The organism is Arthrobacter subterraneus, from assembly GCF_900099735.1.
In the GTDB taxonomy this organism is placed as follows: Bacteria; Actinomycetota; Actinomycetes; order Actinomycetales; family Micrococcaceae; genus Arthrobacter_D; species Arthrobacter_D subterraneus.
This window is the reverse complement of record NZ_FNDT01000007.1, coordinates 1-56,061: the sequence shown is the minus strand read 5'-3', so window position 1 is coordinate 56,061 and position 56,061 is coordinate 1. Positions and strand designations below refer to the sequence as shown.

The following is a 56,061-nucleotide window of genomic DNA, read 5'->3' as shown; positions in this document are numbered from 1 at the left end:
GGGATCCGGACCGACCCGCCTCCGTCGGTGCCCGGCGCGAACGGAACCAGCCCCGCCGCAACCGCAGACGCACTGCCGCCCGAGGATCCCCCCGGGCTCAGTGAGACGTTCAGTGGATTGCGCGACGGCGGGGCAATCAGGTTTTCGCTGTAGCAGCTCAAACCGAACTCCGGAACCTGAGTCTTTCCAAGACTGATTGCTCCGGCCCGTCTCAGAACGGCCACCAGGGGAGAGTCCGCAGCCGCCACGGTGTGCTGCAGTGCGGCGCTGCCGTGGGTGGTCACCACGCCGACGACGTCGGTCAGGTCCTTGTGCGCGAGCGGCAGGCCATGGAGCGCAGGCAGGTCAACTCCCTTCGCCTGCCTGCGGTCTGCGGCGTCCGCCTCCTCCAGTGCGGTATCCGCGGTCACCGTGAGAAAGGCGCCCAACGCCGGATTCCGGCTGTCGATCCGCTCCAGGTAATGCGCGGTCAATTCCCGGGCGCTCAACTCCCCGCGCCGTAGCAGGTCCCGCTGTTCGAGCGCGGTCAGCTCATGAAGGGCACCCATTGCTGCCTTTCTCGCCGGGTCGGGTCGGTCCCACTATAGGCTTGGATCCGGTCGGTGAATCGGACGAGGAAAGGACGGGGCCGGCAATGAGCGAGAGCGAGAGCGTGTCCGTCAACGCGATCAGTGAGGATACCGCTGTGCTGGACGTGCGCGAGGACTATGAGTGGGAGGCCGGGCATATCAAGGGCGCCCTGCATATTCCCGTGGACCAGATCCCGGCGCGGCTCGACGAGCTGGATCCGGATGAGGATCTCCACGTCATCTGCCGCACGGGCGGACGTTCCTTCCGGGTGGCGGAGTGGCTGGTGGGCAACGGGTATTCGGCTGTGAACGTCCGTGGCGGAATGGATGCCTGGATCGAGGCTGCAAAGCCGATGGTCTCCGAAACCGGCGACGAACCGCGCGTCCTGTGACCTCCTACGCCTACCTCGGCCCTGCCGGAACCTTCACGGAGGCTGCGCTGCTGCAGGTCCCGGCCGCCGAAGAAGCCGAACGGGTGCCCGCCACGACGGTCAACGCCGCCCTCGACATGGTGCGTACCGGGCGCGTGAAAGCCGCGATGGTCCCGATCGAGAACTCGGTGGAGGGCGGCGTGTCAGCCACGCTCGACGCGATCGCCAACGGGGCCCCGCTGCGGATCATCCGCGAGGTGCTGGTGCCCGTCTCCTTCGTCCTGGTGGCCCGGCCAGATGTGGAGCTGGCGGACATCCGCTTTGTAGCCACCCACGGCCATGCATGGGCACAGTGCCGCGGCTGGACTGAGCAGAACATTCCAGCGGCGGAATACGTTCCGGCGTCGTCAACTGCTGCCGCAGCCCATGACCTGCTCGACGAAGGCGCAAGCCATGATGCGGCCATCTGCTCGCCTCTTGTGGCCAACCGCCTGGGGCTGCGCGTTCTTGCGAAACACATCGGGGACGTGGCCGACGCCGTGACCCGGTTCATCCTCGTGAGCAAGCCGGATACCCTCCCCGCCCGGACTGGAGCGGACAAGACCACCCTGGTGATCCCTCTTCCCGAAGACCACCCCGGCGCCCTGATGGAAATCCTCGATCAGTTCGCCGCGCGCGGGGTCAACCTCAGCAGGATCGAATCCCGGCCCACTGGCCTGTTCCTCGGCGACTACTTCTTCAGCATCGACGCCGATGGACATGTAACCGATGCGCGCGTTGCGGATGCGCTTCAGGGCCTGCACCGGATCAGCCCGGGATTACGCTTCCTCGGCTCCTATGCGCGAGCGGACCGGCGCGAGTACGAGGTGGCCCGCCACACCTCTGACGAGGCATTCGCGGCGGCCCGGGAATGGGTCGATTCACTTCGGCATTCCCCCACACCCGACGCCGAAGACATAGGCTAGCCCTTTCCTACAGCTCCAACCCCAGGAGGCGGCGTGCCACGACTTCGGCGCAGTGACTGCAACAAGCCCGGGTACACGCGCAGCCGCCACGGCAAGGGGTTCAGCTACCGAAACCAGCAGGGTCAACCGCTGGAACGGGACGATCTCAAGCGCGTCAAGGAATTGGTGATTCCTCCGGCGTGGCAGGAGGTCTGGATAAGTCCATACCCCAACGGGCATATACAGGCGGTGGGCACCGACGACGCCGGCCGGCGCCAGTACATCTACCATGCCGCCTGGCGGGAGAAGAAGGACCGGGAGAAATTCGACCGCGCACTCGATTTCGGTGAACGCCTCCCGAGTGCCCGGCGGGTCATCACCCAGCACTTGCGCAGCAACGGCAGCGGGCGGGAACGTGCCTTCGCTGCCGCGCTGCGCATTGTCGACTCCGGCGCGCTGCGGATCGGTTCAGCCCAGTACGCCGCACAGAACGGCTCGTTCGGCGTCACCACGCTGCGGGTGGAGCATGTCACCCTCAGTGGTCCGGTCATCACCCTCGGTTTCCCGGGAAAGAGCGGCCAGCAGTGGGACACCACCATTGAGGACCCCGACCTGGCCGCTGCCCTGCGCCCGATGGTGCGCCGGGAGGATGGCGACACGATGCTGGCATACCGGGCGGCGGACGGGTCCTGGCATTCCGTCGAAGCCTCCCAGCTCAACGAGTTCCTTCGCCAGGTCACCGGTGGCGGGTTTACCGCCAAGGATTTCCGCACCTGGCAGGCAACCGTCGTCGCCGCCATGGAGCTCGCGCGCCTGGACCTGAAGGCCACCAGCCGCACTGCACGGCAGAAGGCAATTGCGGCGACCATGCGTTCAGTGGCCGAGCATCTGGGCAACACGCCGGCCATAGCCCGCAGCTCCTACGTGGACCCGCGCCTGGTGGACCGCTTCATGTCCGGGGAGGTCATCCCGGTGGCAAGTTACTCTGCCTCCGAGAAGGCTGTTCGCGAGCTGCTTAAAGCCTAGGAATCCTTTCCCCCGCGGCGGTCGCTAAGTAGGCTGATGGTGAGCGCCCGGCCAGTGGCGCGACCCCTTGATGAAAGGCAGGCACCATGAGCGAGCAGCCACACAACAGTGAGGTCAACCCGAACAAGGGTGACGGATCAACCTCAGACCCGAACTGGCACGGTGACGCCGGCGACCAGGCGAATGACCTGCGTTTCGCGGAGGAGCAGCAGCTGATCAACAGCCAGGCGCAGAATGACGAGTCGACCGCTGATCCGACGGGTGGAGTCACCGGAGGGTACACCGGCGCCCAGCGTGCGGATGGCGTGGGTGAATACACCGAGGGGGCCGGGCAGGTTGACGAAGGTGAGTACACCGACGTGGACGGCACCACCGATCTCGATTCAGCTGTCGAGGGAGAGTACACCGATGCCGACTCCGTTCCCTCGCTTCAGGAAGGTGGAGATGACACGGAGGGTACCCAGCGTCCCTAGCCTTCCACGGACGCGCTGAACATTCCTGCTGATGGCCCGGTTGCCCTTCCCGGTACCCGGGCCATCAGTGCGCCCGAGACCACGGTGACCGTGAGCGAGGTGACGTCGCCGGAGATGTCCCCGTCCAATTGGGTTCCCGTTGCTTCGGAAACGCGCACCTCCACGTGCCTGGCCCGGTGGTAGGTGATGACGGGGATCGGCCCGGGGTGGCGGAAGAGTATCTGCACCGCAACCCACAACCAGCCGAGAATGCTGCGCGGGCTGGCGATGACCACGTCGAGATACCCGTCATCGATTGCGGCGTCCGGAACTATCGTGATGCCGCCGGGCAACCTGGCGCAGTTGGCGAAGAGGACACTGTGCACCTTGCGCGTCTGCGCCGGGCCGCCGTCAATGCTGATCGACATTTTCTGCCGCTTCCCGGGCAGGCTCCGCATTCCCGCCTCGCTATAGGCGAGCCAGCCGAACTTCTTTTTGAGCGTGTCCTTGGTGGCAGCCACCACCACCGCATCGAGCCCGACGCCGCCCATCACCAGAAAGGTGTGGTCTCCGGACACGCCGGTCCGCTCGTTGCGCAGTTCAGCCCGGCCCATGTCGATCCGGCGGACGGCGCCGTGCAGGGCCTGGCGCACACTGCGCGGCACGTCATTGACCGCGATGCCGAGGTTGCGCGCCAACAGGTTGCCGGTGCCCAGGGGCAACAGCGCAAGGGCCGTATTGCTGTGGACCAGGGCAGCTGCCACCGCGCGGACGGTGCCGTCGCCGCCGGCGGCGATGACGACGTCGTACCCCTCCTCCACAGCGCGCCTTGCCTGTGCGGTACCGGGTTCGGCAACCGTGGTCTCCAGTACCATCGGCGGGTCCCAACCGGCATCGGAACAGGCCTGCTCCACCTGTTCGCGCGCAAGCGCCGCACTCAGCTTGACCGGATTCAGCACCAGCGCAACCCGCTGGTGCCCCGCCGCCGCAGGCGCCGCCGGACGGGGTTCCTCCCACCGGAGGGACCGTTCCCGGCGCAGCTTCCGTAGGCCCCACCAGCTGAACGCTGACGCGGCTGCGGCCACAACCGCAAGGGCGACGATGATCCACTCAAGGGGCATGATTTCCCCAGACTATCCCTCCGTGGGTGGGTGCGGGCGTGGAGATCAGATTCGGTACTCTTGGGGAGTGATCGACGTAAACGAGCTCCGCGGCAATCCTGAAAAGTTCCGTCTTTCCCAGCGTGCGCGCAAGGCAGATGAATCTCTGGTGGATGCGATCATCGCGGCCGATTCCCGGCGCCGGGAATCCGTGACCCGCGCCGAGGCACTGCGGGCGGAGCAGAACGCTTTCAGCAAGCGGGTTGCCAAGGCCCAGGGGGATGACCGGCAGGCGCTTCTTGCCGAGGTCAAGGAACTGGCGGCGTCGGTGAAGACCGCCGCAGCGGAGGCTGAAGGAGCAAAGTCCGAGGCTGATGCCCTGCTGCGCCGGCTGCCGAACGCCATCCTCGACGGCGTACCTGCGGGCGGTGAAGAGGACTTCGTTGTCGTCAAGACCGTGGGGGAGCCCCGGCAGTTCAACGATTTTGAACCGCGGGACCACCTCGAAATCGGTGAGCTGATCGGCGCCATCGACATGGAACGCGGCGCCAAGGTGTCCGGGTCGCGGTTCTACTTCCTCAAGGGCATGGGTGCACGGCTTGAGCTGGCGCTGCTGAACATGGCCATGGACCAGGCAGTCGCAGCAGGGTTCACACCGATGATCACGCCCACGCTCGTTCGGCCGGAGACCATGCAGGGCACCGGATTCGACATTGCCCACGACGCGGAGATCTACCGCCTCCCCGAAGATGATCTGTACCTGACCGGCACATCCGAGGTGGCGCTCGCCGGATACCACTCGGATGAAATCCTGGACCTCTCCGCCGGGCCCCTCCGGTATGCGGGATGGTCCTCCTGCTACCGGCGGGAGGCGGGCTCGCACGGCAAGGACACCCGCGGCATCATCCGCGTCCACCAGTTCAACAAGGTGGAGATGTTCACCTACACCACCGTGGAGGAGTCCTACGCGGAGCACGAGCGCATGCTGGCGTGGGAAGAGGAGATGCTGGCCAAGGTCGAGCTGCCCTACCGGGTCATCGACACGGCGGCGGGCGATCTCGGCATGTCGGCCGCACGCAAGTTCGACTGCGAGGCGTGGGTGCCCACCCAGAATGCGTACCGTGAACTGACGTCCACCTCGAACTGCACCGGTTTCCAGGCCCGCCGGCTCAACATCCGTGAGCGGGTGGATGGCGCAAAGGGCACCCGTGCGGTCGCAACCCTCAACGGGACGCTCGCCACCACGCGGTGGATTGTCGCGATCCTCGAACACCACCAGAACCCCGACGGGTCGGTCACCGTTCCCGCTGCGCTGCGGCCGTACCTGGGGGGTCTGGAGGTTCTTCCCGTCCTTCAGACATAGGGTGGCGGCCCCGCAGCCGTAACCTTCCGTTGGCCCAGCTGTGACCAAAAACCTACCCGCGGTTACCGGGTTTCTGGTTCACTTGAACGATGACAACTACATTTCCCGCTGGCATCGATGACCAGCAGCAGACAACACGAAAACTTGTTGCACTTGACGTTGACGGCACCCTGGTGGACCACGAGGGACAAATGTCGGAGGAGGTCCGCTCAGCGGCCAGCGCCGTCGTCGAGGGCGGCCATGAAGTAGTGATCGCGACCGGCAGGTCCCTTGGTGCAACCCTGCCCATCATCGAGAAAATCGGGCTCACCCGCGGACATGCCGTGTGCTCCAACGGGGGCGTCACCCTACGGATTGACGTGGATGAGCTTGAGGACGGCTACGAGATCATCAACCGGGTGGTATTCGACCCGCGGCCGGCACTGGTGGCGCTGAGAAAGAGCCTTCCCACAGCGAAGTTTGCCCTCGAGGACGATCAGGGGCGCTTCCTCTCCACCGAACGCTTCCAGGACGCGAGTTTCGGGGCGGAGGCGGAAAGCGTCGGTTTCGACCGCATGCTTGAGGCCCGTGCGGTGCGCGTGGTGGTCTTCAGCACCGACAGCACGGCAGAGGAGTTCGGCGAAGCTGTCGAGTCGATCGGCCTGCACGGGGTCACCTACTCGGTGGGCTGGACCGCGTGGCTGGACATCGCGGCGGCCGGCGTCACCAAGGCCAGCGCGCTGGAACTCGTGCGGCGCAGGTGCGGTATTGACCCCGCCCAGACCGTCGCTATCGGTGATGGCCGCAATGACATCGAGATGCTCACCTGGGCAGCGCGGGGAGTGGCCATGGGTCAGGCGCCCGATGAGGTCATGACGGCCGCCACGGAGGTCACGGCGTCGGTGTACGACGACGGCGCAGCCAAGATCCTCCGTTCCCTCACCCGGGCGGGGCAAGAAGAACGCTAGCCGCTTCTGGCAGCGGTTCCGCGCTGCATTCTATCCAGCGCCTGCCTACCCGCTGGTAACCCCGTCATTTGCAGCCGCCCGCCTCACGGCGGGCGGCTTTGCTGTGCCCTTCGAAAAGCCCCGGATTGAATCTGCTGGTCCGGCCGCTCTAGCCCTCGGCGAATAATTCCGGTAACTTAACGGAACCGAAACAAAATGTATACAAAATCGGTGCCCAAGCTCTGATTGTATGTAAAGCACTGTCGCTCACATCAAAGGAACACCATGCCCGTCCAGCACCCCCACCCTTCCCCGCGCCCTAAAGCGCGCCTGATCCGCCGCAGCGCGCTCGTCCCGGTCATGGCGCTCGGCCTTGCCGTCAGCGCTTGCCAGGCACCGCAGACCACTGCCGAAGCTCCGCAGGGAGACGACGTTGTCTCCGCGCCCATCGGCGACAAGACCATCGTCGAGGGCGGCGACCTCGTGATGGCGCTCTCCGCAGAGCCCGACCGGCTCGACCCGACCACGTCATCGTCGCTGTACACCCGTTATGTCATGCAGACCATGTGCCAGAAGCTCTACGATATCGATGCGAACGGCGAAATAATCCCGCAGCTCGCCACTGAGCTCCCCGAGGTCTCCGAAGACGGCCTGACGGTGCGTATCCCTGTCCGTGATGACGCACAGTTCGCCGACGGTACTCCGTTCAATGCCGAAGCTGTGGCCCAGACCATCGACCGCGGCGTCAACCTTGAGGGATCCTCGCGGAAGAGCGAGCTCGGTCCGATCGAGAAGGTCGTCGCTGTGGACGACACCACGGTGGAGGTGACGTACGCCGAGCCTTTTGCGCCGCTCACCGCCGCACTGGCTGACCGCGCGGGCATGATCCTTTCGCCCAAGGCACTCGAGGAAAAGGGCGAGGCCTTCGGCGACAGCCCTGTCTGCGTGGGCCCGTTCAAGTTCGTCGAGCGCGTCCCGCAGACCTCCATCAAGGTCGAGCGCGATCCCCTCTATTACGACGCCGAGAACGTGCACCTCGACACCATCACCTACCGCATCATCACCGATTCGAACATCCGCGCCGCAAACCTGCGCTCGGGGGATGTCCAGGTGGCGGACACCATCTCCACCCAGGACGTGGATGAGCTCATGAGCCAGGAGGGCGTCAACGTGCTGCAGGTCGGCTCGCTCGGCTACCAGGCGATGACCATCAACCTCGGCAACACCGACGGCGTCGGCACGCCGCCCGGCGTCATCGACACCCCAATCGCCACCGACCCGAATATCCGTATGGCGCTGTCCATGTCGATCGACCGCGAAGCGCTGGTGCAGTCCGTGTTCGGCGGCTATAACGAGACGGCGTGCTCCCCGATCTCCCCGGCAAGCCCGTTCACCAGCGAGGCCAGCGAGGCCTGCCCCGAGTATGATCCCGAGGCGGCCAAGTCGATGCTGGAGGATGCCGGCGTGGAAATGCCCTACAAGATCACCATGCAGGTGACAAACAACCCGGACACCATCCGCTTCGCCCAGGCCCTGCAGGCCGCGGTAGCAGACGGCGGTTTCGAGATCGAGATCCTTCCCGTTGAATACTCGACCCTGCTCGATGTCCAGAGCCGCGGTGACTTCGAGGCCCTCCAGCTCGGCTGGTCCGGCCGGATCGACCCGCATGGCAACATGTTCAACTTCCTCTCGACCGGTGGTGGCAACAACTACTCGGGCTACAGCAATCCCGAGGTGGATGAGCTGATGACCGAGTCGGCGCAGTCGAATGACATCGCCGAACGAGCCGACCTCTACGGCCAGGCGGTTGCCCAGATCCAGGAAGATAACCCGATCATCTACCTGTACCGCCAGCGCAACATCACGGCCCACACCACCGACGTTGCCGGTGTCGAAACCTTCGCCGACGGCGTGGTTCACCTCAGCAACGCGGCATTCGTCGAAGCGGAATAAGCGCACCCATCATGCTCAACTACCTCGCCACACGTCTGTGGCAGTCAATCGTCACGCTCATCCTCGCCTCGATGGTGGTGTTCTTCGGAGTGCGTCAGCTCCCGGGTGACCCAGCGCTTGCGATGGCGGGGGAAGAAGCAACTCCCGAGCGGCTCGCGGCAATCCGCGAGCAGCTCGGGCTCAACGAATCGATCATCACCCAGTACGTGAAGTTCGTCGGCAACATGGTCCGCGGCGACTTCGGCCAGTCCACCCGGACCGGCGCCCAGGTCACAGACCTCGTCGCCGCCACCCTCCCCGTCACCCTCTGGCTGTCGGCGTACGCAATCGTGGTCGCCGTCATCGTGGGCGTACTGCTCGGAGTCATTGCCGAACGGTTCCGGGGGCGCTGGCCGGAGTGGATGGCCAACGCCCTTGCGCTGATCGGGTTGTCCGTGCCGAACTTCTGGCTCGGGATCCTCGCCATTCTGTACCTGGCAGTGGCCTTCGGCCTGTTCCCGGCGTCGGGCTACGTTCCGATCTCACGGGATCCGTTCCAGGGTATCTACCACCTGACCCTGCCGGCGATCATCCTCGGCACCTCCCTGGCGGCCGTGATCATGCGGCAGACGCGGGCGTCGATGATCGAGACCATGAAGACGGACTTCGTCAGGACGGCCCGGGCAAAGGGCCTGAGCCGGCCGCGTGTTCTCTTCCGCTACGGACTGAGAAACTCCTTGATCGTGGTGGTTACGATCATCGGCCTGCAGCTCGGCGGCCTCATCTCGGGGGCGGTCGTCACGGAGCGGATCTTCGCGCTTCCCGGCTTCGGGAAGCTCACGCTTGACGCTGTCTTCACCCGTGACTATCCCGTCATCCAGGCCGTGGTGCTGCTCATCACCGTCGGTTACATCCTGATCAACCTTGCCGTGGACATCCTGTACTCGGTCATTAATCCGCGGATCCGCGTGGGAGGAAAAAGCTGATGACCGTCGTAGAAATCCGCAATCCCGGACTCGGCTCAGCACGGGGCCGCATCTGGCGTTCACTGCTGCGAAGCCCGCTCGGGCTGACCGGCGGCGTGATGCTCGCGATTGTCATGGTCCTCGGGCTCATCGCGCCACTGATCGCACCCTACGGACCCGCAGAGGTGCACTTCGACGCACCGTTCCAGGCTCCCGGAACAATCGGTTATATTCTCGGCACCGATGATCTGGGCCGGGACATTTTTTCCCGCATGCTCTTCGGCATCCAGGTGTCCCTGCAGGTGGGGTTCCTGTCGGTGCTGCTCGCCGTGGCGGTGGGAACTCCGCTGGGACTCCTTGCCGGTTACTGGCGCGGACTGGACGGCATCATCTCCCGGCTCACCGACGTGACGCTCGCGTTTCCGTTCCTCATTATCGCCGTCGGCCTCTCCGCAATCAGCGGACCAAGTCTCACCAACGCGGCAATCGCACTGGGAATCGCCCAGATTCCTACGATGATCCGGGTGGTTCGCGGTGAGACGCTGCGTATCAGGGAGACGGACTTTGTGCTGGGTGCGAAGACCATGGACGCCTCAGGTGTCCGCATTATCTTCTCCCACATCCTCCCGAACGCGGTGTCCGCGATCATCGTGCAGGCAACCGTCATCATGCCTGTTGCGGTGATCGGCGAGGCGCTGCTCTCCTTCCTCGGCCTCGGCATCCAGCCGCCCACGCCGAGCCTCGGAATCATGCTCTCGGACGCCCAGCAGTACATCTCGCGGGCCCCGACAGCAGCGATCTTCCCGGGCCTCGCCATCGTGCTCATCTGCCTGGGGTTCAACCTGTTCGGAGATGCACTGCGCGATGCCCTCGATCCCACCAATGCCAGCAGAAAGTAATCCAGTGAGCCTTCCAACCGCCGATGCACCGGCCCTGTTGTCAGTGCGCGGGCTTGAAGTGACGTTCGGGGAAAACCCGGAACCGGTGCTGCACAGCGTAAGTTTCGACATCCGCCCGGGGGAGCGCGTTGCCATTGTGGGGCAGTCCGGCTCGGGGAAATCCACCATTATCGGTTCGATCCTCCGCCTGCTGCCCGGCGACGGGCACATCACCGGCGGATCGATCCTCCTCGACGGCGAGGACCTCAGCAGGGCATCCGAGCAGCGCATGCGCAGCATACGGGGTCGGCGGATCGCGCTGGTGCCGCAGGATCCGGCCTCCAACCTGAATCCATCCATGCGCGTCGGCGCGCAGATCGCTGATGCCCTGGCGGCAAGCGGGAGCCGTAGCAAGGCGGAGATCGATCGGCGCGTGCTTGAGCTGATGACCGAGGCCGGCATTCCGGAAGCGGAACGTCGGGCCAAACAGTACCCCCACGAATTTTCCGGAGGCATGCGCCAGCGGGTGCTCATTGCCATTGCACTTTCTCGCGAGCCGGAACTCCTGATCGCCGACGAGCCCACGTCAGCCCTCGACGTGACCGTCCAGCGGCAGATCCTCAACCACCTGCAGACCCTCGTGGATGCGCACGGCACCTCCCTGCTGTTCATCACCCACGATCTCGGCGTCGCAGCAGACCGCACCGACCGGATCATCGTCATGTCCGAGGGCCGGATCGTGGAGGTGGGAACGCCCGCCGAGATCCTGCTCAGCCCACAGGAGGAGTACACCAAGCGGCTGGTGGCAGCGGCACCCACGGCGGTTGCGGCGGTGCGTGTTGCCTCGGCCAGTTCCGCAGTGAAGCCAGGGCCGATCCTTGAGGTGTCGCACCTCGTGAAGGAATTCAAGATCCGCGGCCAGCGCGGCAGCATCCTCAAAGCAGTGGACGACGTCTCCTTCTCCGTGGAGCGTGGGACAACCACGGCGATCGTGGGTGAGTCCGGCTCAGGGAAGACAACGGTCGCGAGGATCATCCTCGGCCTGGAATCGGCCACGTCGGGTACCGCCCTGGTGGATGGGGAGGGCATCACCTCGAGCCGGGGACGGCAGCGGCGGGCCCTCCGGCGCAGGGTGCAGCCGGTCTTTCAGGACCCGTACGGATCACTCGACCCGACCTACAGCATCGAGAAGCTGATCGATGAGCCGCTGCGCATCTTCAAGGTGGGCGACCGGCGGAGCCGGCAGGAACGCGTTGCCGAGCTCCTCGACCAGGTTGCCCTCCCGCGCACCGTCGCCCAGCGCCGCCCGAATGAGCTTTCGGGCGGCCAACGTCAGCGGGTAGCAATCGCGCGGGCACTGGCACTCCACCCGGAGCTCCTGATCTGCGACGAAGCGGTGTCGGCCCTTGATGTGCTGGTGCAGGAGCAGATCCTCACCCTGCTGGCCGACCTGCAGACAGAGCTTGGGCTCAGCTACCTGTTCATTACCCACGACCTCGCGGTGGTGCGCCAGATCGCCCACAATGTGGTGGTCATGAAGCGGGGCAGGGTGATGGAGCAGGGGGCAACCAATACAGTGTTCGAGTCGCCGTCGTCCGATTACACCCGGGAGCTGCTCAGCGCTATCCCGGGCGCCTCGCTCGTGGGGTGAACCCCGCAGGCGCTAGTAGGCCAGTGCGGCCGGCGGCAGCGCCGCCGGTCCGTACACCAGGCCGAGGAGGCGTGCGGCTGCGGGCCGCGTGGCCCACTCCTCCACCCAGTGCGAGCGGATGACGGCCTTGCTGACCGCCTGGGTGGTGATGCCCAGTTCCTGGGCGATCAGTTTCTGCTGACCCCGGGCGCCCGGGGTCATGAGATCGAGTACGTTCCACTCCGCCTCGGTCCGGGTGTAGACGATCTGCCCCAGGAGTCGCAGGACGGCCTCGGCTTCGGCGGCAATCTCCGTGTCCGGTCCCTCGACGGCCAGCGGGATCCGCTCGCCCGTCTTCTGTGCGCGGTTCACTGCCCTGCGTGAGTACACCAGCCCGTACCCCTCGGCGTCGGTGATCCGTTCGGGGATGGGCGGAAGTACCTCGCCGACGCCGATTCCCACGTGCCAGCGCCGGAACCGGATCGCCTTCAACGCCACATCAACGGCCAGCGCGGCGCTGTCCACGACGCCCTGCAGTTCATCCCCGACGGACCGCTGGAACGGCAGAACAGTGTCGACAAACCGGAATTCACGCAGCAGTTCGGGCACCAGGTCGCCCACCTCGCGTGAGTCGCGCTGGTTGATGGTCACCACGAACAGCATGACCTCAGTATGACTGAGGGAGGAGCGGAATCAACCGATTTACGTTGATTCGGCGGGGGCGTCCACCACGGACTGCAGGGCAGCGCGCAGCGAAGACGCAGAAACGCCGGTGACGGTGAACGTCACAGCGCCGCTCGCCTTCTCCGCGGTGAGAGTCTTCACCGAGTCCGGCGCCGAATAGACGGTGAGGTTGGTGAAGGTCTCGGGACCGCCGGACGCCCCGGTGTAGACGGTGACGGCCCGGCTCTGCGCCAGGAGCGGCGCTCCGGCCTCCTCAAACGTTGCCTGCTCCAGCACCACGGGACTACTGTCAGCGGCGGCGCAGTTCTCCGGGTCACCGAGGACGGCAAGGCGCTCAGCCAGCCGGGAGGCCGGGTAGACCACAAAGGCGTGGATGCCGCCGTCGTTCACTTCCTCCTCGAGCACCGATTCGTCGTGGAGGTAGGCAAACAGCCAGTGCCGCCCCGCCTGCGAGGTCCGCTGCCCGGTAACAATGCGACTCGCTGTGCGGCGCAGGGTCATGATGCCGGTGACGCGCTCATTCGCGTTGAGCCGGGTGGGCTCGTTGTACCCCTCCTCCACAACGGGGAACGCGATGCCCTTGGACATGAGGCTGCGCAGGGCCACCGTTGCGGCCAGATACTTCTGCTCCTCATGCTTCTCAAGGAAGGGCAGCGCCACGAACTGCTCGCGCTCAATTCCGTCGAGCGCCACAATTTCCTCGTCGGTCAGTGTGGGCAGGCCCTGGCTCTCCTCAGGAGTGAGGGCAAGAACCTTGCGCGCGCTCTCAAGGTCACGGGTGGTCCACTCGATCGGCTGTGCGGTCACGAGAACAATCCTCCAATTGATCCGATCGGATCCTCAACAAAATCTCCGACGCCCTCAGTCACACTATCGGCCAGATCGGTGGCGCCCTCCCAGGCATCTCCCGCAAAGTCGGTGGTGGCATCCCACGTGTTCGACGACCACTGCGTGATGTTGTCCCAGTTGTCGTAGACGTAGTTTCCGAGTGCCCAGGCGCCCGCTGCGAGACCGGCACCCACGACGACGGCGGCCCCCACCGGTCCCAGCGCGCCGGCCGCGAGAAGCAGCGTACCGCCCGAGGTGAAGGCGCCCACCCCGCCGGCCAGTCGGTCGCCGACGCCGCGCCACCCCTCGTGTTCAGGATTGAACACATCGTGGATACCCCCGGCAATGCCGAGCGGAGCGAGCAGCGGCCCGGCGAAGCGGGACCACTTGGTGAGCTTTGAGCTCTCGTCCAGGAACTCGGTGGCCAGCGAGATGTTCCGCATGTCGGTGAGGTCGAGGATCCTCGCGTTGGCGAGGAACTGCTCGGCATTGCGCAGGAACTTGAACGGCTTCCACGCGTCGGCACCGAAGCCGATCACCTCGCCCAAAGCCTCGAAAATGGAGAAGTCCTCATCCGGGGTGTGCCCCGCAGGCCGGCCGGGAAGACCCGGCCCGGAGGGAGAACCGCCGATGGCGCCGGAGCCGGCGTCACTCGTTGCCTCCTGCTGCCGCGCTTGCTCCAGCAGTTCCCGTGACCCCCGGTCCAGCGTGTTGGCGGCAAGCAGAATCGCCATCTGGTGGCTGTCCCAGGAAGCACGCAGCGCATCCGCGTCCGGACCCAGCCACCCTGTATTGCTGATGACACCCACGCTCAGGGTGGAGCGTATGCCGCGAAGCGTCTCGGCCGAGGAGGAGAAACGCTCGGCAAGGCTTTCCAGCTGTTCGACGTTGGCGCCGAGAGTTTCCGACATGGGGGCCCTTTGCTGAGACTGGTGCTACAGCACCCGAACCTACCGGGACTGCATCCTGCTGTGCCATGGGCAGGGCTCCCCATGAACCGGAGGTGCCGGTTGCTACCGGGAGCGCACATCCGCTACGACATAGTGGCGGGCACGGGAGACGTTGGGTGCGAATCCCGGCGATCCGCTGAACAGGCTTCCCAGCATGACAATCAGGGTCACGGGCCAGAACAGGGCGAGGAGCAGCGTGCGCCAGGCACTCTGGAAGGGCCCCATCGGCTTGCCGTCCAGGAAGCGCAGGTTGCGGACCCCCGCCGCTTTTGCGCCGAGGGTCCGTGAGAATCCGGTGACGAAGCCGTAGCCCAGGGCACTGAGCGCATACGCACCGGGCAGCACGATGCCGGCGCCGGACTCGCTGGATACGCCCGCGGTGTCCAGCGCGATGGCCAGGACAAAGAACAGCACCACGAACAGCGCCAGGATCACTACGACGTCGAGTGCATACTTGCCCATCCGCTGCCCGCCCGTGGCTTCGACATAGGGCGTACCGTCAGCGAGCCGGCCCCCGCGCCGGGCGGGCATGGGCTTCTGTCCGGTCGATGAGTTCACGGGAGAGCGGCTATCGGCCCTGCGGTTCCACGTCTGCGTTTTCGGCGTCGGCGTCAACGGCGCGGCCCTGCGGCTCATCCTCTTCACTGGGTTCGCCGAGTGCCTCAAACCGCTTCAGCGACGCCTGGACTTCGGCTTCCGCAGCCTCTCGGCCCTCCCAGTCAGCGGCTTCCACCCACTTGCCGGGCTCCAGGTCCTTGTACTTGCGGAAGAAGTGCTCGATTTCATCTAGCAGGAACTTGGAGACATCCCCGAGGTCCTGGATGTGGTCAAAGCGCGGGTCAGCCGGGACGCAGAGCACCTTCGCATCGCCGCCGCCGTCATCAACCATGTTGAAGACACCGATGGGGCGTGATTCGACCAGGACGCCGGGGATCAGGTCGAAGTCCTGCAGCATCACCAGCGCATCCAGGGGATCGCCGTCCTCGCCGAGGGTGTTCTCGAAGTAGCCGTAGTGCGTGGGGTACTGCATGGAGGTGAACAGCACGCGGTCCAGGCGGAGGCGGTGCGTTTCGTGGTCGATTTCATACTTGACCCGTGATCCCTTGGGGATCTCGATGGTGACGTCGAGCGTTATGGCCATGTGGGACTCCTGCAGTCAGCTGGTAGCAAGCGGATGGAACCTTCGGTGGGCTGCGGCGCGAGAGATCAGTTGAGGAACTCGCCATGCCGGGCCCCGATCTACTCTTAAAGATATAGGCCGCCGCCGACATCATCGATTCGTGACCTCAGGCGGTCACCGATCCAGTTTCCGCCGAGGGGGCCCATGAAGCGCAGCGCCAGGGTGTTCACCGCCTTCCTGCTTGCCCTGGCACTCGGCGTGCTGGCGGTCCCCTTCGGCCTCCACTACGGGCCGCAGGTTGCCGGGCTCATTGCGCCTCCTGTCGACGCGGAACCGGAAATACCGGCCATTCAGCAGGCTCCCGACGGCATCGCGGCGCCTGCCCTTGTCAGCGGGCTTGATGCGCGGGCGCCGGTCCCGGTGCCGGAGGTTCTTGCTCCGCTGCTGACTGCAGCGCTGGAGGTGCCGGGCGGTACGCCGGTTGCCGGCGTCGTTCTGGATGCCCTGAGCGGTGAGGTGCTCTTTGACCAGTCAGGCAGCGAACCGCAGCTCCCGGCGTCGAACATCAAGATCCTCACCGCCACGGCCGCGATGGCAAAGCTTGATCCAGAATCGCGGCTGACCACGTCCGTCCTCGCGGGGGGCGCAGGTGCGGAGGGTGTGCTGGTGCTTCGCGGGGGAGGGGATGTGCTGCTGGGATCCGGCCGGTCCGATCCCGACAGCGTGGTGGGCCACGCGGGGCTGACCTCGCTCGCTGAACAGGCCGCTGCAGAGCTCGACGGCGGCGCTGCCTACCGCCTCGTCCTCGACGATTCGCTCTTTGTCGGTGATGTCCTGAACCCCAGCTGGCAGCCGGGTGACGTGGACGCGGGGGAGATCGCGCCGATCTACCCCCTTGCAATCAATTCCTCCTGGGTCGATGAGTCCGGGCAGTCCGGGGCCAGGGCTCCCGACGCCGCCCTGGCTGCCGCGGCCTCGTTCCGGGAGGCACTGATCGCAGCCGGCGTCCAGGTCCAGGAGGGCATCGAGCGGATGCCCGCCGGGAAAGACGCCGTGGAGCTGGCGGCCGTGCAGTCGGCCACCATTGAGGAGCAGGTCGAACATATGCTCCTCACCTCGGACAACTACCTGGCCGAGGTGCTCGCACGGCTGGCTGCTGAGGCGAGCGGCAAACCGGCGTCTTTCGGCGGCGGACTCGAAACCATCGCCGAGGTCATCACGGGCCTTGGCGTGCCGGTGGACGGACTGGTGCTGGGCGATGCCGCAGGACTGTCGCCGCGCAACCGCGTCTCCCCACGCCAGCTCGCCGACGTGGTGCGCACCCTGCTCCGCTCCGACAACCGGGCCCTGCGACACGTGCTTCACGGACTTCCGGTGGCCGGCCTTTCCGGGACGCTGGGGGACCGCTATGACGACGACGCCGCGCCCACCTTCGCCGGCGCCGGCGTGGTCCGCGCGAAGACGGGAACCCTCAACGCGGTAACGGCCCTGACCGGCCACGTGGTGTCGGCGGACGGCCGCCTGCTGGTGTTCTCCTTCATTGCCGGCGGTCTGGACGGGACCACAGAGCCGGCGCGTGAGGCGGTCGACGCGGCAGCGGCCGTCCTCGCAACCTGCGGCTGCCGCTGACCCCGGCACACTACAGGCCCCCGCGCGCATCCGGGCGGCCTCCCAGACTAGTGTGATCGAATGGCCACCATGGACAGCAATACCCCACTGCAACTCGTCAACTGGGAGCTGGCTGCGGCCAGCGCGGCGAAACTGACCCCTCCAGGGCCGAAGCTGAGCGCCCGTGAGGTGCAGGCCGTCGTCGAGAACCTCCGCGAACTCGCCGACCTCTCCGTGGAACACGTCCACCGGATCACGGGCCTCGAGGCAGCACGGGACCTGCGGGACTCCGAGCTCATCATCGTTGACCGCGCCTCCTGGGCCAAAGCGAACACGCAAAGCTTCAAGACGCTGATGGCGCCCGCAATCGGGCACCTCGTAGAGACCCGGGCGGAGCAGCTGAAAGCGGCGAACGCCGCCCTCGGCGGAGCGGTGACGGGAGCGCAGATGGGTGCCATCCTCGCGTTCCTCGCGAGCAAGGTCCTGGGCCAGTACGATCCGTTTGTCGCCTCCTCCCGCGGTCCCGGCGGACGCCTGATGCTGGTTGCGCCCAACATCGTGTCCGTGGAACGTGAGCTGAACGTGGAGCCCGCCGATTTCCGGTTGTGGGTCTGCCTGCACGAGCAGACGCACCGGGTGCAGTTCGCCGCGGCGCCGTGGCTCAGGGACCACATGATGGAGCACATTTCAGAGCTCACCGTCGGGTTGGCGGACAAGGCCGAGGGCATTGCCGAGCGGCTCACCAACGCGCTGAAGTCGCTGCCCTCGAAGGGCGGGCACACCGGCAGGGAGAACGACGACGACGGCGTGCCCCCCAGTGACGGCGGGATTTTGTCCCTGCTGCAGGAGCCGGAGGACAAGGCGCGGCTGTCCCACCTCACCGCCGTGATGAGCCTGCTCGAGGGGCACGCGAACGTGGTGATGGACGCCGTTGACTCCAGCATCGTCCCCACCGTGAAGACCATTCGCCGGCGCTTCAATGCGCGCGGCAAGACGCGCGGGCCGGTGGAGAAATTCATCCGCCGGCTCCTGGGCCTTGACGCCAAGATGCGCCAGTACAGCGACGGCGCCCGCTTTGTCCGCGCCGTGGTGGACGCCGTGGGCATGGAGGGCTTCAACAGGGTCTGGGAGCGCGCCGAAAACCTGCCCACCGAGAAGGAAATCCACGCACCCCGGGAATGGATCACCCGGATGGGGCTGTGAGCCGCCGGCCACGCCTCAGCCCGACGGTCGGTACCGCCAGGAACCTGATCCGCGCCGCCCTGGACGAGGCGCAGGTTCCTGAAGGATCACTCCTCCTGGTTGCCTGCAGCGGAGGCACGGACTCCCTGGCCCTCGCAGCAACGGCTGCGTACTTCGCGCGGAGCGGCCGCTACCGGGTGGGCGCCGTCGTCGTCGACCATGGACTGCAGCCCGACAGCGCGGCGGTAGCGGAAAACGCCCGGCAGCAGCTGGCGAAGCTGGACCTCGATCCGGTGGACGTGCGCCGGGTGGAGGTTGCGACGGCAGGAACGGGACCGGAGGCCGCGGCGCGGACCGCCCGCTACGGGGCGCTGGATGCCGCCGTGGAACAGCACGCCGCCGCCGCCGTCCTGCTCGGCCACACGCTGGACGACCAGGCGGAACAGGTTCTGCTCGGGCTGTCACGGGGTTCCGGAACCCGGTCACTGAGCGGCATGCCGGCCCGCAGGGGGGCCTACCTGCGCCCGTTCCTTGCACTGCGGCGCACCGAGACGGAAGAGATCTGCCGGTTCAGCGGCCTCGACCCCTGGCACGATCCCACCAACGCCGATCCCGCGCTGACCCGCTCCCGCGTCCGCACCCAGGTGCTGCCGTACCTGGAAGACGCTCTGGGCCCCGGCATTGCCGAGTCCCTCTACCGCACGTCCAGGATCCTCGCCCAGGATGCCGCCTACCTCGAAGAGCTTGCCGCGGCGGAATACTCCCGGCTCCGGGCGCCCGCACCCGCCACGGGGGAGGGAGGGCACGACGCCGGTGCCCTCCTTCTGTCCGAGGACGGCCTGCGTGCCCTGCCGCCTGCGCTCCGGCAGCGGGTCCTGGCGCTCGCCGTCGTCGAGCTGGGCGGAGTGCAGCCCGGTTTTGAGCGCCTGCTGGCGGCCGAAAATCTCCTGAGGCGAGCCGGCTCGGCGGGTCCGGTGCAGCTCGGCGGCAACGTGAGCGCCTACCGGCAGGTCCGGGGCGCCCGCGTTCCCCAGGGGGACCCAAGCTATGGCAGTCTTGTCCTTAGAAAAAATCTCTAAATCCGGGAGCAATTGGTGGATTCACACGACGTCCAGGCCGACCTCAAGCACGTTCTCTACACCAGGGAAGAGATCCAGCAGCGGGTGCAGGAACTGGCCGCGGAAATCGACCGCGATTACGCCGGCCGTGACGTATTGATTGTCGGTGTGCTCAAGGGCGCCGTGATGGTCATGGCAGACCTGGCGCGTGCCATGCACTCCCACGTCACCATGGACTGGATGGCCGTGTCGTCCTACGGTTCGGGCACGCAGTCTTCGGGCGTGGTCCGGATCCTCAAGGACCTGGAAACGGACCTGATGGGCAAGCACGTGCTGATCGTCGAGGACATCATCGACTCCGGCCTCACCCTGTCCTGGCTGAAGGCCAACCTGATGTCCCGCGGGCCCGCATCGGTGGAAATCTGCACCCTCCTGCGCAAGCCCGACGCCGCCAAAGTCAACATCGACGTCAAGTACGTCGGCTACGACATCCCCAACGAATTCGTGGTGGGCTACGGACTGGACTTCGCGGAGAAGTACCGCAACCTCGACTTCATCGGCACCCTCGCACCGCACGTCTACGAGTAGATCCCGCTGGCCGAGGGCCCTGAGCCTCTACGCCCAGAGGGAACTTTCCGCCGCCCATGTGCGTGGATTCTGCAGGGAATGTAAAGCTGGTATCACCGTTGGCGCCGCACTGGGCGATGCGCCCTCGGATCAGGGCTATTTGGCAGTTAAGCAGGAGGGACAGGGCGGTCAGCCCTGAGTTGAATGAAATTCAAGAACATTTTCAAAGGACCGATCTTCTGGATTGTGCTGGCCGTTGCCGCGCTTCTGGTCATCCTGCCTTCAGTGTTCAACACCAGCGGTGCCCGTGTGGACACCAACGTCGGGCTGGAGCTCCTCGCCGACAACCAGGTGGAGCAGGCAAAGATCTACGACGGCGAACAGCGCGTGGACCTCACGCTCCGCGAGGACTATGAAGACCTCGGCCGCAGCGTCTCCTTCTTCTTCAGCGCCGCCCGTGCCGAGGGTGTCGTCGAAGCGATCAACACCTCGGACGTCGAGGGCTTCACTGACCAGCCGGTGGAGAACAACTGGTTCACCAGCATCCTCGGCCTGATCCTTCCCATCCTGATCCTCGGTGCAATCTTCTGGTTCCTGCTCAGCCGGATGCAGGGCGGCGGCTCCAAGGTCATGCAGTTCGGCAAGTCCAAGGCCAAACTCATCAGCAAGGACATGCCGCAGGTAACGTTCTCCGACGTCGCGGGCGCAGATGAGGCCGTCGAGGAACTCCACGAGATCAAGGAATTCCTGCAGGAGCCGGCCAAGTTCCAGGCCCTCGGCGCCAAGATTCCCAAGGGCGTACTCCTGTACGGCCCTCCCGGAACCGGTAAAACCCTCCTGGCCCGTGCGGTCGCCGGCGAGGCCGGTGTTCCGTTCTACTCGATTTCCGGTTCCGACTTCGTTGAGATGTTCGTCGGCGTCGGTGCATCCCGCGTCCGCGACCTGTTCGAGCAGGCCAAGTCAAACGCCCCGGCAATCATCTTTGTTGACGAGATCGACGCCGTCGGCCGCCACCGCGGCGCCGGCGTGGGCGGCGGCAACGATGAACGCGAACAGACCCTGAACCAGCTCCTCGTCGAGATGGACGGCTTCGACGCGAACACCAATGTCATCCTGATTGCCGCCACCAACCGGCCCGATGTCCTGGACCCGGCGCTGCTGCGCCCCGGCCGCTTCGACCGCCAGATCGGTGTCGAGGCACCGGATATGAGCGGACGCCACCGGATCCTCCAGGTCCATTCACAGGGCAAGCCGATGGCGCCCGGCGTTGACCTGCAGTCCGTCGCCAAGAAGACTCCCGGTTTCACGGGTGCGGACCTCGCAAACGTCCTGAACGAGGCCGCGCTCCTGACCGCCCGTTCCAATGCGCAGCTCATCGATGATCGCGCCCTTGACGAGGCCATCGACCGGGTCATTGCCGGTCCACAGAAGCGCAGCCGGGTCATGAAGGAACTGGAGCGGAAAATCACGGCGTACCACGAGGGCGGTCACGCGCTCGTTGCCGCAGCCCTGCGCAACACCGACCCGGTCACCAAGGTCACCATCCTTCCGCGCGGACGGGCGCTGGGCTACACCATGGTGCTGCCGGCTGATGACAAGTACTCGATCACGCGCAATGAGCTGCTCGACCAGCTCGCGTACGCCATGGGCGGCCGCGTGGCGGAGGAAATCGTCTTCCACGATCCCTCAACCGGCGCCTCGAATGACATCGAGAAGGCCACGGCGACCGCCCGCAAGATGGTCACCCAATACGGCATGAGCGAGCGCATCGGCGCCGTGAAGCTGGGGCAGGGCGGCGGCGAGCCGTTCCTCGGCCGCGACATGGGACATGAGCGGAACTACTCGGACCACATTGCCTACATCGTTGACGAGGAAGTGCGCCGACTGGTCGACAACGCCCATGACGAGGCCTACGCGATCCTCACCGAGAACCGTGACGTGCTGGACCGGCTTGCCCTTGAATTGCTCGAGCGGGAAACCCTTAACCAGGCCGAAATCGCCGAGGTCTTCTCCGACATCCGCAAACGCGACGCCCGCAGCATCTGGCTCTCGAAGGACAGCAGGCCGGTACACTCCCTGCCCCCGGTGGTCACTGACAAGGAACGGAAGGAAGCCGAGGAAGCAGGCGAGCCCAACCCGGAGGACGTTTCTCCCCAGGACCAGATCGCGGACGCCAACCTTCCCGACGACTTCGATGTCAGCGGTGGCTCCCTGCCGGAGCCGGAAACCGAGCCGGACAACAAGGGCGGCACCACCGGCACGCCGAGGGATACCGGCCCCTCCGGTCCCGGCAGGCGTCGTAACGACTAGCGGGACGGCTCACCGGGCCGGGATAGGATGCTTGGCGTGACCGATTTTGACGACCAGATGGTCGATGCCGCCCTGGCGGCGAGTGGTTCCACGGTGGATCAGCCGAGAATCGAGCGGGCAGTCCGTGAGATCCTCGCTGCCATCGGCGAGGATCCCGAGCGGGACGGTCTGCTGGACACCCCGAAGCGGGTGGCCCGGGCCTATGCGGAATTCTTCGCGGGACTGCACCAGAACCCGAAGGACGTCCTCTCCACCACCTTCGAGCTGGATCATGAGGAACTTGTCCTCGTGAAGGACATCCCGTTCTACTCAACCTGCGAGCACCACCTCGTGCCCTTCCATGGCACAGCGCACATCGGCTACATTCCCTCGGCAGAAGGAAAGGTCACCGGCCTGAGCAAGCTGGCACGCCTGGTGGAAATCTACGCGCGGAGGCCACAGGTGCAGGAACGCCTCACCACCCAGATTGTCGATGCGTTGATGCACCACCTGCAGCCCAAGGGCGCAATCGTGGTGATTGAGTGTGAGCACATGTGCATGTCAATGCGCGGCATCCGTAAACCAGGAGCCAAAACGGTCACCTCGGCAGTGCGTGGACAGGTGCGCGACGCCGCCACGCGAGCCGAGGCCATGAGCCTGATACTCGGAAGATAGGACACAGCAGATTTATGGATTCACTCGCGGCAGCCCCAGGAACCGGACCGGCAACCTCACCCCTCCCCGTCCTGCGGCCCACCCGGGTCCGCAAGTCCTTCAAGGACCTGCCGACCGACCGGACGCTGGTGATGGGAATCCTCAACGTCACCCCGGACTCCTTCAGCGATGGAGGCAGGTTCTCCTCCACCGATGAGGCCATCGCCGAAGGACTCCGCATGCACTATGCGGGAGCCGACATTTTGGACGTCGGCGGGGAATCCACCCGGCCGAACGCGGACAGCATCACGGTAGCGGAAGAGCAGAAGCGCATCGTTCCGGTGGTGGCCGCACTGGTCAAAGCAGGTGCGCTGGTCAGCGTCGACACCATGCACGCCGACACGGCTGCGAAGGCCATCGATGAAGGTGCGGCGATCGTCAATGACGTGTCCGGCCTCGACTTCGATCCCGCCATGCCTGCACTCATAGCGGAGCGCGGCGTCCACTACGTCCTCATGCACCAGCGCGGCAACCCGCAGACCATGGACTCACTGGCGAGTTATGACGACGTCGTCGAGGACGTGATCACCGAGATCACCGCCATCCGGGACAAGTTCTACGCAGCCGGTGTCTCACCGGACCAGATCATCGTCGACCCGGGAATCGGCTTCGCGAAGAAGGACGATCACAACTGGGCCCTGCTTCGCTCGCTGGAGCGCTTCCAGACTCTCGGGCACCGTATCCTGATCGGAGCCTCCCGCAAGCGTTTCCTCGGAACCCTGCTCACGACGGCCGGCAAGGCTGCAGCCCCCGGCGAACGCGGAAACGCGAGCGTGGCCGTGTCTGCCCTCGCTGCCGCCCAGGGGGCTTGGTGCGTCCGCGTGCACGACGTCGCGTCCAATCTCGATGCGGTCAAAGTCGCCGCAGCCTGGACCAGGTAGGCAGGCCATGACCGCCAGTCTCGTCCCGGGGCAGGACCGGATCGCGCTGACGGGAATCACCGCCGTCGGGCATCACGGGGTTTTCGACCACGAGCGGCGCGACGGACAGCCCTTCATTGTCGATGTGGTGCTCCATCTGGACCTGCGGCAGGCGGGTCAGAGCGATGACCTGACCCGCACTGCGCACTACGGTGAGCTCGCGGAACAGGTCACCGGACTCATCGCCGGTGAGCCGCTGAACCTGATAGAGGCCCTCGCCGAGCGGATCGCCGGACACATCCTGGCGTCCTTCGCGGTCGATGCCGTTGAAGTGACCGTCCACAAACCGAAGGCTCCCATCGAGGTTCCGTTCGGCGATGTGTCCGTGTCCATCTACCGGGAGCGGACATGAGCGGGACCGTCCGCGCCATCCTCGCCCTCGGCAGCAACCTCGGTGAGAGCCGCGACACCCTCTCGCTCGCCGTCGCGGACCTCGTCGACACCCCCCACGTCCGCCTGCGAGAAGTCTCTCCGATCGTGCAGACCAAGGCCGTCGGAGGCCCGGAGCAGCCGGACTACCTCAACATGGTCATCGAGGTCGAAACCGATCTCGGCCCGTATGAACTCCTCGAACACTGCCAGGCCGTGGAGAACGCGCATCACCGGGTCCGCACCGTCCGCTGGGGCCCCCGCACGCTCGACGTCGACATCATCACCTACGGGGACCTCGTGTCCGACGACGACAAGCTGACCCTGCCGCACCCGCGGGCAGCGGAACGCGCCTTCGTGCTGCAGCCGTGGGCCTGGATGGACGGCTCGGCCACACTCTCCGGGCGCCCGGTTACAGAGCTCGCCCGGCAGGCAGAGGACCTTCCCGGACTCATACCGTTCGAGGGGGCCTGAGGGAGCCGTGGGCTCGATCAGAATTCCCTGGCTTGTTCTTATCGGGCTGGTATTCGGCACACTGGGCTGGCTGATCAACTGGTGGGCCACCCGCAACGGTTACCCCACGCCGTCGCTACCGCTCAGTTCTCTCCTGACTATCGCCGCCGTCGTCGCAGTGACCCTGATTTTCGGGTTCCGGGTGAAGCGGTGGCGCGCCGGAAACCGGAAGCGCGCGCTGGATCCCATCCTCGCGGCACGGACAGTGGTGTTTGCGCAGGCGACCGCCTACGCCGGTGCACTGACCACGGGGTGGCACATCGGCATCCTGGCCGACCAGCTGAGCCTGGTCGGTGTGCGCAGCAACCTCGGACCGCTGTGGGGTTCGCTGGCGCTGATGGTGGCTGGCATAGTCATGATTGGAACCGGACTGATTGTGGAAAGCTTCTGCAGGCTTCCGCCGGATGACGAGGCGGGGTCCGGCACGGCGAGGGAGAGCGGTGAAGGGGAGTATGCGTAGGGAGCCGATAGACCCGGCCGGCATTGAGTGGACCCGCGTCTCCCCGAAGTACCTCAGGGTGCGCCTGGCCGGATGGGCGATCGGCAGCGCCATCTTCCTGCTCATCTTCTCGGTCCCGCTCATCCTGCTGCTGACAGGAGTTCTTCCCCGGATACCCCTGCTGCCGGCAGTCCTGCTTCCCGCCGTCGCTATTATCATCGCCGCCTGGCGCGGACTCCTGCTGCCCCGCCAGGTACGCGCCATCGGTTACGCCGAACGCAACGAGGATCTGCTCGTGCGCCAGGGAATCTTCTTCCAGCGCACCATGGTGGTGCCCTATGGGCGCATGCAGTACGTGGACGTAGCTGTAGGGCCGATCGAACGGGCGCTTGGCCTGTGCACGGTCAAGCTCCATACCGCCTCGCCAGGCACCAACGCGGAGATCCCGGGGCTTCCCTCCAGTGAGGGAGCGCGCCTGCGCGAGCAGCTGTCGGCTCGCGGTGAAGCGAAACTGGCAGGGCTGTGACCGGATCCGAACCTCTTCCGCCGCCGCCGCCCGAGGCACCGACGGACCAATGGAAACGCGTCCACATCATCTCCCCGCTGGTTCGTGGCTGGATTGCGCTTGCAGCACTGATTTTCTTCGGCGGCCGCGACTGGTTCGAGGGGTTCCTGATCGGCGACTCCCGCGGGTTCCGCGGCGACGGCCCGGGCAACCTGACCCTGGCAATAGCCGTGGTGCTCGGCGTTGTCCTCCTCATCGCCGCCGGATTCTTCCTGTCCTGGTACTACACCCGCTACCAGGTCACCGAGGAACACGTCCGCGTGAACTCGGGGGTGATTTTTCGCCAGCACCGGCAGGCGCGCCTGGACCGCGTCCAGGCCATTGACGTGGTGCAGCCCTTCCTGGCGCGGGTCTTCGGCCTCGCCGAACTCAAGTTCGATGTGGCCGACGCCGGTGAGTCGGCGGTGCGCCTCGCCTTCCTGAAACTTGATGAGGCCCAGAGGCTGCGCGCAACAATCCTGGCGCGCGCGGCGGGTGTGGCCGTGGACCCGGAGCACCCGCAGGACATCCCCGAAGCGCCCGAGCGGGAGGTGCTGTCCCTCACCCCCGCCCGCGTCCTGGGAGCGGCGGCGCTGTCCGGCAACACCGTGGCCGTGCTGCTCGGTCTGGTGGGCGTGGTCCTCTTCGCCGTTGTGCTGGACACCGGCGCCCTGCTCGCGGGTTTTGTCCCCATCCTGATCGGGGTGATCGGCGGTTACTGGAACGTTCTCAATACCGGCTTCAACTTCCGCGCGGCCATTTCACCGGACGGCATCCGGATCCGGTACGGACTGCTGGACACCCGGACCCAGACCGTGCCACCGGGCCGCGTGCAGGCGGTCGGCGTGGTCCAGTCCCCGCTGTGGCGGCTGAAGGGCTGGTACAAGGTCACAGTGAACGTGGCCGGTTACGGTGCCTCAGCCAGCGGTGAGGCCCAGGCGCGGGCCACCCTCCTTCCCGTCGGCACCCTGGACGAGGTCCTGCGGGTCATTGCGCTGGTCCTTCCCGATCCGGGAACGGACACGCCGGTCGACGTGTTCTCCGCCGGACTCGCCGGCAAGGGCCCCGACGCCGGATTCAGAACCACCCCGCGGCGTGCACGGCTGATCGCACCGCTGGCCTGGCGGCGAAACGGTGTCGCCGTCACGCGCACCGCACTGCTGGCGCGGTCCGGCGCGTGGTGGCGGCAGCTCGCCGTCGTACCCCACGAACGCACGCAGTCGCTGGCGCTGCACCAGGGGCCGCTGGCCCGCAGATTCGGGGTAGCGGACCTCGTTTTCCACACCACACCGGGTCCCGTGTCCCCCCGCGTCCGCCAGGTCGCCGAGGAGGACGCCTGGCGGCTGTTCTCTGAACAGGCCGAGCGGGCGGCGGAAGCCCGCCGCCGCAGCGGCCCCGAACAGTGGATGCGCCCGGTGACGGTCGAAGGACCGGCCGGTGATCCGGGCACCGCATCCGAGGCCCCCGTCATGCTCCCGCCGCCGTCCTACCAGGAAGGATCAGCCCATGAACGCTTCTGAGCATCCGGTCAGTCCGCACCCGGGCGGTGTGCGGCGGAAACCAGCCAAGCCGGGAAGGCTCGGCGTCGGCGTGATCGGCGCCGGCCGCGTGGGGGCCGTTCTGGGAGCCGCGCTGCGCGCTGCGGAACACGCCGTCGTCGGAGTTTCGGCCGTGTCTGAGGCGAGCCGTGAGCGCGCCGAAAACCTGCTCCCCGGCGTACCGGTCCTTGAGATTCCCGAGATCATTGAACGGGCTGAACTGGTCCTGCTGGCGGTGCCCGACGACGCCCTGCCGGACCTGGTGTCCGGCCTCGCCGCTGTAGGAGCCTGGCAGCCGGGGCAGCTCGTGGCCCACACGTCGGGGCGGTTCGGCACCGGTGTACTGGAACCCGCGCGGAAGCTCGGCGCAATTCCGCTGGCGCTGCACCCGGCAATGACCTTCACCGGAATGAGCCTGGACCTCACCCGGCTCCCGGACTGCACCTTCGGAGTCACCGCACCCTCGGCAGTCCTTCCGGTGGCCCAGGCCCTGGTGGTGGAGATGGGCGCCGAGCCGGTGGTCATCGCGGAGGAGGACCGGATCCTCTACCACGCGGCGCTGGCGCACGCGTCGAACCACCTGGTCACCATCGCGGCGCAGTCCACCCAGCTGCTCGGCGCCATCGGCGTGGAGCAGCCCGACCGGCTGCTGGGACCGCTGATGCGCGCATCACTCGAGAACGCGCTGGCCGCCGGCGAAGGCGCACTCACAGGTCCTGTTGCACGCGGTGACGCCGGAACGGTGGCGGCGCACGCTGCCGCGCTCGCCGACGCCCCGGGAGACATCCGGGCTGCCTACGCCCGGCTCGCTGCGGTGACTGCCCGCCGTGCCCTGGAGCGCGGCGTCCTCACAGCGGACCAGGCCACGGCAATCACCGACGCCCTCGCCGCATCGGGAGAGGAAGGCAACGCATGAGCCCGCGGGTCCTGACCACCGCTGCCGAATTGCGGGCCGCCACCATCGAGCTGCTGGGCAGCTCCCGGCGGCACCCCTCCAGCCTGGGGCTCGTCCCCACCATGGGTGCGCTGCATGAGGGCCACGCGGCGCTTGCCCGCGCGGCACGGGAAGAGAACGACGTCGTTGTTGCCACCATCTTTGTCAACCCGCTCCAGTTCGGCGATCCCGCCGACCTCGACCGCTACCCGCGGACCCTCGAGGCGGATGTCCAACTGCTTGGCGGGTGCGGAGTTGACCTGGTGTTCGCGCCCCCGCAGGAAGAGGTGTACGCAGGCGGCGCCCCCCTCGTGCGGCTTTCCGCGGGACGCCTCGGTGAAAAGTTCGAGGGTGAGTTCCGGCCGGGCCACTTCGACGGCATGCTCACCGTCGTCGCCAAGCTGCTGCACCTCGCCTGGCCGGCCGCGGACGCCTCATACCGGGCCTACTTCGGCCAGAAGGACGCACAGCAGCTTGCACTGATCCGCAGGATGGTGAGCGACCTCAACTTCACGGCCGAGATCCGGGCCGTTCCCACTGTCAGGTCCGCAGAGGGCCTCGCCCTGTCGAGCAGGAACCGGTTCCTGAGCGAGGAGGAGGCGAGAGCTGCCCTGGTCCTGTCACGCGCATTGCGGCTCCTGGCGGGGCGTGCCTCACGGTGTGAACCGCTGGACCTGGATTCCGCCGTCGCGCTGGTTGAATGCGAACCACTCGTGGAGCTCGAGTACTTCGAAGTTGTGGACCCGGACACCCTGGAACCACTCGCCTTCAACTGCAGCCTGACGCCGTTCTCGGGGGAGGGGCTGGCGCTGATCGCTGCACGGGTAGGCAGTGTGCGGCTGATCGACAACCAGCCGCTGAAAGCGGACCCGGCCGGGGCGCGGGGCTGAACCGGTAACCTTGGATATCGTGACCACTGAGCCGATCCTCACCACCGAAGAATTCAACGAGCAGATGCGCATCCGCATGGAAAAGCGTTCACGCATGCTGGAGCGCGGTGACGAGCCGTATCCGGTCAAGCCGGAGCGCACGTCGTCGCTGGCTGAGATCCGCAAGCGCTTCAGCCAGCTCGAGGCCGGAGAGTCCACGGGCGAGGACGTCAGCGTGGTTGGCCGCGTCGTCTTCCTCCGGAATACCGGAAAGCTTTGCTTCGCCACCCTGCAGGAAGGCGACGGCACCCGTCTGCAGGCAATGCTGAGCCTCGCAGCGGTCGGCGAGGAGCCGCTGGCTGACTGGAAGGCCGTCGTCGACCTCGGCGACCATGTGCAGGTGGCCGGGGAGGTCATCAGTTCGCGGCGCGGTGAACTTTCCGTCATGGCGTCAGGCTGGAAAATGGCGTCGAAGGCGCTGCGTCCGCTCCCCACGCTGCACGCCGGTGTAAACGAGGAGACCCGCGTGCGGCAGCGCTATGTGGATCTCCTGGTGCGTGAGGAAGCGCGGCAGATGGTCCGCACCCGGGCCATGATTACGCGCAGTATCCGAGAAACACTGCACGCGCGGGACTACATCGAGGTCGAGACTCCCATCCTGCAGCTGGTGCACGGCGGCGCGGCCGCGAGGCCGTTCGAGACCCACGTGAATGCGTTCGACCAGAAAATGACCCTGCGCATTGCCCTTGAGCTCTATCTCAAGCGGGCAGTTGTGGGCGGAATCGACCGGGTTTACGAAATTGGACGTATTTTCCGCAATGAGGGAGTCGATTCGACCCACAGCCCGGAATTCACCATGCTCGAGTGTTACGAGGCATATGCCGACCAGTTCGTGATGGCTGATCGAATGAAGGAGATCGTCCTCAATTGCGCTGACCTGCTGGGATCGCGCCAGATTGAAACTGAAGCCGGAACCATTAATCTTGACGGTGATTGGCGCTGGCTGGGTGTTTATCCGGGACTCTCCGAGGCGGTCGGCCGCGAAATCACCCCAGAAACCAGCAGGGAATCGTTGCTCGCTGTGGCGGCGGAGCGGGAAGTTTCCGTGGACCCGGCATGGGATGAGGAAAAGCTTGTCCTTGAGTTGTTCAGTGAAATTGTCGAACCGACACTGGTGCAGCCGACATTCGTCTACGACTATCCCCCCTCGGCGCAACCACTGGCCCGTCCCCACCGGAACAAGCCGAGGCTGATCGAAGCCTGGGACCTCATCATCGGTGGAATGGAACGGGGGACCGCCTTTTCCGAGCTCATCGACCCGGTGATCCAGCGGGAGCGGCTCACGGAACAGTCAAGGCGCGCCGCCGCAGGTGACGAGGAAGCCATGCAGCTAGACGAGGACTTCCTCCGCGCCCTCGAATATGGAGCCCCGCCGATGGGCGGTATCGGATTGGGCATTGACCGCCTCGTCATGCTTTTTACTGCCGCGGGTATCCGGGAAACCATCCTATTCCCGCTGCTGAAGCCGGAGCTTGGTTAATTCATGGAGTATTTGACCGTTCTGTTGCCGTCCATCGCGATGGGGGTCATCTTCTACTTCGTCATGAAGGCGATCTTCAATGCCGATAGAGCGGAGCGCGAAGCCGAATCAGCGCAGCGAAACGCCAGGGAGAATGCATTTAAACCCGAGTCCTCCCCGGGTGATGAGTCAGAGAAGCAGTGAATCCTTCAGGGAAAATTCCGCGCTTTGACGTAGGGGTTTATTGCGGACGATAATTACTCCTGAATAGCGGGCCCGGGCCGATTGAGGAGAATTATCATGGCGCAGAAAGTCAAAATCATTCTTATTGATGACCTCGACGGCGGCGAGGCGGATGAAACCGTCCGGTTCGGTCTCGACGGGACGCAGTATGAAATTGACCTTTCCTCAGCGCACGCCGACGAGCTGCGGAGCGCCCTGGCCCAGTATGTTGCCGCGGGGAGGCGCGAAAGCCAGCCGAAGCAGCGTCCCAGCGCACCCGCCGCCCGTAATCAGGAGGCGGCGCAAATCCGCGAATGGGCGAAGGCAAACGGCTACAACGTCTCTTCCCGGGGCCGTGTGAATTCGGAAATTATTGAGGCGTACCGGGCCGCTCAGCGGTAAGCGGCCTCCCGCCCGGGAACGTACAGACTTTTTCGGCATCTCGCCTGTGGCGAACACGCTCCCCAAGCCATGCGCAGGCACGTAGCATCGAATTACGCGTTAGCTAGGAGTGTGCCTCATGTTTGAGAGATTTACGGATCGTGCCCGTCGAGTTGTAGTGCTGGCCCAGGAAGAGGCCCGCATGCTCAACCACAATTACATCGGCACCGAGCACATTCTGCTTGGGCTAATCCATGAAGGTGAGGGTGTCGCCGCAAAGGCGCTCGAATCCCTGAGTATTTCCCTGGGCGCTGTGCGCGAGCAGGTGCAGGAGATCATCGGGCAGGGCCAGCAGGCTCCCTCCGGTCACATTCCCTTCACTCCCCGTGCCAAGAAGGTGCTTGAGCTCTCCCTGCGTGAGGCGCTCCAGCTCGGCCACAACTACATCGGCACCGAGCACATCCTGCTCGGTCTCATCCGTGAGGGTGAGGGTGTTGCAGCGCAGGTCCTGGTCAAGCTTGGCGCTGACCTCAACCGCGTCCGCCAGCAGGTCATCCAGCTGCTCTCCGGCTACCAGGGCAAGGAGCCCGTGGCGTCCGGCGGCCAGCAGCAGGAGGGCACACCCGCCGGTTCGGTGGTTCTCGACCAGTTCGGGCGCAATCTCACCCAGGCAGCCCGTGAGGGCAAGCTTGACCCCGTGATCGGGCGCGAGCTTGAGATGGAGCGCGTCATGCAGGTGCTCTCCCGCCGCACCAAGAACAACCCGGTACTCATCGGCGAGCCCGGCGTCGGCAAGACCGCCGTCGTCGAGGGGCTTGCACAGGCCATCGTGCGCGGTGACGTCCCGGAGACCATCCGCGACAAGCAGCTGTACACCCTTGACCTCGGGTCGCTGGTGGCAGGTTCGCGCTACCGCGGTGACTTCGAGGAACGCCTGAAGAAAGTCCTGAAGGAAATCCGGACCCGCGGTGACATCATCCTGTTCATCGATGAGATCCACACCCTCGTGGGTGCGGGTGCGGCTGAAGGTGCCATTGACGCCGCATCCATCCTGAAGCCCATGCTCGCGCGTGGAGAGCTGCAGACCATCGGTGCAACCACGCTGGATGAGTACCGCAAGCACATTGAGAAGGATGCCGCCCTTGAGCGCCGGTTCCAGCCCATCCAGGTGCAGGAACCGTCGGTTGCGCATGCCATCGAGATCCTGAAGGGCCTGCGCGACCGCTACGAGGCGCACCACCGGGTGTCCATCACGGATGCCGCTCTGGCTTCAGCTGCCAACCTGGCCGAGCGTTACATCTCGGACCGGTTCCTGCCGGACAAGGCAATCGACCTCATCGATGAAGCCGGCGCGCGCCTGCGCATTCGCCGGATGACAGCTCCGCCGGAGCTCAAGGAAATCGATGAGCGCATCGCCTCCGTGAAGCGGGAAAAGGAATCCGCCATCGACGCACAGGACTTCGAGGGTGCGGCCCGCCTGCGCGACCGTGAACAGAAGCTCCACGATGAACGCGTGGACAAGGAGCGCCGCTGGAAGTCCGGCGGTCTCGATGACATCGCCGAGGTTGACGAGGAGCTGATCGCCGAGGTGCTGGCGAACTCCACCGGCATCCCCGTCTTCAAGCTCACCGAGGAGGAGTCCTCGCGCCTGCTGAAGATGGAAGATGAGCTGCACAAGCGGGTCATTGGGCAGGATGATGCCATCAAGGCCATCTCCCAGGCCATCCGCCGTACGCGCGCCGGCCTCAAGGATCCAAAGCGTCCGGGCGGATCGTTCATCTTCGCCGGCCCCACCGGCGTCGGCAAGACGGAGCTCGCCAAGGCGCTTGCCGAGTTCCTCTTCGGTGATGAGGATGCGCTGATCACGCTGGACATGTCGGAGTACTCGGAGAAGCACACCGTCTCCCGGCTCTTCGGTGCTCCTCCCGGCTACGTCGGTTATGAGGAGGGCGGCCAGCTCACCGAGAAGGTCCGCCGTCGGCCGTTCTCAGTGGTTCTGTTCGACGAGGTGGAGAAGGCCCACGCCGATCTCTTCAACTCGCTCCTGCAGATCCTGGAAGACGGGCGTCTGACGGACAGCCAGGGCCGCGTGGTGGACTTCAAGAACACCGTCATCATCATGACCACCAACCTCGGTACCCGGGACATCTCCAAGGGCGTCATGACCGGCTTCCAGTCCGGGACTGACACCAACACGAGCTACACCCGCATCAAGGCGAAGGTCACGGAAGAGCTCAAGCAGCACTTCCGTCCGGAGTTCCTGAACCGCGTTGACGACACCGTGGTGTTCCCGCAGCTGACGCAGGAAGAGATTGTCCAGATCGTCGATCTGTTCCTTGACCGTCTGGGCAAGCGCATGGCAGACAAGGGGATGAGCATCGAGCTCACCCCCGCGGCCAAGGTGCTGCTGGCCACCCGCGGTTATGACCCCGCGATGGGTGCTCGGCCGCTGCGCCGCACCATCCAGCGCGAGATCGAGGACCAGCTGTCCGAGAAGATCCTGTTCGGAGACCTCAAGTCCGGCGAGACCGTATCGGTGGACGTTGAGGGCGAGGGTGATGAAGCCCAGTTCACCTTCGTTGGGCACGGTGCTCCGAAGGCGATCGAGGACACGCCCCCGGCCATCGAGGCAACGGTTCCCGAATAAGGTTTCCGCACCTACAAGACAGGATGCCCGTATCGGATCGCCGGTGCGGGCATCGTGTCGTTTGAGCGCCTGTTCCGGTGTGTCCCCGCAGGGTGGACGGGCTGGCACGCGGCGCGGCTCCGGAGTCCCTAGACTTGATCGGATGAACCAGTCCTTTCGAATCCGCCGCGCAACCACCGCCGACGTGCCGGTGATCAAGCAGCTGGTTGCGCCGCTTGCGGATCAGCGCATTCTCATCGCCAAGGAAACGGTCGCCTATTACGAGGGCCTCCAGGAGTTCAAGATCGCCGAAGACAACGACGGCGGTGTCCTCGGCTGCGGAGCCCTCCACGTCATGTGGGAGGACCTCGCCGAGATCCGTACGCTGGCCACCGCTGCGGAAGCACGAGGCAGGGGAGTGGGCAGCGCCGTCGTGAACGCGCTGCTTGAGGAAGCACGTGTGGTAGGCGTGCGGCGGGTGTTCTGCCTGACCTTCGAGGAGGCGTTTTTCCGGCGTCACGGGTTCCGGGTGATGGAGGACCAGTCGGCGGTGGATCCCGTGGTGTATTCGGAGCTCCTGCGTTCCCATGACGAGGGCGTAGCCGAGTTCCTTGACCTTGCGCGGGTCAAACCGAACACCCTCGGCAACACCAGGATGATCCGGGACCTCTGAACGAATCTAGCCAGGCAGGCCCCGCCCCGATAAGCTAAGGATGCTTGGTATTTCGATGCCGGGTGAGTCCTCCCGACCGGGGGACGGAACGTCGACGAAAGGCGGAACGCCATGGGTGCAGACGAGAAAGCTCAGAACAAGGCCGAGAAGCTGGGCGGCAAGGTCCAGGAAGGCCTGGGCAAGGCCACCGGCGACAGGGAGATGGAAGCCGAGGGTCAGAAAGACCAGAGCAAAGCCAATCTCAAAGATGCCGGTGAGAACATCAAGGACGCGTTCAAGAAGTAGCCGGCACAACGCCCAGTGGCCAGGGCCACCAAGTGTGGGAAGAACCTCTCGGGGTTCTTCCCACACCTGTTTCCGGCGCTCTTCTGAAAGGTCTGGGCAACGGTGGGCGCCGCGGGTACTGTTCAAGTACCCCTGCAGCCCGCCGGGTAAGGCTTGTCCCTGTACCGGGACACACAGCGGACCGATCAATGGCGAACCGGTTATCTACCGGTCGATCACCGTCTAGGAGACTCGCATGAAGAAGCTGATCAACGACCCCCAGTCAGTAGTGACTGAATCCGTCGAGGGATTCGGAGCGGCACACGCGGACCTCGTGGAGGTGCATCCCGATCCGCTGTTCATCACCCGCAAGGACGCCCCGGTCCAGGGCAAGGTGGGTCTGGTGTCGGGGGGCGGCAGCGGCCATGAACCTCTGCACGCCGGCTTTGTGGGCCGGGGGATGCTTGATGCTGCCGTGCCCGGGGCGGTGTTCACCTCCCCCACTCCGGATCAGATCATTCCCGCCACGCTGGCGGTCGACGGCGGCGCCGGAGTGCTCCACATCGTCAAGAACTACACGGGGGACGTGCTCAACTTCGAGACCGCGGCGGAGATGGCGCAGGCGGAAGGCGTCGAGGTGCGGTCTGTCCTGATCAATGACGACGTCGCGGTGGAGGATTCTCTGTACACGGCCGGCCGGCGCGGCGTCGGCGGAACGGTGCTCGTCGAGCGGATCGCCGGTGCCGCCGCCGAGCGCGGGGACTCGCTGGATGCGGTGGCGGCTATCGCCCAGCGCGTCAATGACAACGTCCGCTCCATGGGTGTCGCGCTGTCCGCCTGCACGGTTCCGCACGCAGGTGTTCCCAGTTTTGAGCTGACCGAGCAGGAGATCGAGATCGGCATCGGCATCCACGGCGAACCGGGCAGGCATCGCATCGCGATGGAGAACGCCGACGGAATCACCGACAGGCTCCTTGAGCCGATCCTCGGAGACCTCAAGGCGTCCAACGGTGACCGGGTGCTCCTGTTCGTCAACGGAATGGGCGGCACTCCGGCCAGTGAGCTGTACATCGTGTACCGGCGTGCCCGTCAGGTCCTCGCTGAGCAGGGTGTGTCCGTGGAGCGTTCCCTCGTCGGCAACTACATCACGGCGCTGGAGATGCAGGGAGCCTCGATTTCGGTGCTGAAGCTTGACGATGAAATGGTGGAACTTTGGGACACGCCGGTGTGGACGCCGGCCCTGCGATGGGGAGTGTAAATGGTGTTGACTGCACAGTGGGCTGAAGCCTGGATCCGGGAATGTTCGCGGGTCCTCACCGAGAACCGCACCGCCCTGATGGAGTTGGACCGGGCAATCGGCGACGCCGACCACGGCGAGAACATGCAGCGCGGGTTTGCGGCGGTGGTGGGGAAGCTCGACGGCGGTTCCCAGGAGAATCCGGCGGCAGTATTCAAACTGACGGCCATGACCCTGATGTCCACCGTCGGGGGCGCTGCCGGTCCGTTGTACGGCACCGCGTTCCTTCGTGGAGCCACAGCGCTCGGTGACGCAGCCGAGCTGGATCCAGCCGCCGTCGTTGCTTTCCTGACCGCAGCACGCGATGGTGTGGTGGCCCGCGGCAAGGCGGAGCCGGGAGACAAGACCATGGTCGACGCCTGGACTCCCGCCGTCGAGGCGGCCGAAACCGCACAATCCGCCGGCGCAACCAGCCCCGAGGTGCTCAACGCTGCAGCAAACGCCGCGCAGGCAGGTGCCACGGCAACGGAGCCGCTCATCGCCCGGAAGGGCCGGGCCAGCTACCTTGGCGAGCGCAGCGCCGGTCACCGCGATCCGGGCGCGCAGTCCTCGGCACTGATCCTGCAGGCGGCGGCTGACACCGCGGGGCAGCAGCTGTGACCGTTGGCCTGGTGATCGTCTCCCACAGCAGCAAGATCGCCGAGGGAGTGGTGGAGCTTGCCGCGCAGATGGCCCCGAACGTCCGGATCGCCGCTGCCGGTGGAACCAATGATTCCCCCTCCCGCATCGGAACGAGCCTTGAAAAGGTCCAGTCAGGCCTCGAGGAAGCCGAGGAGGGCGACGGCGTAGTAGTCCTCACCGACCTCGGCTCGGCGGTGATGACCGCCGAGATGACGCTCGAATTCCTCTCCCCCGACACCCGCTCACGGATCCGGTTGCCGCAGGCCGCGCTGGTCGAGGGAGCAGTCGCCGCCGCTGTGCAGGCTGAGTCGGGCGGCACGGTGGACGAGGTCGCTGCTGCCGCTGAACGGGCCATCGTCTCCATCGACCCGGAATCTCTTGAGCCGTTCGTCTCGCACGGGGCCGCGGTTCCCGGGCCGGTGGAACCGGTAGAGGAGCGGGCTGGAACTCCCGTGACGGGCGCATGGACCCTGCCGAACAAGATGGGCCTGCACGCACGCCCCGCCGCGGTCATCGCCAGGGCCCTGACCGACCTGGACGCAGAGGTCAGCATCAACGGCGTCGACGGTAAATCCGTGATGCTACTGATGTCGCTGGCCCTCGGGGAGGGGCAGGAACTGCGGGCGGAAGCAACCGGCCCTCAGGCGCGGGAGGCCATCGAATACATCGGCGGTGAAGTGAAGGCAGGGTTCGGCGAGCTGTAGCGCACCCCGCCCACACCCTCGGCGATCCCATCCCGTCCCACCCCACCCCAGCGGAAATTTTGCGCACCTATGGTGACTTCCGCCGCCTCGAAGCCGCCATATGCGCGCAAAAGATTCAGGATCGGATGGCCAGGCGTCCGTCGTCGAGGGTTACAGACAGCTGTAGGGCCTCGCCCGGGCAGTTCCGCCCATTGGGGTAGACCAGCTGCGGTGTGCCAGTGCTGCGGTAATGCTGATCGCCCGAGATCAGTGTCACGCCAACCTCGCCGGCGGTCAGCTCATCAACGCGAACAAAGCCCACCAGCGTGCCGTCCGGGCGCATGCTCGCTGAGCAGCTTCCTTCGGGTTCGGTGGAGTCACATCCCAGGTCCACCGCTTCAGTCCCCGGGAAAAGGTCGACCGGATAGGTGCGGCATTCAGCGGCGCACACCTCAAGCACAGGATCTTCCATTGCGGCGGTCATGGTCTCGGAAATGGTGATCGACACGCCGGGTTCGGCACCGATTTCCGTGCAGGCCAGCGGCTCTGCTGCGCCGCCTGCGCACGCTGTACACAGCACGACGGCGGTGGAAACCGGAGCTGCCCGGAAGCGTCCCATGAAAGCAGGATAGACGCCTTCCGGCCGGCCGCCGGGAACGGTTCGATACCGATTGGATTTCCCAGAACTTTCGGGCAGTTCGCGTTGCTTCTGGCGGGGCGAGGCCGCCGAAGGTGCGCAACACTTCCGGAGAAATCAGGCGGGCAGCTGGACGCCGTTCGGCGTCTCCTCGGCCAGGCCGTCAGTGAGGAGGCCCGCCAGTGCGCGCTCCAGTTGCTCCGGTGGAGCATTCAGTGCGTGGAGTTTCTCGAGCGCCGCGGGCGCCCCGAAGGCAAGGTCGACCGGGCGGTCGTGGATCAACGGCCGCGGCACGGGGGCATCAGCGTGCCGCAGGACATGCATGATCGCGCCGCGGACCTGGCGGTCGGTGCCCGCCCAGGACTGACCTCTGGGCACGTACGTGGGAGCGGGCCTCCCCGCCGCCACCCACGCGCACAGGTCGAGCACCGGGCACTGCTCACAGGCGGGTGTCCGGGCAGTGCACACCAACGCGCCCAGCTCCATGACCGCGGCGTTCCATCGCACGGAAGAACCGGCGTCGTCGGGCAGCAGCGTGGCTGCCCGATTCATTTCTGCCGCCGTGAGGGATGGTGCCGGCAGCGCCGCTCCGTCCACCAGGCGAGCGTGTACCCGCCGGATATTCGTGTCGACCACCGTCTCGCGGCGGCCGAAGGCAAAGGCAGCGACAGCTGCCGCGGTGTAGGTGCCGACGCCGGGCAGGGCGAGAAGCTCATCATGCGAACCTGGTACCTGCCCCCCATGACGGACGACGACGGCGGTCGCCGCCGCGTGCAGGCGCACCGCCCGCCGCGGGTAGCCCAGGCGGCCCCAATGCCGCAGAGCCTCACCGGCGGGCTCCGCGGCCAGGTCTGCCGGTGTCGGCCAGCGGGACATCCAGTCCTCCCACACCGGCAGGACGCGGCTCACCGGGGTCTGCTGAAGCATGAACTCGCTCACCAGGACACCCCAGGGCGTCCGCGAGGGGAGCCGCCACGGAAGGTCGCGGGCGGCGTCGTCGAACCAGTCGCTCAGGCGGGCGTGCAGCACGGCGGTGTTCAGGGTGAGCTCCAGATGGTCGAATCAGCAGAATCCACCCTATCGAAGCCTCCGCGAAGTGCGGTCCCCGCGGCGTGGTGCGGCCGCCTGCCGCGCCGCTGTCTCTTAGCCTTGAACCATGAGCTCGGCAGGAGGTACAGGCAGCAGCCGGGTGGTTAATCCCCGGCGGAAACCGAGCCCAAGGGTGTATAAACGGCGGCGCCAGGTGGCAGCAGTGCTTGCGCTCCTGCTGATCGGCGGCCTCGTGTGGGCCGGGATCGCTATTGCGGGCATGTTCCGTGGCGATCCCGCACAACCCCCGGCAGCCGCCGGTTCACCCAGCGTTTCTCCCCACCCGGCCGCATCCTCCGCTCCGGGTGAAACTGCCTCGCCGGAGCCGACACCGAGCCCCACGCCGAAGCCGACGTCCACCGAGCCGGTGTGCAACCCGGCATCGATCAAGGTCACGGGCAGCACGGATGCTGAGACCTACGCCGCTGACCAGTTACCGGTCCTCTCCCTGACGGTGCGCAATACGGGCGAGATTCCCTGTCCCGTGAACGTCGGGACATCCCAGATGGAGTTCCTGATTACCAGTGGTGAGGACCGGATCTTCTCCTCCAGGGATTGCCAGGAGGGCGCTGAAGACCTCGAGGTGATCATTGAACCGGGCGGATCCGAAACGGCGCGCTTTCAGTGGCAGCGGAACCGAAGCGCGCCCGAGTGCGCTCCTGTTGACGTTGTGCCCGGTCCCGGCGGCTACGTTTTCAAGACCCGTCTCGGAGAGCGCATCAGCGACGAGGTTCCCTTCACGCTCCAGTAATCGCCCCCGGCAAGCGCGGGCGTGGGGAAGTTGCGGGCCCGGACCTACATGAAGCGGTCGAGGAGGCTGGTCTCCGCAATGCGTGAGAGGCCCTCGCGGACGGTCCGCGCCCGCTGCTCACCGATACCGTCCACCGCCATGAGATCGTCGATGTTGGCCGCCATGAGGTTCTGCAGTCCGTCGAAGTGGTCCACCAGCCGGTTGGCCACGGTGGGCGGCACCGCCTTGATCCCCGAGAGCAGCCGGAAACCCTTGGGCTGGACCACGGCGTCGAGCGAATCCGAGGACGGGTTGAACCCGAGCACGCTGGCGATGGTTCCGAGGTCAATCAGGTCAGTGGAGCTGAACCCCTGGAGCCGGGCCAGCTGCTCCTCGACCGGGGTGGTGCTTCCGCCCAGGCCCGAGTAGTCGCGGAGGACCATTTCACTGCCTGGGCCCAGACCGGTGGTGAGTTCCTCCACCTGCAGGGAGAGGAGGCGCCCGTCGATGCCGAGCTCAAGGACGTACTGCGAGATTTCCTCGGAGATGCGCCGGACCATCTCCTGGCGCTGCAGCGTTACTGCGACGTCGCGGACCGTCACCATGGCTTCGATTTCCAGGGCCGAGAGCGAACCGGTGACCTGGTCAAGCCTGGCGCGGTAGCGCTCCAGGGTGGCGAGTGCCTGGTTGGCGCGCGCCAGCACGGGCTCCGAACCCTCAAGGACGTGGCGGAGGCCGTCGACGTAGAGCGCGATGATCTGCATGGACTGGCTCACGGAGATCACCGGGAAACTGGTCTGGATGGCCACGCGCTCGGCGGTCCGGTGCCGCGTCCCGGACTCCTGCGTCTCAATGCGGTGGTCCGGCACCAGCTGGACACCGGCGCGCAGGATGTTGCTTGCGTCGCGGTCACAGACGATTGCGCCGTCCATCTTCGCGAGTTCACGGAGGCGGGTGGGAGAAAAGTCGATTCCGATGTCAAAGCCGCCCGAGCAGATCGAATCGACCGTGCGGTCGAATCCCAGGACAATCAGTGCACCGGTGCGCCCGCGCAGGATCCGTTCCAGGCCGTCCCGCAGCTGCGTACCCGGCGCAACCCGCGCCAGGGTTGCCTTCAGAGCATCCTCCGGACTGCGTACCATCTCACTCCCTCTTCCCGCTGGGCACGCGAATGCATCGCCCGGCAGTACCCAATCCTATGGGAGCAGGCTCGCGGCTGGCCGTCCGGTTCCTGCTCAAATGCGTAACGTTCGGGTTACCGGGTGCTTCCGGAGGTCTCAGAAGAGCAGTTCCAGGGCCTCCGTAAGGGTGCTGACCTGTTTGACGGTGAAACCCGCCGGGATCCGTCCGGGTCCGTTGGGTGATTCCGGCACGACGGCGTGCGTGAAGCCGAGACGCTCGGCCTCCTGGATGCGCCGCGAGATGCCCGGCACCGGGCGGACCTCACCGGCGAGCCCGACTTCCCCGAAGGCGATCATCCGGGACGGGAGCGCCTGGTTGGTCTTGGCCGACGCGATAGCGAGCGCAACCGAGAGATCCGTGGCCGGTTCACTCAGCTTCACCCCGCCAACCGTGGCTACATAGCTGTCATCCTTGTGCAGCTGCAGCGATGCGCGCTGCTGCAGTACCGCGAGGAGCATGGACACCCTCGATCCGTCCAGGCCGCTGGTGGCGCGGCGCGGCTGGGCGTTCGCCGATTCGGCGAGGAGTGCCTGCACCTCCGCCAGCAGCGGCCGCCGGCCCTCAAGGGTCACTGTGATGCACGTGCCCGACACCGGTTCCTTGGTGCGAGAGACAAACAGTCCACTGGGGTCGGCGAGGCCCTCGATGCCGGTATCCGTGAGGTCGAAGCAGCCCACCTCGTCCGTAGGCCCGTACCGGTTCTTGACAGCGCGCATCAGGCGGAGGCGCGAGTGCCTTTCACCCTCGAACTGGCAGACCACGTCCACGAGGTGCTCCAGCAGGCGCGGACCGGCAATGGACCCGTCCTTGGTGACGTGGCCCACCAGCAGTGTTGTCATCCCGCGGGTCTTGGCGGCATTGATCAGCGACGCCGCCACCTCCTTCACCTGCGTGACACCGCCGGCGCTTCCGTCTACGTCCGGACTGCTCAGGGTCTGCACCGAATCCACGATGAGCAGTGCAGGGTCCACCTTCTCAACCTGCCCAAGAGCCTGGCTCAGGTCCGATTCCGCCGTGAGATACAGGGTGTCCGCCAGCGCGCCGATACGCTCCGCGCGCAGCTTCACCTGCGCCGAGGATTCCTCACCCGTGACATACAGAACGGTGCGTCCCAGCCGGGCAACGCGTGCAGCGACATCGAGCAGCAGCGTGGATTTGCCGACCCCGGGCTCTCCTGCCACCAGGATGACAGCACCGGGCACCAGCCCGCCCCCGAGGACCCGATCAAGCTCGCCCACCTCGGTGGGCTGGTAGGAGGCCGTGGTGGCGTCAACATCAGCGATGCGGAGGGCCGGCCGCGCAACCGTGGTGGCCGCCGTCGTCCTCGCCACCCCGGCCGCAGCGGTTTCCTCGACCGTTCCCCAGGCCTGGCACTCACCGCACCTGCCCACCCACTTGGCGGTGGTCCAGCCGCATTCACCGCAGCGGTAGGCGGGGGATTGCGTGCGCGAGCGCGCGGTCTTGGTAGCCATGCCTCAAACGTACCGGGTGCATCCGACAGTCCCGCTGAGGCTCACAGCTTCGGCAGGTATCCCGCGGCGTCGTCATGGGACAGGCCTGTGGCCTGAAGGAGGTCGACGACGAGGGGCCGGTAGAGGATGACCAGGCCCTCGCCCTCCAGTCGCTGCACATTGAGCCGTGCCGGATGCAGGGTGGTGGCAACAGCGGCCAAATCCTCGCGCGCCCTGCGGAGGTGCTGGTCGCGCTCGGCGGTCGAGACGGAGTGGAGCGCGAGAGCGAGTACGTCCACAGCGTCGGCGGTGTCCTCGATGACCTGCGCGAGTGACTGCACCGCCTCGTCCGAGAGCGCCGCATGGTTGATCACCGAGGTCAGCCGGCGTGAGAAGACCCGGCTGTTGCGGATGGCCAGGTCGATGAAGCCGATGGCTCCGCGAAGTTCGCCGAGCTCGCTCCGGTGCCTCCGGTACGCGGGGGAGATCTGGGCGACCTCCGTGGCCGCGCGCAGGGAACCGGAGAGGCCGTCCATGAGCGGCTGGCAGTTCCGAGCCCGGATCAGCGCGTGCCACGCCTGGGTATGGTCACTCGAGGTGAGCGCCTGCGAGTTCTCCCGCAGCACCCCTGAGAGTTCGCCGAGCAGCTTCCGGACGTCCCCTTTTGGTTCACGGCGGGGGTCGCGCGGTATGGCCATGGTGATCAGCAGTGCAATGACGCCGCCCACAATGGCATCTGCACTCCGCGTGAACGGCCCGCCATCCGGAGCGGGCAGCAGGACAACCAGGAGCGATTGAAGAGCCAGCTGGGTGGTGAAGATGGTTCCGCTGTCGAGGAACCGCGCCAGCAGCACGGAGATGAAAAGCACGACGGCGGCCTGCCACAGACCGGTGCCCAGCACCGCCAGCAGCACGTCCCCGACGGCGATGCCCAGGGTGCAGCCGATGCCCACCTCGAGGACGCGGCGCAGCCGGGGATCGCGTGAAAAGCCGAGCGCGATCAGCGCCGAGGTTGCCGCGAAGAGCGGGCCTTCATGACCGAGGACCTGTTCCGCGAAGGCATAGGCGCCGACGGCCCCGACGGTGATCTGCACGGCGGGAAGAAGGGATGAACGGCTGCGGCGCAGGCCGACGCGGGAGCGGTTGCGCATAAACGATCGTGCGCGGTCCAGTCGGGAACGCCGGGTCATATGCCTGACCCTACCGCCGGGAGCGGTCCATCAGAGTAAAGCTGGTGGACTTGCCGGTGGTCCGGGTCCGAACGGCGGCCAGGGGTGCAGCGAGCAACAATGATCCGGCGACCAGTTCCAGGAATTCCTCCAGGTGGGACAGCACGTCCACGGCCAGGGGCGGTGCTCCGAGACCAACCGAGTGCCCGGCCACGAACTCAAGTCCGACGGCGGCAAACAGCAGGGTGACCACGCCCAGCACGATCAGTCGGGTTGATTCCTCCGGCAGGTGGCGGGCGCTTACGGCGGCCAGCACAAGGACAATCAGGGCGAGCGGGATGCCGAGGACCAGCCAGAGGAACATAGTGTCAGGAATATCGGTGAACTGCAGAATGAGGCCTTCCAGGCGTTCGTGCAGCCCGGTGCCCTCGTCCAGGCAGAAGAGCAGTACCAGGCCGCCGAGAATCCACCATGCGGCGGTTCCCCTGACCCGCTGATGACGGGCGAGAACGGCAACGAACAACAGACCGGTGGCCGCTGCCGCAAGCTGGGCGACGGCCCACCACATGGGCAGGCATTGGAGAAAGTTGGGAACCAATAACCCATTCCGGCAAAAGCACAAGGGCCGCGAGCCAAATCGGGGTAAATGTCCTCCCGCTGTTCACCTTCCGTTCACTTTGACCCGTCAGTCTCGTTACCTGCGGTGCCTAGCGTGGTGTGCGTACCCAAGCTCGTACACATAAACGCGGGTGCCTCTTGCGAGCACCGACTGTTCAAAACCCTGGAAGGGGCAATATTCAAGTGAAGGCTCTTCGCTTTGGCCGCGCAGCGGCAGTAATCTCCGTGGCCGCTCTGGCCCTTACGGCGTGCGGCTCTGACAACGCCGTTGATTCCGGGACAGAAGGCGGCTCCAGCGCCGCTCCCGAAAGCACAGTATCCGGCACCCTGACCGGTGCGGGTGCATCCTCCCAGCAGGCTGCAATGACCGCCTGGCAGGCAGGCTTCGAAGGACTCAACCCTGAGGCGACGGTTCAGTACTCCCCGGATGGATCCGGTGCGGGTCGCGAGGCTTTCCTCGCGCAGGGCGTTCAGTTCGCCGGCTCGGACGCCTACCTGGACGACGAAGAGTACGAGGCTTCGAAGGAAATCTGCGGTCCCGACGGCGCCATTAACATCCCGGCCTACGTGTCCCCCATCGCTGTAGCCTTCAACGTGCCTGGGGTTGAAGAACTGAACCTGGATGCGGCTACCATCGCCTCCATCTTCAAAGGTGAGGTCTCGAATTGGAACGATGAAGCCATCGCCGCCCAGAACGAGGGCGTAGAGCTCCCTGATCTGCCGATCACCGTTGTCCACCGTGCTGACGAGTCAGGCACCACCGAAAACTTCGTCGAGTACCTCGCGGCTGCTGCTCCCGAGCAGTGGACCTACGAGGTATCCGGTGACTGGCCGGCAGACATCGTCGCGGAGAACGCTCAGGGTACCAACGGAGTCGTCTCCACCACATCTTCTACCGAAGGCGCCATCACCTACACCGACGCCTCGGCTGTAGGAGATCTCGGCCAGGCCCTTGTGAAGGTCGGCGAAGAGTACGTCGCACTGAGCCCCGAAGCCGCTTCCCGAGCAGTTGAGGTCGCTACCCCGGTGGACGAGGGACGCAATGATGTCGACATGTCCCTGGATCTCGAGCGCGACACCACTGAATCAGGCGCTTACCCGATCGTGCTGATCTCCTACCACCTGTACTGCACCACCTATGAGGATCAGGAGACCGTTGATCTTGTAAAGGCATTCGGTTCCTACGTCATCAGCGAGGAAGGCCAGCAGGACGCTGCCGACTCAGCCGGTAACGCTCCAATTTCGGAGACCCTCCGCGAGCAGGCGCAGGAAGCCATCGACTCAATCCAGGTCGCTTCCTAACGAGTCAACGACGCCCCGCCAGACCCGAAAGGCCCTGGCGGGGCTGTTGGCTGTCTACGGCCCGGCAGGGTTGCAGGTACCTTGTAAGAACGGAACATTCGCGCGAGCACTGTTCCAGACCGTTCCCCACGCAGCGCCGAAAGGTTCCCACGTGTCAACGAATGCACTGAAACGAACAGGCGGTGCAGGTGAATCCGGAGACAAGATATTCTCCGGGGCAAGCCTGGCAGCGGGCTGCCTGATCCTGGCGGCGCTTTTCAGTGTTGCCGTCTTCCTGATCGTTGAAGCCCTCCCGGTCCTTGGTGCCGACCCGTCGGACATCACCGGTGGGGAAGGCTTCCTGACCTACATCTTCCCGATCGTGCTCGGAACGGTTATTGCAGCGGCCATCGCGCTCCTGATCGCGACCCCGCTCGGTATCGGCGTAGCACTGTTCATCTCCCATTACGCGCCGCGGCGGTTCGCGCAGGGACTTGGATATGTGATTGACCTGCTAGCGGCAATTCCCTCTGTGGTGTACGGCGCATGGGGATACGCCGTACTCGCACCGCAGTTGGCCATTGCCTACGCCTGGCTGGCCGCGAACGCTGGATGGTTGCCGATCTTCGAGGGTCCCGCAAGCCAGACGGGTCGCACCATGCTCACTGCGGGCATTGTGCTCGCCGTTATGGTCCTGCCGATCATTACTTCTCTGAGCCGCGAGATCTTCCTTCAGACGCCGACACTGCACGAGGAAGCAGCGCTCGCCATGGGTGCCACGCGCTGGGAAATGATCACCATGGCGGTGCTGCCGTTCGCCCGCCCGGGCATTATCAGCGCCGCCATGCTCGGTCTGGGGCGCGCACTCGGAGAGACCATGGCCGTTGCGCTGGTACTCTCCGGCGGTGCACTCACTGCCAGCCTGATCAAATCCGGCAATCAGACAATCGCCGCGGAGATTGCCCTCAATTTCCCGGAGGCGTTCGGTCTGCGACTCAGCGAATTGATCGCTGCCGGGTTGGTTCTCTTCCTGATCACCCTCGCGGTCAACATCGTGGCTCGCTGGATCATCAGCCGGCACAAAGAATTCTCAGGAGCTAACTAATGGCAAATGCCACCCTGACTCCGCGTCGCTCACAGCTAACCAAGGGCAGGATGCCCACCTATACCCTCTGGGTGGTTCTGGCAGCCTCAATCGTTGTCGGAGCCGCTTTGGCCGCACTCGTCGGATTCAGCCTCGTTCCCTGGGCGATCTTCTCCGCGATCCTGTTCATCGTCGCCGGAACCGCAGTCTCCGCCGCAATTGAAGGTGAGCGGAAAGCAAAGAACCGGCTCGCCCTGTTCCTTGTCTACGGTGCCTTCCTCATTGCACTGCTGCCGCTGCTGTCCGTCATTTGGACGGTGCTGGAGCGGGGCGTTCCCGGCCTCACCTATAACTTCCTGTTCACGTCGATGAACGGCGTCACCGGTGCCATCGACAACCAGGTTGTCGCGGAGGGAACGCCGGTCCTGGGCGGCGCATATCACGCGATAGTCGGCACGTTGCAGATCACTCTGTGGGCAACGCTTATCTCCGTCCCCATTGGGTTGCTCGCAGCGATCTACCTGGTGGAGTATTCGACCGGTGGACGGCTCGCCCGGGCAATCACCTTCTTTGTGGACGTCATGACCGGTATACCGTCGATCGTTGCAGGTCTCTTCGCGGCAGCCCTATTTGGCCAGTTGTTCGGTCCGGGTACGCGTACAGGATTCGTTGCGGCCGTCGCGCTTTCCGTGCTGATGGTCCCGGTTGTGGTGCGTTCGACCGAAGAGATGCTGAAGATTGTCCCGAACGAGCTCCGGGAAGCGGCTTACGCGCTCGGTGTGAGGAAGTGGCGGACCATCACCCGTGTGGTGATTCCTACCGCGATTTCCGGCATCGCATCCGGGGTCACGCTGGCCATAGCACGTGTCATCGGCGAGACTGCGCCGATTCTGGTTACCGCCGGCTTCGCGAGGTCCATCAACTGGAACGTCTTCGGTGACTGGATGAGCACGTTGCCGACGTTCATCTACTACCAGATCCTGACGCCCACCTCTCCGACGGCCACCGACCCGAGCACGCAGCGCGCGTGGGCGGCCGCCCTGGTGCTGATCATTATGGTCATGCTCCTGAACCTTGCGGCGCGACTGATCGCCCGCCTCTTCGCTCCCAAGACCAGCCGCTGACCCGCCGGCACAACCAGAAGGATCACCATTGTCCAAGCGAATCGACGTCAAGGACCTCAACGTCTACTACAGCAAGTTCCTCGCTGTTGAAGACGTGAACATCAGCATCGACGCCCGCTCCGTCACGGCGTTCATCGGCCCGTCCGGCTGCGGCAAGTCCACCTTCCTGCGCACCCTGAACCGTATGCACGAGGTCATTCCGGGCGCCCGCGTTGAGGGCGAAGTGCTGCTGGACGGCGACAACCTGTATGACTCCGCGGTTGATCCCGTGACGGTCCGCAGCCAGATCGGCATGGTTTTCCAGCGGCCCAACCCGTTCCCCACCATGTCCATCCGGGACAATGTGCTGGCCGGCGTGAAGCTGAACAACAAGCGCATCTCCAAGTCCGATGCGGACGCGCTGGTTGAACAGTCGCTGCGCGGCGCCAACCTCTGGAATGAGGTGAAGGACCGCCTCGGCCGTCCCGGCTCAGGTCTGTCCGGCGGCCAGCAGCAGCGGCTCTGCATTGCCCGCGCCATTGCGGTATCGCCCGAGGTTATCCTGATGGATGAGCCGTGCTCGGCACTCGACCCAATCTCCACCCTCGCCATCGAGGACCTGATCAACGAGCTCAAGAGCGAATACACCGTGGTCATCGTCACCCACAACATGCAGCAGGCCGCCCGGGTCTCGGACAAGACGGCGTTCTTCAACATTGCCGGCACCGGAAAACCGGGCAAGCTCATCGAGTACGGCGAGACGACGAACATCTTCAACATGCCCACGCAGAAGGCAACCGAGGATTACGTCTCCGGCCGCTTCGGATAGGCGCAGCTAGAAAAGCGGACTCATCGCGAGATACAGGGTGGCCGCGAGCAGCGCGGTGACCGGCGCCGTCGTAATCCATACGATCAGTACCGAGCGCACCACGCGGCCGCGGACCGTGGCGTAGCGCTGGTTGGCACCGGCGCCCACGATCGCCGAGGTCATGGTGTGCGTGCTGGAGAGGGGCATGTCCAGGGACAGCGCCCCGACAAAGAGCATGAAGGCGCTGACCCCCTGCGCAGCCATCCCGCGCAGGGGGTCAATGCGCACCAGCCGGTTCGCGAGGGTATGGGTGATGCGCCAGCCGCCCAGCAGCGATCCGCCGGCCAGGAGCACCGCGGCGAAGACCTGCACCCACAGCGGCACGCCGTCCCCCGAGTAGAGGCCTGCACCGATGAGCGCCAGGACGATCACAACCATGGTGCGCTGCCCGTCCTGCAGGCCGTGTCCCAGCGCAAAGGCGGCAGTCAGGACCGCCTGCGCCATTCTGTTCCCGTTGTTGACCTTCCGGGGAGAGTTGTGCCGAAGCAGCCAGGTTGCCGGGAAAACGAGCACGTAGGCCAGGAGGTAGGCAACCAGCGGAGACAGCAGCAGCGGCAGGGCAATCTCCAGGAGGAACACCCTTCCGGAGCCGGAGATGGATCTCCCGCCCAGCAAGGCGGCCGCGCCGCCTGCTCCGATCAGCCCGCCGATGAGCGCATGCGTGGACGACGACGGTTTGCCCCGGTACCACGTGAACAGTCCCCAGGCGCAGGCGGAGAGCAGGGCGGCCAGGAGTATGCCCAGGCCGCTCTGTCCGGCGGGGAGGCTGATGCTGCCGCCGGTGAAGAGGGTGGCCAGGCTTGCGCTCATCAGGGCGCCGATGAGGTTGAACAGAGCAGCAAGCAGGACGGCGACCGTCGGTGTCAGCGCGCGGGTGCGGATCGATGTTGCGATTGAATTCGAGACGTCGTGGAAGCCGTTGATGAACGCGAAGCCGCCTGCGAAGAGGACGACGGCTCCGAAAAGGAAGAACTCCACCTACGATTCCTTGACGAGGATTGCTCCGACGTGGGTTGCCACCTTGCGGAGGTCCTTGGTGACATCAACCAGCTGGTTGGCGATGTCCCGGTGCCGGGCGTAGACCAGAGGCTTGTGGTCGGCGAGCAGCTCGGAGCACCACATCCGGTGTGTCCGCTCGGCGCGCTTGGCAAGACGCAGGATCTCGATCCAGTAATCCTCGAGGTCATCCAGAGAGTTGAGCTGGCGCATCGCCTCGGCGGTCAGCTCAGCCTGCCGGGTGATCACCTCAAGCTGCTCTGTTGCACGGCGGCTGAGCTTGGTCAGCTTGTAGAGGGCAATCAGTTCCGCTGCGCCGTCGAGCTTTTCCATGGCTTCGCTGAGCAGCCGGGAGATGGCGTAAAGGTCCTCGCGCGGCAGCGGGTTGATGAAGCTGGTGCGCATGGAAGTCAGCAGTGCGAAGTGCAGGTCGGTGGCCGTGCCCTCGAGCTGGTGAAGTTCCTCCGCGAGCTGATCGTAATCCTGGGGCGATGCTCCGAAAATCCCGGACATGCGGCGCACCCCGAGGACCAGTTGCTGGGCCATGCTGGAGAGCAGTTCCAGTCCTGCGTTTTCCTGGGGGAAGAGGCGGAGCTTCACTAAAGTCACCTAGGGTTGCACGGACGGTTGCCACCCAAGAATACCTGTGCGGCCATGTGGGCAGGGTGTTGCCCCAATGGCCGGTATGAGGGCATAAAAGTGGCGCCGAACCGGGAGCGCCTCTCGGCGGTAGGCCGCTCGAAGCGGCTTAATGTTGAAGCCCGGGGGTTCCACGGTCCGACACCAGTTTCAGTCTGCTACTGACCCGCGTGCATGTCAACGAGGAGTGATGAGCCACTGCCCGCCGCGCATGACGCCGCGCACCTCGAGTCGCTCATCCAGGACCACCAGATCCGCCCTGGCGCCCTCTTTGAGGACGCCGGCCTGACCATCGAGGCCCAGGACCCGCGCCGGCACGCGGGTCGCCGAGTGAAGGGCGTCCTTGAGCGGGACTCCGGCGTCAACGGCGTTCCGGACGAGGCTTGCCATGGTGGAGGTTCCGCCCGCGATGGACCCGCCGGCCTTCAGCCGTGCTACGCCGCCGGAGACCTGCACCTGTGACGGTCCAAGGCTGTAGGTGCCGTCGGAGAGCCCGGCAGCAGCCATTGAATCCGTGACGAGTGCGATGTTGTCCGCCCCGACCAGCTCAAACACCATTGCAACGGTGTCCGGTGCGAGGTGCACATTGTCGGCGATGAGTTCCACCACCGCCTGGCCTGCCCGTGCGGCGCGCAGGCAGGCGGAGAGGGCGCCGGGGGAGCGGTGGTGCACTGGGTCCATGCCGTTGAACAGGTGGGTGACCGTCGGAACCGCTTCCTGACCACCCTTATGCCGGGAGAGCTCGCGGGCTGCCCGGGCGAGGGCCTCACGGGTCACCCCAGGGCTGGCTGCTGTGTGGCCAACGGACGGCACCACCCCGAGGGAGGCCAGTAGGTCGACAAGTTCGTCTGAGCCCGGCAGCTCAGGCGCGAAGGTCATGGTGCGCAGAGCGCCGCGTGCGGCGGCGGCAAGCCCGCGGACCAGGCCCAGATCCGGGTTGATGAGCCAGTCGGGGTTCTGGGCTCCGCAGCGGGCGTGGGAGAGGAATGGGCCTTCGAGGTGGATGCCGGCGATCGCCCCGGACTCTGCCAACCCGGCGAACCGTTCCGCACCGTCGAGCAGGGCCTGGGGCTCGGCCGTGACCAGGCTTGCGAGCAGCGTTGTTGTGCCGGTCCGGTGGATGCGCGAAACGGCCTCCCGTGCGCCGGCGGCGTCCGAGGTGGGGAAGTCAACCCCGAAACCGCCATGGCAGTGCAGGTCAACAAAGCCGGGAACAACGGTGAACTCCTCCGGTAGCCGGAGGAGTCCTTCCGGGCTGTCGGGGGAGTCGGTCCGGCGTACGCCGGCGATGGCATCACCGGAAATGCTGATGGCAGCCCGCCCGTGGCTGCCGTCCTCTTCGAGGATCCTGCTGAGAACTCCGTTCACGCTGTTGTGCGTCACTCCACCGCAGTCCGCCCGCTCGTGCCGGGCGTCCACCAGGTTTTCGGTTCAGCAATGGGGAACCGGCGGCCCGAGATGGTGGTGGGGGTAATCCTGACGAACTGATCCTTCTGCCCCTCCTGCCAGGGGAAGAGGGGCAGGGAGAAGGACTCCAGGACGTCGTCGGGCCGCTTCACCAGCTCAGCCTGGCCCCTGATCACCACGCTCCACGCAATGCCGGCTTCAGGGTCCACGCCATCTGCCTCCAGCGCGACCCGGGCGTCGGCCTCCACTGCAGCCAGCTTGGTGCCTGATCCCGTCCGGAACACAATGGTCCCGTGGTCCGGCGTGTAGTTCACGGGAAAGATGTCCGGGCCGTCTTCGAGCGCGACGGCGAGACGCCCCACCGAAACCTGCCGCAGGCAGGCCCAGCAGTCGCTGTCACTCAGAACTTCGATTCCCCCAGGATTCTCTTCCATACGGCGATCCTAGCCCCCGAGCCGCTGAGGAAACAGGGACGTTAGTCCAGTTCGCCGCGACGCCAGGACGCGGCGGCATGTTCCAGGTCTTCGGCGGTCTTGACCAGCTGGTGGGAACTGCGCGTCAGCTTGCTCGCATGGGCACCGTTTGACGTCTCGGCATCGTCGGCGTGGTTGGTCTGGCCCAGCGCGATGACGCGGCAGAAAGCGGCGAAGCGCTCAAGTGCCACGTCGAACTCGCCATCGAAGGCGCCGGACAGGATGGTGTCAGCCATCTGCTGGACCTCGTCGGCGCCGGGGGGCTCAGCCACACCGGCTACAACCTTGGACACCTGGGCCACTTCCTTGCCCGCCTTGAAGTAGGCGGCAATCCGCTCAGGGTTCTGCTGGGTAGCGGCGCGGAGGGCGTAGAGGCGCCAGAGCGCACCGGGCAAGGACCGCGCCGGGCTTTCAGCCCACATTTCGGCCACGGCCTCGAGCCCCTGCTGGTCGGCGAGCTGCACCAGCCGCTGCGTCACGGCGGGGTCATCAGCCTCCCTCCCATGGTGGACCAGGGCATGCGCGGCAAGGTGCGCTGCCTCCGAGACACGGGAGGGGTCTGCTCCGCCGGCGAAGACTTCGAAGTCCACGGGCGCGAACGGCTTGGGCTTGTGATGCCGAGGGCTGTTGTCTACATATTCGCCGTCCATGGGTCGAGAATACTCCTGCACCTATGGGGGGGCTAGGTACGCGGAAAACACCGGACAAACCTCCCCTCAGATGCCGGGTGCCGCCCGCCCGACCGGGTGCGATAAAGTAGACACGTTGTTCGGGCTGACCGGACAGTGTGGGCCTTTAGCTCAGTTGGTAGAGCATCGGACTTTTAATCCGTGGGTCGTGGGTTCGAGTCCCACAGGGCCCACCCCGCGCACAAGGCTCGAACCCTTGCCAACAGAATCGTTGGCTTCGGTTCGAGCCTTGTCGCTGTCCTGAGCCCAGGTGAGGGCGTTGGCGTTGACCTTGGGGTCGAGCAGCATCTCGAAGGGCCGGTTGTTCTCGACGCGCAGCTCGCCGTCTTCCTCGATGTAGATCTTGGTAAAGAACGCCTGATTGCAGAGACGCCGGGTGGCGGCGTCGCATCGGTCGTAGATGTCAGCGCAGTTCTCCAGCAGGTTCAGCGCATCGTCGAGGTGGGCGCGGGCGTCGGCGTAGTCGCCGTGGTGGGCTTTGATGCGCCGGTTGAGGTTGTAGAGTTCGGCGAGGATGCGGTCTTGTTCGCGTTTGAGGACCGACAGAGGGATGGCGTCGGCGTAGTGAGCTTGCATGAGTCGGTCTTGTTCGTGTTCGAGCCGGTCGCGGTCCTTGGTGAGTCGTTCGAGTTCGTCGGTTTCGGTGGCCATGAGTCGGTCGAACTCGTGGTGCAGCATCCCGGACAGGGCGTCGCGCTGGGCGGGGCTGATCTGCACACGGCTGTAGTAGTCCTCGATCAGTTGCTCGACGTCTTCGATGAGGACCGCTTGTCGGATGCAGTCGGTGCGCTTGGAGTGCCTGCCTGAGCACACGAAGTAGCAGTAGAGGTTGCCGTGCCGGTTTTTCGCGTTGGAGACGATGAGCCGGGCGCCGCATTGGCCGCAGTGGATGGTGCCTTTGAGGTAGTGGTCGTGGACCTGGGTGGCCTCGGCCGCGGATTTGTGGGCGGTGAGCACGGATTGGACCTGGTACCAGACCTCGGGTGGGACGAGCACGGGGTGGTTGCCCTTGTAGCGGGTGCCGCGGTAGACGACATCGCCCTTGTAGTAGGGGTTGGTCAGCAGCCGATGCACCGAGGACACCGCGAGCGCCTTGGCAGGGCGTTTCGGGGTCGGGACGCTGACCAGTCCGCGGGAGGTCAGTTCGTCGTGGAGTTGGCTGACGGTCCAGTTCCCGGAGGCATAGGCTTTGAACGCCCACTCGATCAGCGGTGCGCGTTCGGAGTCGAGTTCGACCGTGCGGACCTCGCGGCCCATCTCGTCTCGGGTACGGACGTTGAGGTAGCCGGTGGGGGCTTTGCCGAGCGTCCCGCCGCCGATGGCCTTCTGGGTCATGCCTTTGGTGACCTCGGTGGCCAGGTTCCGGGAGTAGAACTCCGCGATGGTCGACATGATCCCGTGCAGCAGCATCCCCGAGGGAGTCTCGTCGATGTTCTCAGTGGCCGAGACCAGCAGGACACCGGCCTGTTGGAGGGCGAGGTGGATGGTCACGTCGTCGGCGCGGTTGCGGGCGAGCCGGTCGACTTTGTGGACGATGCAGTAGGCGACCTTGTTGGCCTTGACGTACTGGATCATCCGCATCAGCTCGGGCCGGTCAGCGGACTTTGCCGAGGCTCCGGCGTCGACGAACTCCTCGACGATGGTGCCTTGGTCGCGGCGGCATGGTTGCCGTTGGCGGTGGCGATTGCCCAGGTGATGGCGCAGACGATCAGCATGAGCACGGCGGTGATGAGCACGAAGGTCAGCAGCGCACCGACTACTTCGCGCAGGTCGCCGATGCCGCTCAGGCCCTCGAAGTCGGGGAACACGTCCATGGTCTTCAGGTCCCGGTCCGGACGGTGACGTGGAGGTGGTCGATGTGCCTGGTGGTGATATCGATGCCGTAGGTGTAGTCGCGCCATCCTTCGGCGTCGCGGGCCAGGGACCAGATCTTGTCCTGCCAGATCAGGTACTCGACGCCGAGGGTCTCGGCGTGCTCCTTCATCCAGTTGGTGACCTGCCATCCGGCCTCGAGTTGCGACGGGGTGGCGTGTTGGCCGATGGAGTTGCCGAACGTGAGATCGCACGCCCGGCCCAGGGGGTGTTCTGAGACGGTGCCGGGCCGCGGCGAGTAGCAGGCCCACGAGGTCTCGGGGAACGCTGCGGTGGCCTGGGTGTGGAGGTGCAGGAGGCGGGCGGTGATCTGCCCGTCGCTGGTGGGGTCGTCGACCATCCGGTCCGGGCCGGCGTCGAGCGGGTCCGGCTCGTCGCCGGGTGCTCCGGTGTCGGCATCGCAGCCGGTGGGGGCGCCAGTGGTGGGCTCTGGCAGATCGGCGGCCTCGTGGGCGTTGAGCCAGGCGGCGGGGTCGGTGTGCTCGCCGTTGGTGCTCCCGTTGCGGACCTCGAAGTGTAGGTGCGGGCCGGTGGAGTTGCCGGAGGAGCCGACATCGCCGATGTGCTGTCCGGCGGTCACGGTGTCGCCGGCGGTGACGTGGATGCCGGTCTCCCACATGTGCGCATACGCCGTCGCCACGACCGCTCCGTCGATGTGGTGTTCGATGACGATGAGTCCGCCGTCACCGCCGGTGAACTCCGCGACGGTCACGGTGCCGTCTGCTGCGGCGAGGATGGGGGTGCCGTCCGGGGCGGCGAAGTCGGTGCCGGTGTGGAACGAGTTCTCCCCGGTGATCGGGTGGACCCGGGGTCCGTAGTCCGAGGAGGGCACCCAGGTGCCCTCCGGCAGCAGGAACACGACCCGTGACGACTCTACCGGGACCGTCTGCACGACCGGCACCACAGTGCCGGCGACGGTCGTAGTGCCCCGTAGCGCCGGTCGTGGTGGTGAGGGTGGTCAGGATGGTCTCGGCCACGGGCTCGTAGTTGCGATACCGGTCGGGATAGGCGGACACCTCGACGGCCTGGGCCGCTTCGCCCTTGTCCATGGACTCCCAGCCGGGGATATCCAGTAGTCCTCTGGGGCTGGGGTAGTTGGGGCCTTCTGGCCCGCCGAAGAACGCCCGCGCCTGGTAGGTCGGGTCCATGAGGTCGGTGACCGTGCCCCACCCGGACTGCGGCCGCATCTGGAACAGGCCCAGGCT

The 56,061-nt window shown here is 65.7% G+C and carries 57 protein-coding genes, 1 tRNA gene and 3 pseudogenes (1 of these 61 only partly in view); 40 read left to right on the top strand and 21 right to left on the bottom strand.

Annotated elements, in window-relative coordinates:
• A protein-coding gene (locus BLS52_RS09575; RefSeq protein WP_090586283.1) for an amidase crosses the window boundary here: on the bottom strand, window positions 1-548 show its 5' portion. Its footprint begins 859 nt before the window's first position; the window shows 548 of its 1,407 coding nt (coding positions 1-548); the start codon lies at window positions 546-548; the stop codon falls past the left edge of the window.
• A gap of 86 nt (window positions 549-634) precedes the next feature.
• On the opposite strand from BLS52_RS09575, the gene BLS52_RS09570 reads away from it, so the two are divergent.
• The 4 genes from BLS52_RS09570 (at window position 635) to BLS52_RS09555 (ending at window position 3,383) form a co-directional block, all read left to right on the top strand.
• Window positions 635-961 (top strand): rhodanese-like domain-containing protein, encoded by a 327-nt coding sequence (locus BLS52_RS09570; protein ID WP_090586281.1) that lies wholly within the window; start codon window positions 635-637, stop codon window positions 959-961.
• Window positions 958-1,905 carry a prephenate dehydratase gene (gene pheA / locus BLS52_RS09565; protein WP_090586279.1) on the top strand — a complete coding sequence of 316 codons (948 nt, stop codon included), beginning with the start codon at window positions 958-960 and terminating at the stop codon, window positions 1,903-1,905. The genes BLS52_RS09570 and pheA overlap by 4 nt, the downstream gene beginning before the upstream one ends.
• A 33-nt stretch (window positions 1,906-1,938) precedes the next feature.
• Complete coding sequence (locus BLS52_RS09560; RefSeq protein WP_090586276.1) at window positions 1,939-2,910, top strand: DNA topoisomerase IB; 972 nt, start codon at window positions 1,939-1,941, stop codon at window positions 2,908-2,910.
• A gap of 86 nt (window positions 2,911-2,996) precedes the next feature.
• The gene (locus tag BLS52_RS09555) at window positions 2,997-3,383 is read left to right on the top strand and encodes a hypothetical protein (protein ID WP_090586275.1); all 387 of its coding nucleotides are present in this window, start codon (window positions 2,997-2,999) and stop codon (window positions 3,381-3,383) included.
• Here the strand turns inward: BLS52_RS09555 and BLS52_RS09550 are convergent.
• Window positions 3,380-4,483: a diacylglycerol/lipid kinase family protein gene (locus BLS52_RS09550; RefSeq protein ID WP_090586273.1), complete on the bottom strand. Its 1,104-nt coding sequence runs from the start codon at window positions 4,481-4,483 to the stop codon at window positions 3,380-3,382. The genes BLS52_RS09555 and BLS52_RS09550 overlap by 4 nt on opposite strands.
• Window positions 4,484-4,550: 67 nt before the next feature.
• Between BLS52_RS09550 and serS the strand changes: the two genes are divergently transcribed.
• The 6 genes from serS to BLS52_RS09520 all read left to right on the top strand — a co-directional run bounded on the left by serS (window position 4,551) and on the right by BLS52_RS09520 (window position 12,177).
• Window positions 4,551-5,825 (top strand): serine--tRNA ligase, encoded by a 1,275-nt coding sequence (gene serS / locus BLS52_RS09545; RefSeq protein WP_090586272.1) that lies wholly within the window; start codon window positions 4,551-4,553, stop codon window positions 5,823-5,825.
• An 89-nt stretch (window positions 5,826-5,914) separates the two neighbouring features.
• Entirely contained in the window at window positions 5,915-6,772 is an 858-nt protein-coding gene (locus BLS52_RS09540; RefSeq protein ID WP_090586269.1) for an HAD family hydrolase, read from the top strand.
• Between the two features lie 264 nt (window positions 6,773-7,036).
• Window positions 7,037-8,704 carry an ABC transporter substrate-binding protein gene (locus BLS52_RS09535; protein ID WP_245702778.1) on the top strand — a complete coding sequence of 556 codons (1,668 nt, stop codon included), beginning with the start codon at window positions 7,037-7,039 and terminating at the stop codon, window positions 8,702-8,704.
• Between the two features lie 11 nt (window positions 8,705-8,715).
• Entirely contained in the window at window positions 8,716-9,669 is a 954-nt protein-coding gene (locus BLS52_RS09530) for an ABC transporter permease (protein ID WP_090586267.1), read from the top strand.
• A complete protein-coding gene (locus tag BLS52_RS09525) occupies window positions 9,669-10,547 on the top strand; it encodes an ABC transporter permease (protein ID WP_090586264.1) in 879 nt (292 codons plus the stop codon). The genes BLS52_RS09530 and BLS52_RS09525 overlap by 1 nt, the downstream gene beginning before the upstream one ends.
• The gene (locus tag BLS52_RS09520) at window positions 10,531-12,177 is read left to right on the top strand and encodes a dipeptide ABC transporter ATP-binding protein (RefSeq protein WP_090586261.1); all 1,647 of its coding nucleotides are present in this window, start codon (window positions 10,531-10,533) and stop codon (window positions 12,175-12,177) included. The genes BLS52_RS09525 and BLS52_RS09520 overlap by 17 nt, the downstream gene beginning before the upstream one ends.
• Before the next feature lie 12 nt (window positions 12,178-12,189).
• Here BLS52_RS09520 and BLS52_RS09515 read toward each other — a convergent pair whose 3' ends face one another.
• From BLS52_RS09515 to BLS52_RS09495, 5 genes are all read right to left on the bottom strand, one after another.
• Window positions 12,190-12,816, bottom strand: a complete 627-nt coding sequence (locus BLS52_RS09515) for a hypothetical protein (protein WP_090586485.1) — start codon at window positions 12,814-12,816, stop codon at window positions 12,190-12,192.
• Between the two features lie 42 nt (window positions 12,817-12,858).
• Window positions 12,859-13,647 carry a hypothetical protein gene (locus tag BLS52_RS09510; RefSeq protein WP_090586259.1) on the bottom strand — a complete coding sequence of 263 codons (789 nt, stop codon included), beginning with the start codon at window positions 13,645-13,647 and terminating at the stop codon, window positions 12,859-12,861.
• Window positions 13,644-14,579 (bottom strand): hypothetical protein, encoded by a 936-nt coding sequence (locus tag BLS52_RS09505; protein ID WP_090586257.1) that lies wholly within the window; start codon window positions 14,577-14,579, stop codon window positions 13,644-13,646. Before BLS52_RS09505 ends, BLS52_RS09510 begins: the two co-directional genes overlap by 4 nt.
• A gap of 102 nt (window positions 14,580-14,681) precedes the next feature.
• Window positions 14,682-15,176, bottom strand: coding sequence for an RDD family protein (locus tag BLS52_RS09500; RefSeq protein ID WP_175460136.1), 495 nt, complete (start codon window positions 15,174-15,176; stop codon window positions 14,682-14,684).
• 10 nt (window positions 15,177-15,186) lie between these two features.
• Window positions 15,187-15,759, bottom strand: coding sequence for an inorganic diphosphatase (locus BLS52_RS09495; RefSeq protein WP_035778149.1), 573 nt, complete (start codon window positions 15,757-15,759; stop codon window positions 15,187-15,189).
• Window positions 15,760-15,942: 183 nt separating this feature from the next.
• Between BLS52_RS09495 and dacB the strand changes: the two genes are divergently transcribed.
• The 23 genes from dacB to dhaM all read left to right on the top strand — a co-directional run bounded on the left by dacB (window position 15,943) and on the right by dhaM (window position 37,589).
• Window positions 15,943-17,367, top strand: coding sequence for a D-alanyl-D-alanine carboxypeptidase/D-alanyl-D-alanine endopeptidase (dacB, locus tag BLS52_RS09490; protein ID WP_090586253.1), 1,425 nt, complete (start codon window positions 15,943-15,945; stop codon window positions 17,365-17,367).
• A 60-nt stretch (window positions 17,368-17,427) separates the two neighbouring features.
• The gene (locus BLS52_RS09485) at window positions 17,428-18,549 is read left to right on the top strand and encodes a zinc-dependent metalloprotease (protein ID WP_090586250.1); all 1,122 of its coding nucleotides are present in this window, start codon (window positions 17,428-17,430) and stop codon (window positions 18,547-18,549) included.
• Complete coding sequence (gene tilS / locus BLS52_RS09480; RefSeq protein WP_090586247.1) at window positions 18,525-19,607, top strand: tRNA lysidine(34) synthetase TilS; 1,083 nt, start codon at window positions 18,525-18,527, stop codon at window positions 19,605-19,607. Before BLS52_RS09485 ends, tilS begins: the two co-directional genes overlap by 25 nt.
• Window positions 19,608-19,622: 15 nt before the next feature.
• Window positions 19,623-20,174 carry a hypoxanthine phosphoribosyltransferase gene (hpt, locus tag BLS52_RS09475; protein WP_090586245.1) on the top strand — a complete coding sequence of 184 codons (552 nt, stop codon included), beginning with the start codon at window positions 19,623-19,625 and terminating at the stop codon, window positions 20,172-20,174.
• 183 nt (window positions 20,175-20,357) lie between these two features.
• Entirely contained in the window at window positions 20,358-22,463 is a 2,106-nt protein-coding gene (gene ftsH / locus BLS52_RS09470; RefSeq protein WP_090586243.1) for an ATP-dependent zinc metalloprotease FtsH, read from the top strand.
• 36 nt (window positions 22,464-22,499) lie between these two features.
• Complete coding sequence (gene folE / locus BLS52_RS09465) at window positions 22,500-23,117, top strand: GTP cyclohydrolase I FolE (protein WP_090586241.1); 618 nt, start codon at window positions 22,500-22,502, stop codon at window positions 23,115-23,117.
• 14 nt (window positions 23,118-23,131) lie between these two features.
• On the top strand, window positions 23,132-24,037 hold the full coding sequence (gene folP / locus BLS52_RS09460) for a dihydropteroate synthase (RefSeq protein WP_090586239.1): 906 nt from the start codon (window positions 23,132-23,134) through the stop codon (window positions 24,035-24,037).
• 7 nt (window positions 24,038-24,044) lie between these two features.
• Entirely contained in the window at window positions 24,045-24,428 is a 384-nt protein-coding gene (gene folB, locus BLS52_RS09455) for a dihydroneopterin aldolase (RefSeq protein ID WP_090586237.1), read from the top strand.
• Window positions 24,425-24,919 carry a 2-amino-4-hydroxy-6-hydroxymethyldihydropteridine diphosphokinase gene (folK, locus tag BLS52_RS09450; RefSeq protein WP_035778151.1) on the top strand — a complete coding sequence of 165 codons (495 nt, stop codon included), beginning with the start codon at window positions 24,425-24,427 and terminating at the stop codon, window positions 24,917-24,919. The genes folB and folK overlap by 4 nt, the downstream gene beginning before the upstream one ends.
• Window positions 24,920-24,926: 7 nt before the next feature.
• Complete coding sequence (locus tag BLS52_RS09445) at window positions 24,927-25,418, top strand: DUF3180 domain-containing protein (RefSeq protein WP_090586234.1); 492 nt, start codon at window positions 24,927-24,929, stop codon at window positions 25,416-25,418.
• On the top strand, window positions 25,411-25,923 hold the full coding sequence (locus BLS52_RS09440; RefSeq protein ID WP_090586232.1) for a PH domain-containing protein: 513 nt from the start codon (window positions 25,411-25,413) through the stop codon (window positions 25,921-25,923). The genes BLS52_RS09445 and BLS52_RS09440 overlap by 8 nt, the downstream gene beginning before the upstream one ends.
• Window positions 25,920-27,461: a PH domain-containing protein gene (locus tag BLS52_RS09435; protein WP_090586230.1), complete on the top strand. Its 1,542-nt coding sequence runs from the start codon at window positions 25,920-25,922 to the stop codon at window positions 27,459-27,461. The genes BLS52_RS09440 and BLS52_RS09435 overlap by 4 nt, the downstream gene beginning before the upstream one ends.
• The gene (locus BLS52_RS09430; RefSeq protein ID WP_090586228.1) at window positions 27,448-28,395 is read left to right on the top strand and encodes a Rossmann-like and DUF2520 domain-containing protein; all 948 of its coding nucleotides are present in this window, start codon (window positions 27,448-27,450) and stop codon (window positions 28,393-28,395) included. The genes BLS52_RS09435 and BLS52_RS09430 overlap by 14 nt, the downstream gene beginning before the upstream one ends.
• On the top strand, window positions 28,392-29,303 hold the full coding sequence (gene panC, locus BLS52_RS09425) for a pantoate--beta-alanine ligase (protein ID WP_090586226.1): 912 nt from the start codon (window positions 28,392-28,394) through the stop codon (window positions 29,301-29,303). Before BLS52_RS09430 ends, panC begins: the two co-directional genes overlap by 4 nt.
• A 64-nt stretch (window positions 29,304-29,367) precedes the next feature.
• Window positions 29,368-30,822, top strand: a complete 1,455-nt coding sequence (gene lysS / locus BLS52_RS09420) for a lysine--tRNA ligase (RefSeq protein ID WP_090586482.1) — start codon at window positions 29,368-29,370, stop codon at window positions 30,820-30,822.
• Between the two features lie 3 nt (window positions 30,823-30,825).
• Window positions 30,826-31,005, top strand: coding sequence for a hypothetical protein (locus tag BLS52_RS09415; RefSeq protein ID WP_090586224.1), 180 nt, complete (start codon window positions 30,826-30,828; stop codon window positions 31,003-31,005).
• A 96-nt stretch (window positions 31,006-31,101) separates the two neighbouring features.
• Window positions 31,102-31,425 (top strand): histone-like nucleoid-structuring protein Lsr2, encoded by a 324-nt coding sequence (locus BLS52_RS09410; protein WP_090586221.1) that lies wholly within the window; start codon window positions 31,102-31,104, stop codon window positions 31,423-31,425.
• Between the two features lie 118 nt (window positions 31,426-31,543).
• Window positions 31,544-34,051 (top strand): ATP-dependent Clp protease ATP-binding subunit, encoded by a 2,508-nt coding sequence (locus BLS52_RS09405; RefSeq protein ID WP_090586220.1) that lies wholly within the window; start codon window positions 31,544-31,546, stop codon window positions 34,049-34,051.
• 142 nt (window positions 34,052-34,193) lie between these two features.
• Window positions 34,194-34,703: an amino-acid N-acetyltransferase gene (locus BLS52_RS09400; RefSeq protein WP_090586217.1), complete on the top strand. Its 510-nt coding sequence runs from the start codon at window positions 34,194-34,196 to the stop codon at window positions 34,701-34,703.
• A 111-nt stretch (window positions 34,704-34,814) separates the two neighbouring features.
• A complete protein-coding gene (locus tag BLS52_RS09395) occupies window positions 34,815-34,988 on the top strand; it encodes a CsbD family protein (RefSeq protein ID WP_026544816.1) in 174 nt (57 codons plus the stop codon).
• A gap of 235 nt (window positions 34,989-35,223) precedes the next feature.
• Window positions 35,224-36,225, top strand: coding sequence for a dihydroxyacetone kinase subunit DhaK (dhaK, locus tag BLS52_RS09390; RefSeq protein WP_090586216.1), 1,002 nt, complete (start codon window positions 35,224-35,226; stop codon window positions 36,223-36,225).
• Window positions 36,226-36,864 carry a dihydroxyacetone kinase subunit DhaL gene (gene dhaL / locus BLS52_RS09385; RefSeq protein WP_090586214.1) on the top strand — a complete coding sequence of 213 codons (639 nt, stop codon included), beginning with the start codon at window positions 36,226-36,228 and terminating at the stop codon, window positions 36,862-36,864.
• Window positions 36,861-37,589: a dihydroxyacetone kinase phosphoryl donor subunit DhaM gene (gene dhaM, locus BLS52_RS09380; protein ID WP_090586212.1), complete on the top strand. Its 729-nt coding sequence runs from the start codon at window positions 36,861-36,863 to the stop codon at window positions 37,587-37,589. Before dhaL ends, dhaM begins: the two co-directional genes overlap by 4 nt.
• 115 nt (window positions 37,590-37,704) lie before the next feature.
• Here dhaM and BLS52_RS09375 read toward each other — a convergent pair whose 3' ends face one another.
• Together BLS52_RS09375 and BLS52_RS09370 are read right to left on the bottom strand one after the other, a co-directional pair.
• The gene (locus BLS52_RS09375) at window positions 37,705-38,187 is read right to left on the bottom strand and encodes a hypothetical protein (RefSeq protein WP_090586211.1); all 483 of its coding nucleotides are present in this window, start codon (window positions 38,185-38,187) and stop codon (window positions 37,705-37,707) included.
• Between the two features lie 135 nt (window positions 38,188-38,322).
• Window positions 38,323-39,234: an HhH-GPD family protein gene (locus tag BLS52_RS09370; protein WP_245702777.1), complete on the bottom strand. Its 912-nt coding sequence runs from the start codon at window positions 39,232-39,234 to the stop codon at window positions 38,323-38,325.
• A gap of 214 nt (window positions 39,235-39,448) precedes the next feature.
• Between BLS52_RS09370 and BLS52_RS09365 the strand changes: the two genes are divergently transcribed.
• A complete protein-coding gene (locus tag BLS52_RS09365) occupies window positions 39,449-40,045 on the top strand; it encodes a hypothetical protein (protein ID WP_245702776.1) in 597 nt (198 codons plus the stop codon).
• 44 nt (window positions 40,046-40,089) lie between these two features.
• Here the strand turns inward: BLS52_RS09365 and disA are convergent, their stop codons facing one another.
• The 4 genes from disA to BLS52_RS09345 all read right to left on the bottom strand — a co-directional run bounded on the left by disA (window position 40,090) and on the right by BLS52_RS09345 (window position 44,394).
• Window positions 40,090-41,166 carry a DNA integrity scanning diadenylate cyclase DisA gene (gene disA / locus BLS52_RS09360; RefSeq protein ID WP_026544810.1) on the bottom strand — a complete coding sequence of 359 codons (1,077 nt, stop codon included), beginning with the start codon at window positions 41,164-41,166 and terminating at the stop codon, window positions 40,090-40,092.
• Window positions 41,167-41,301: 135 nt separating this feature from the next.
• Entirely contained in the window at window positions 41,302-42,678 is a 1,377-nt protein-coding gene (radA, locus tag BLS52_RS09355) for a DNA repair protein RadA (RefSeq protein WP_026544809.1), read from the bottom strand.
• Window positions 42,679-42,719: 41 nt separating this feature from the next.
• Complete coding sequence (locus BLS52_RS09350; protein WP_090586208.1) at window positions 42,720-43,847, bottom strand: FUSC family protein; 1,128 nt, start codon at window positions 43,845-43,847, stop codon at window positions 42,720-42,722.
• 10 nt (window positions 43,848-43,857) lie between these two features.
• Window positions 43,858-44,394, bottom strand: a complete 537-nt coding sequence (locus BLS52_RS09345; protein ID WP_090586206.1) for a hypothetical protein — start codon at window positions 44,392-44,394, stop codon at window positions 43,858-43,860.
• Window positions 44,395-44,627: 233 nt separating this feature from the next.
• Between BLS52_RS09345 and pstS the strand changes: the two genes are divergently transcribed.
• The 4 genes from pstS (at window position 44,628) to pstB (ending at window position 48,741) form a co-directional block, all read left to right on the top strand.
• Window positions 44,628-45,746: a phosphate ABC transporter substrate-binding protein PstS gene (gene pstS / locus BLS52_RS09340; protein ID WP_090586205.1), complete on the top strand. Its 1,119-nt coding sequence runs from the start codon at window positions 44,628-44,630 to the stop codon at window positions 45,744-45,746.
• 151 nt (window positions 45,747-45,897) lie between these two features.
• Entirely contained in the window at window positions 45,898-46,830 is a 933-nt protein-coding gene (gene pstC / locus BLS52_RS09335) for a phosphate ABC transporter permease subunit PstC (protein ID WP_090586203.1), read from the top strand.
• Window positions 46,830-47,933 carry a phosphate ABC transporter permease PstA gene (gene pstA, locus BLS52_RS09330; protein WP_090586201.1) on the top strand — a complete coding sequence of 368 codons (1,104 nt, stop codon included), beginning with the start codon at window positions 46,830-46,832 and terminating at the stop codon, window positions 47,931-47,933. Before pstC ends, pstA begins: the two co-directional genes overlap by 1 nt.
• 28 nt (window positions 47,934-47,961) lie before the next feature.
• Window positions 47,962-48,741 carry a phosphate ABC transporter ATP-binding protein PstB gene (gene pstB, locus BLS52_RS09325; protein WP_026544803.1) on the top strand — a complete coding sequence of 260 codons (780 nt, stop codon included), beginning with the start codon at window positions 47,962-47,964 and terminating at the stop codon, window positions 48,739-48,741.
• 6 nt (window positions 48,742-48,747) lie between these two features.
• On the opposite strand, the gene BLS52_RS09320 is transcribed toward pstB, so the two are convergent.
• The 5 genes from BLS52_RS09320 to BLS52_RS09300 form a co-directional block, all read right to left on the bottom strand.
• Window positions 48,748-49,758: an inorganic phosphate transporter gene (locus BLS52_RS09320; protein WP_090586199.1), complete on the bottom strand. Its 1,011-nt coding sequence runs from the start codon at window positions 49,756-49,758 to the stop codon at window positions 48,748-48,750.
• Window positions 49,759-50,376, bottom strand: a complete 618-nt coding sequence (locus tag BLS52_RS09315) for a DUF47 domain-containing protein (RefSeq protein ID WP_090586198.1) — start codon at window positions 50,374-50,376, stop codon at window positions 49,759-49,761.
• Between the two features lie 216 nt (window positions 50,377-50,592).
• Window positions 50,593-51,798: an N-acetylglucosamine-6-phosphate deacetylase gene (locus tag BLS52_RS09310; protein ID WP_245702775.1), complete on the bottom strand. Its 1,206-nt coding sequence runs from the start codon at window positions 51,796-51,798 to the stop codon at window positions 50,593-50,595.
• A complete protein-coding gene (locus tag BLS52_RS09305) occupies window positions 51,795-52,256 on the bottom strand; it encodes a pyridoxamine 5'-phosphate oxidase family protein (RefSeq protein WP_090586192.1) in 462 nt (153 codons plus the stop codon). Before BLS52_RS09305 ends, BLS52_RS09310 begins: the two co-directional genes overlap by 4 nt.
• A gap of 41 nt (window positions 52,257-52,297) precedes the next feature.
• A complete protein-coding gene (locus BLS52_RS09300) occupies window positions 52,298-52,945 on the bottom strand; it encodes a hypothetical protein (protein ID WP_090586191.1) in 648 nt (215 codons plus the stop codon).
• Window positions 52,946-53,084: 139 nt separating this feature from the next.
• On the opposite strand from BLS52_RS09300, the gene BLS52_RS09295 reads away from it, so the two are divergent.
• Both BLS52_RS09295 and BLS52_RS18800 read left to right on the top strand, forming a co-directional pair.
• Window positions 53,085-53,157 (top strand) — tRNA-Lys (locus BLS52_RS09295).
• Window positions 53,126-53,791 carry a hypothetical protein gene (locus BLS52_RS18800; RefSeq protein ID WP_245702774.1) on the top strand — a complete coding sequence of 222 codons (666 nt, stop codon included), beginning with the start codon at window positions 53,126-53,128 and terminating at the stop codon, window positions 53,789-53,791. Before BLS52_RS09295 ends, BLS52_RS18800 begins: the two co-directional genes overlap by 32 nt.
• Here the strand turns inward: BLS52_RS18800 and BLS52_RS18795 are convergent.
• The 3 pseudogenes from BLS52_RS18795 to BLS52_RS09280 all read right to left on the bottom strand — a co-directional run.
• Window positions 53,768-54,625 (bottom strand): annotated as a pseudogene (locus BLS52_RS18795) (recombinase family protein); the annotation flags it as partial. The gene BLS52_RS18800 and the pseudogene BLS52_RS18795 overlap by 24 nt on opposite strands.
• Window positions 54,626-54,630: 5 nt before the next feature.
• Window positions 54,631-54,798: pseudogene (locus tag BLS52_RS18790) on the bottom strand (DUF6112 family protein); the annotation flags it as partial.
• Window positions 54,799-54,803: 5 nt separating this feature from the next.
• Window positions 54,804-56,061 (bottom strand): annotated as a pseudogene (locus BLS52_RS09280) (M23 family metallopeptidase); the annotation flags it as partial.

Bases quoted from the DNA above. Each gene is read 5' to 3' on its own strand.
- BLS52_RS09570 (WP_090586281.1), top strand. From the start codon at position 635: ATGAGCGAGAGCGAGAGCGTGTCCGTCAACGCGATCAGTGAGGATACC.
- BLS52_RS09555 (WP_090586275.1), top strand. From the start codon at position 2,997: ATGAGCGAGCAGCCACACAACAGTGAGGTCAACCCGAACAAGGGTGAC.
- BLS52_RS09550 (WP_090586273.1), bottom strand. From the start codon at position 4,483: ATGCCCCTTGAGTGGATCATCGTCGCCCTTGCGGTTGTGGCCGCAGCC.
- BLS52_RS09540 (WP_090586269.1), top strand. From the start codon at position 5,915: ATGACAACTACATTTCCCGCTGGCATCGATGACCAGCAGCAGACAACA.
- BLS52_RS09535 (WP_245702778.1), top strand. From the start codon at position 7,037: ATGCCCGTCCAGCACCCCCACCCTTCCCCGCGCCCTAAAGCGCGCCTG.
- BLS52_RS09530 (WP_090586267.1), top strand. From the start codon at position 8,716: ATGCTCAACTACCTCGCCACACGTCTGTGGCAGTCAATCGTCACGCTC.
- BLS52_RS09525 (WP_090586264.1), top strand. From the start codon at position 9,669: ATGACCGTCGTAGAAATCCGCAATCCCGGACTCGGCTCAGCACGGGGC.
- BLS52_RS09520 (WP_090586261.1), top strand. From the start codon at position 10,531: ATGCCAGCAGAAAGTAATCCAGTGAGCCTTCCAACCGCCGATGCACCG.
- BLS52_RS09505 (WP_090586257.1), bottom strand. From the start codon at position 14,579: ATGTCGGAAACTCTCGGCGCCAACGTCGAACAGCTGGAAAGCCTTGCC.
- BLS52_RS09495 (WP_035778149.1), bottom strand. From the start codon at position 15,759: ATGGCCATAACGCTCGACGTCACCATCGAGATCCCCAAGGGATCACGG.
- dacB (WP_090586253.1), top strand. From the start codon at position 15,943: ATGAAGCGCAGCGCCAGGGTGTTCACCGCCTTCCTGCTTGCCCTGGCA.
- BLS52_RS09485 (WP_090586250.1), top strand. From the start codon at position 17,428: ATGGCCACCATGGACAGCAATACCCCACTGCAACTCGTCAACTGGGAG.
- tilS (WP_090586247.1), top strand. From the start codon at position 18,525: ATGGATCACCCGGATGGGGCTGTGAGCCGCCGGCCACGCCTCAGCCCG.
- ftsH (WP_090586243.1), top strand. From the start codon at position 20,358: ATGAAATTCAAGAACATTTTCAAAGGACCGATCTTCTGGATTGTGCTG.
- folP (WP_090586239.1), top strand. From the start codon at position 23,132: ATGGATTCACTCGCGGCAGCCCCAGGAACCGGACCGGCAACCTCACCC.
- folB (WP_090586237.1), top strand. From the start codon at position 24,045: ATGACCGCCAGTCTCGTCCCGGGGCAGGACCGGATCGCGCTGACGGGA.
- folK (WP_035778151.1), top strand. From the start codon at position 24,425: ATGAGCGGGACCGTCCGCGCCATCCTCGCCCTCGGCAGCAACCTCGGT.
- BLS52_RS09440 (WP_090586232.1), top strand. From the start codon at position 25,411: ATGCGTAGGGAGCCGATAGACCCGGCCGGCATTGAGTGGACCCGCGTC.
- BLS52_RS09430 (WP_090586228.1), top strand. From the start codon at position 27,448: ATGAACGCTTCTGAGCATCCGGTCAGTCCGCACCCGGGCGGTGTGCGG.
- panC (WP_090586226.1), top strand. From the start codon at position 28,392: ATGAGCCCGCGGGTCCTGACCACCGCTGCCGAATTGCGGGCCGCCACC.
- lysS (WP_090586482.1), top strand. From the start codon at position 29,368: ATGCGCATCCGCATGGAAAAGCGTTCACGCATGCTGGAGCGCGGTGAC.
- BLS52_RS09415 (WP_090586224.1), top strand. From the start codon at position 30,826: ATGGAGTATTTGACCGTTCTGTTGCCGTCCATCGCGATGGGGGTCATC.
- BLS52_RS09410 (WP_090586221.1), top strand. From the start codon at position 31,102: ATGGCGCAGAAAGTCAAAATCATTCTTATTGATGACCTCGACGGCGGC.
- BLS52_RS09405 (WP_090586220.1), top strand. From the start codon at position 31,544: ATGTTTGAGAGATTTACGGATCGTGCCCGTCGAGTTGTAGTGCTGGCC.
- BLS52_RS09400 (WP_090586217.1), top strand. From the start codon at position 34,194: ATGAACCAGTCCTTTCGAATCCGCCGCGCAACCACCGCCGACGTGCCG.
- BLS52_RS09395 (WP_026544816.1), top strand. From the start codon at position 34,815: ATGGGTGCAGACGAGAAAGCTCAGAACAAGGCCGAGAAGCTGGGCGGC.
- dhaK (WP_090586216.1), top strand. From the start codon at position 35,224: ATGAAGAAGCTGATCAACGACCCCCAGTCAGTAGTGACTGAATCCGTC.
- dhaL (WP_090586214.1), top strand. From the start codon at position 36,226: ATGGTGTTGACTGCACAGTGGGCTGAAGCCTGGATCCGGGAATGTTCG.
- BLS52_RS09375 (WP_090586211.1), bottom strand. From the start codon at position 38,187: ATGGGACGCTTCCGGGCAGCTCCGGTTTCCACCGCCGTCGTGCTGTGT.
- disA (WP_026544810.1), bottom strand. From the start codon at position 41,166: ATGGTACGCAGTCCGGAGGATGCTCTGAAGGCAACCCTGGCGCGGGTT.
- radA (WP_026544809.1), bottom strand. From the start codon at position 42,678: ATGGCTACCAAGACCGCGCGCTCGCGCACGCAATCCCCCGCCTACCGC.
- BLS52_RS09350 (WP_090586208.1), bottom strand. From the start codon at position 43,847: ATGACCCGGCGTTCCCGACTGGACCGCGCACGATCGTTTATGCGCAAC.
- BLS52_RS09345 (WP_090586206.1), bottom strand. From the start codon at position 44,394: ATGTGGTGGGCCGTCGCCCAGCTTGCGGCAGCGGCCACCGGTCTGTTG.
- pstA (WP_090586201.1), top strand. From the start codon at position 46,830: ATGGCAAATGCCACCCTGACTCCGCGTCGCTCACAGCTAACCAAGGGC.
- BLS52_RS09305 (WP_090586192.1), bottom strand. From the start codon at position 52,256: ATGGAAGAGAATCCTGGGGGAATCGAAGTTCTGAGTGACAGCGACTGC.
- BLS52_RS09300 (WP_090586191.1), bottom strand. From the start codon at position 52,945: ATGGACGGCGAATATGTAGACAACAGCCCTCGGCATCACAAGCCCAAG.